This window comes from uncultured Thomasclavelia sp. (assembly GCF_944324745.1).
GTDB lineage: Bacteria > Bacillota_I > Bacilli_A > Erysipelotrichales > Coprobacillaceae > Thomasclavelia.
In genome coordinates, this window is record NZ_CALUXO010000073.1 from 1 (window position 1) to 57671 (window position 57671).

The window sequence follows — 57671 nt, forward strand, 5'->3', positions numbered from 1 at the left end:
TAATCTATCTGATAATGAATCGGGATAGAAACATCACAGCCAGCCAGCTGATAACATATTTGTGGGAGGATAAAGAAAACCAGGTAACGATCGGAGCACTTAGAAATCTGGTCTATCGGGCTAGAAAAGATTTAAAGATGCTTTATGATAAAGAACCATGTATTTTATCAAAGGGCCATAGTTATTATTGGAATCCAGCCGTTAAATGTGTAGTTGATTATGAAGAATTATTGAAACTGGCAGAAAGTATCATTGAAAGCAATGAGACGATTGATTTACAAGTAAAAAAAGCCTGGCAATTAGCTGATTTATTTGAAAATGAATTCCTGCCAGAATTTCAGGATAACAGTTGGATCAAACAAAAAAATGCGGTGCTTTTAAAAAGTTGTTATGAAAGTCTAATATCAATAATTGATCAGTTAAAGCAAGCTAATGAATATCAAATAATCATTGATTTATTACAACATCCTAATCTTGTTAAAATAGAAGATGATAAATTATTTGCAGCTAGATTAGATGCTTATTATCAAATGAAACAATATGATGTGGCCTTGAAATATTATCGTAATATTTTAAATAAATATTATTTATATTATGGTAAAACAGTACCAGCAGCAATTAAACAAGTATATCAGGAATGTTTAAATAAACTACCGGAGGTAGAAGTTGAAAATATTGAAATTGAAGATGTTCTTGATCAATCAGAAACAGTAACCGGGGCTTTTTATTGTGATTTTACGGTTTTTAAACGAATTTATCAGTTAAATTTAATTGATGTTACTAAGCTAAATAATGAACATGCTTTAGTAATGCTGACAATTCGTAATCAAGATGAACATTACGATAGTCATAAATTACAAAATTATTCACAGCTATTAAAAAATTTGATGCAACAAAATTTACGTAAAAATGATATATTTTCACAATACAGTTTAACGCAATATTTTATTTTGATTCAGTCTCCTAAAATGACCGGAATTGAAACCGCAGTTAATCGAATTATCAGATATTTTAATAATGATATAGTTGATGATAGAGTATATATTGATTATCAAATCAAAAGATTAGATTTTTATCGATAAGTTAATAATATTTTGAAGGTGCAAGATTATGAAAATAGTTTTGCACCTTTTTTTGGTTGATTTTTTAAATATCAGGAATAATTAAAATAGGCGTTTAATATTTCTATAAAACACACTTTAAGGGCTTACATTGTAGTGCTACAATAAACATATATAGGAGGGAAAGTTAATGTTAAAGGACTATAAATTTGAAGAAATCGAGATTGTTCCTGATATTGAAGAATGTTTAGAAAATGCTAAACTGGAACTATCTAAAAAACAAATGTTATTAAAAGAAAAGAAATTACCAGTCGTAGTTTTATTTGAAGGATGGGGTGCTTCTGGAATTGGAACGACACTTGGTAAAGTGATTCAAAATATGGATCCGCGGTTTTATACTGTTGAAACAATGAACAAAATTACTGAGGAAGAAACGAGAAAGCCTTTTTTATATCGTTATTTTTTACGAATTCCTGAAAATGGAATGGCGACATTTTATGATCATGGCTGGATGAATGATGTTGTTAAAGCGTATATCCATGGGCAAATTGATCAATCTGACTATGAAAAAAGAATTGTCAGCATTCAACGTTTTGAAAGAACTTTAGTTGATAATGGTTATCTAGTTATTAAGTTCTTTTTCCATATTTCCAAAAATGAACAAGCTAAGCGAATGAAAAAATTATTGAAGCATAAAAATACCAATTGGCGTGTTAGTGATGAAGATCTCTGGCAAAATGATCATTATGACAAATATTTAGATGTTTTTAATGATTATATGACTAAAACTAACCCCACTTATGCACCTTGGTATGTAATCGATGCGACTAATAAAAAATTAGTACAATTACAAGTATTAGAAACATTGATGAGCTGTATTAAAACGGCATTAGAATATGAAAAAACCGATGCTCCAATTATCGAAAATATTTTCCCATTACGAGAAACAATCAATTTAAATGAATATGATTTATCAGTTTCTATTAGTGAAGAAACTTATCGTAAAGAGTTAAAGAAATGTCGTAAAAAATTACGAAAATTACATAATACTATCTATCGTAAAAAAATTCCTGTTATTATTGGCTATGAAGGTTGGGATGCAGCAGGAAAGGGTGGTAATATTAAAAGAGTTACATCAGGTTTAGATCCTCGTGGATATACCGTTTATCCTATTGCTGCTCCTGAGAAAAGTGAAAAAAATCGGCACTTTTTGTGGCGCTTTTATAAACGATTACCGAAAGATGGCCATTTTGCCATTTATGATCGGACCTGGTATGGTCGGGTTATGGTCGAGCGTCTTGAAGGATTATGTAGTGAAAATGATTGGCAAAGAGCATATAATGAAATGAATGAATTTGAAAAAGAATTGTATGACTGGGGTGCTATTGTAATTAAATTCTGGGTTCAAATCGACAACCAGACTCAATTAAAGCGGTTTACAGAACGACAAAATACGCCAGAAAAACGGTGGAAAATCACTGATGAAGATTGGCGTAACCGTGAAAAGTGGGATTTATATGAAACTGCTATTACTGAAATGCTGCAAAAGACTAATACAGAATTTGCCCCATGGTATGTATTAGAATCAGTTGATAAAAAATACGCCCGAATTAAAGCAATGAAGATTTTGATTGCTGAAATTGAAAAACGAATTAAAGAAGATTAACGAGGCTGCGGTCTCGTTTTTTTTGTTAGTTGTACTAACAAAAAAATGAACATTGTTCATTGTAAAGCTAGATTAATTATCTTATAATAAAACTGAAAACGAGGTGAGATAATGACTGATAAAACTAAGAGTAGAAAAAATGAAATTATAAAAACGGCAATGCAATTGTTTAGTGAAAAAGGTTATGAACAAACATCGATGCGTGATATTGCTAAAAAGATGAATGTTTCTTTAGGATTGTGTTATCGCTATTTTGATTCAAAACAAATTATTTTTAAAGAAGCTATGAATCAATATGTTACAACTTGTTGTAATCAGTTTTTAAAAGTGATCGATGACAAGCAGTTAAGTTTTAAAGAGAAAATTGATCGATTATATGATTTTTTGGCTAATGAGCATGCTCAGTTTTCTTATCAGCAGTTTTTTCATCAAATTGAAAATGAACAGCTGCATGAAGAATTATCGATGAAGATTTGTAAGTTTATGTATCCTCATTTATTGCAAGCCTGCAATCAGGCTATTAGTAAAAAGGAGATAGCGGTAACTGATCCTGATGTTTTAATCAGTTTTATTACATATGGTCATGTTGGGGTATTATCAAACTGTCAAAATCATTTAAAAAGCGCTAAATTATTAAAGCAATATATTTATCAGTTATTAGAATTATAAATCCCTATTTAAAGGGATTTTAAAAATCAAGCAAAATGAACAATGTTCACTTTTGGAGGTATAGTATGAATAAAAAAGAACAATCATTAAATACATTTAATCATCAAGCTAAAGTTTATGATAATAGTATGTATAGTAGACATGCTAAAAAATTATATCCAGCAATGTTATCATTAATTGAAACCCAAAAGAAAGTAAAAATATTGGATTTAGGCTGTGGGACTGGTACGATGATGCAATTATTATTAAAGCAAAATGCTAATTATCAATTAACCGGATTAGATTTATCACCGGAAATGATCAATCAGGCTCAAGATAAACTAAAAGATGGCGTTGATTTGATAATTGGTGATAGTGAGAAGCAACCTTTTGATGCAGCTAGTTTTGATCTAGTTTATTGTAATGATTCTTTTCATCATTATCCTGATCCAGCTGCTGTTTTAAACGAAGTGGCACGAGTTTTAAAACCTCAGGGATGCTTGATAATTGGAGATACTTATTTGCCAGTTATTCTTCGTTCAATTGCTAATTTTTTTGTTCGATTTAGTTATGAAGGGGATGTTAGAATTTATAGTAAAAAAGAAATTATAACCCTGTTAAAAGATAATTTTAAAGAGATTGAATGGAAGAAAATTACTAATGATGCTTATATTGTCAAGGCAATCAAACGATGAATACTAAAACAACGACTAAATATTTAAGAGCTATTTATCAACTTTCACTGACAAATAAAAGTGTTCGGCAAATAGATTTAGCATTGTTATTAGGATATGCTCGTTCTAGTGTATCGTTAGCTATTAAATCATTGCAAAGACAGGGATTGATTATTGTTGAAAATCATGAAATAAGGCTAACAGATAAATCATTTTTACTAGCGAGAAAACAATATTTACAATATCAGCAACTAGTTATTTTGTTAGTTGAATTAGGGATAGAGCTCTATCAGGCCCAAGAATATGCTGTAAAATTAGAAGAAAATTTTGATGATGATTTAATTGATCTAATCATAAAAAATGTTAGAACAAAAAGATCGTTTAAAGAAAATGAACTCCATTATTGATTTAATAATGGGGTTCATTATCAAGATAATTTTTTATGATTCTTGAAGATAATGTTCTAAAATAGCATCAAAATTAATACCAATTTTAAAACCTAAAGTAAAATAATCATCAACACAATTTTGGAAAGCTTCAAAAGTATAAGTTTCATTAATTTTCAAAGCACTATGATAAACTTTGATCAATTGATCTGCGCTACTAATTGGATCATTAATTTCCTGATAGTTTTTTAAATTATCAACATGTAGTTCAAAACCAATTGACATTAACATATGCAAAGCATCTAGGTAACTATCCAATAAATCATTATCATTAGTTGAAGAATGATCCCAAAAACTAAAGATATGTGCTTCTTCACCAACTTTACCTAATTCACAAAGAAAAGCTAATACTTTGGCAGTAACTTTATCCTTGTTTAAAACGGCATGGTCAGGATTACTGACAAGTTTTAATTCATGACTTACATGTTGTTGATAGATTTTATTGATTTCGTTCATTCAATTTCACCTCTAATATCTATTATACTCTTTTTTATGTCATTTTCATGAATTATGTTCAATGTAGTCTTCTTTGATAAACTCATGGTCATATGTATTATTAGTTAAATCTTGGACGATTTCTAAAAAGCTTTCATCTTCTAAATAACACTGATAACTTACTCGATCTAAATATTCTTTGTTGATACATTTTATTTTATGGACTTTTAATAAATGCTCAAATTTTTTAGTAAACGTATAATCAATAGTTATTTTATATAGTGGCACTAAATGCTTTTCGACGATCGTGGCTTCTTTGATGGCATCAGCGACGCTTTGACGATAAGCTCTAGTTAAACCACCAGCTCCCAGTTTGATTCCGCCAAAATAACGAGTGACAATGGCAATGATATTAGTTAGCCCATTTTTTTCTAAAACATCGAGCATTGGTAATCCGGCAGTACCGCTAGGTTCCCCATCATCATAGGCTCTTTTTTGGTTTTGAACAATATAGGCGATACAGTTATGAGTTGCATCGTGATAAATCTCTTGATAATGGTCAATAATATCATTGATTTGATCAGTGTCATTACATGGTATCAAAGTACAGATAAATTCTGATTTTTTAATTGTCCAGCGATATTCACTGGTTTCTTGTACTGATTTCATCTAATCCCTCATTTCTTTATTATCATAACATATATCACTGGCAAAAAGTTAATAAATTTGGTATATTAGATTCATAGCTAATAACAATTTTTGTTATGGGAAAATGAATTAATAATCATACAACATCTTTTAAGATGAAAATATAATGAAAGGAGAATACTGTTGAAAAATATAGGTTGTCAACAGTTGCAAGGACTATGAAAAAAATAGCTGTATTAGCAGATAGCGGCTGTCAATTTCCGATTGGTTCTTTAGAAGATCAAGGAATCTTCATTGTTCCTTTGACAATTACGATGGGACAAAAGACTTATTTGGATTTAGAAGAAATAAGTGCCGTAGAAGTTTTTAAACGTATGGAAGAAACTGGTGAAATGGTCATGACTTCACAGCCACCAACTGGAGTAATTCAGGCAATGGTGCGTAAAATCAAAGATGCTGGCTATGAACATATTATTGGCTTGCCAATTGCCACTGGTTTATCTTCAACTTTAAATGGGATGAAACTTGCTTGTGATATGGTCGATATTCCAGTTACTTTGATTGATACTAAAGGTACGGCCAGCAATCAACGTTATTTAATTCGAGTAGCGAAAACGTTAATTGATGAAGGAAAAAGTATTGATGAAATTGAAAAGATCTTAACAGATATGGTTGAAGATTCTGGAACATTGATCATGGTTCCTAATTTGGATCATCTAAAAAAAGGTGGTCGGATTACTCCAGCGGTAGCTTTGTTAGGAAATTTATTGAAAATTGTTCCAGTAATGAAATTGAATTATAAGCTTGGTGGTAAAATTGATACTTTTGATAAAGTTAGAACTATTAAAAAAGCTAATTTAAGAATCATTGATCATTTAATCAATGATTGTGGTGTCAATAATAAAGATTATATTATAGCTATCGAACATGTTTTAGTCGATGATCTGGCAAATCAAATGAAACAAGAAATAATTAAACGAATCGGGGAGTGTTATATAACTGTTCGAGAACTTCCGGCCGTAGTTGGAGCTCATATGGGTGTTGGTGGTGTTGGATATCAATATATTAGAAAATATCGAGGTCTATCATGGAACGAATAACTAGTTTTAGTGTTGATCACACTAAATTAACTAAAGGTGTCTATATTTCCCGAGTTGATGGGGATTTAACAACTTTTGATATTCGAATGACAACGCCTAATATTGAACCAGCTTTAAAACCACAAGCCGCCCATACAATTGAACATATTGGAGCCACTTTGCTTCGAAATGGACCTTATAAAGATAAAATCATTTATTTTGGAGAAATGCGTTGCATGACAGGATTTTATTTGATTACTAGAGATTTGGAGTTTGAATTAGTGATTGAAATTGTTCGTGATATATATAATCAAATCGCTAATTGGAATCAGGAAATTCCAGGAGCTAAAAAAGAAGAATGTGGTAATTACACATATATGGATTTACCAGAAGCTAAAAAAGCTGCTAAGTATTTTGTTGATAGCAGCTGGGAACATCAATATCATTATTTATAAAAGCTGTCGTTATTGACAGCTTTTTAAGTGTTGATTAATTTAGAAATCTGGTCATATATCAAACTTTCTTTAGCTTTATCACACATGACCATAATAGTATCGCCACTTTTTAAATAAGTATTGCCTCGAGGGATAAACTCATTACCATCACGATATAACGATACAATTAAACTATTATCAGGCCAATTAATATCTTTTAATTGCTTGTTTTCTAAATGACTATTGGCAACAATCATAAAATCCAATAAAACTTTTTCTTTAACTCCCTGATAAGTTGGCAAGTTGCGTTTTTTCAATAAGTTTTCTAATAAACTTTCATAAATAGGTTTAGATTTTAATAAATCAGCCACAATGTAGGCCACAATGGTGACTAAGGCAATTGAAAGTAAATGATTTAAAGTACCGGTCATTTCAAAAATTAAAATAATTCCAGTCACCGGAGCCCGAACAATAGCTGTAAAATAACCGGCCATTGCCAATAAAATAAAATTATTAATATAGCTGGCTTCTAATCCCCAATAAAGATGAGCCACCTGACCAAAGATAGCCCCGATGATACAACCAATAACTAGTAATGGAAAAAAGATGCCACCAGGTGCCCCGGAACCAAAACTAATTTGCGCAAATAGAAACTTGCCAATTAATAAAAATAATAGTAAATTCAAGCTCCAATTATTCGAAACTAAAATTTCCACGATATTATCACCATTTCCAATTAATTCTGGAATTGTAAAGCCTAAAATACCAGCTAGAATAAAAGGAACTAATAACTTTTGAAAAGTCGTAAGGTTAAAACGATCATAAAGCTTTTGAATAGTTAATAATGATTTGTTGTAAAAAGCACCTAAAATCCCTAAAATAACCCCTAAGATCAGTAACATCCAATAATATTTTGTCGGCATTGTTCCAACGATTTCAAAATTAAAGATTGGATCCATCGATAATATTTGTGACATCAAATAATCAGCAGCAATTGATGAGGTCATTACTGAGATTAATAATGGTGCCGAAAAATGTTTATGAACTTCTTCTAAAGCAAACATGACTCCAGCTAATGGTGCATGGAATGCTGCAGCTAGACCAGCGCTGGCGCCACAAGTAAGCAAATAACGTTCTTCGGTTTTATTACGTTTTAAAATCTTACCAACTCCTTTTCCAACCATGGCGCCTAGCTGAATAGAAGGTCCTTCACGACCTAAAGCTAAACCTGCTAAACTAGATAAAAAACCCCCAGAAAATTTACATAATAAAACGCGCCACCAGTTAGCATCAATTTTCCCGGCTAATTCTCCTTCTAGCTGTGGGATACCACTACCAGAAATTAGGGATTCATATTTTAATAATTTGCTGACAATTTTAGCTAGGATGATCAAGACAACAAACCATAAAATAATAGTCAATAATGATTTTTGACAAAAAGCTAAGATTTGCTGTAATAAAGTGGCACTTTTACTTAAGCAGATGCGATACAATACCACTACTAAACCACCGACAATTCCAACGATTAACCCTTCAAATAACACAACTAATTTAAAACGTTTAAAATCTAATAACTTTAATAACCTGTTTTTCATAAAATTCCCCATTTCTAATCCATTATAAAACGAATCTTGACGATTAGTAAAGGAACTTTTTAGATAATGACAAAAAAGCAAAATAGTTGAACTATTTTGCTTTATTCACTATGTTTTTAAATATTATTAGTGATTTAACCGGTGTGTAATATTCATGTAAACAAATGCTGGATCTGATTACTTGCCATCACAATAATTGATATGCTTTTAGGGTGAAAAGATGCAATTAAATTTGCACAAGCTATGATCGTATTACCAGAGGTAATAACATCATCAAAAATAACCACATCCCGATTTGTCAGCATATTACCATCCTTAATCTTGATTATCTTTTTAACTTGACTACGATCATTCTGGCTGGTTTGTTTGTAAGCCGCACTTTTATAAAGACCAGTAAAAATATTATTACTAAAACTACGAACGATCATTTCATTAGGATTAAAACCCCGTCTTTGATCGTCTTGTTTACTACTGGGAACAATGGCAATCAAATGACGCCGATATCGGATTTTAAAATCATAAAAGGCATTTAAAAAAGCATCTTTTAAAGCGTAATCGCCCTGGCCTTTATATTGAAATAAGATTTGTTTAAAAAAATCGTTGTAATGATATAAGATCGTTAAAGGATAACCATGGAAAAGATGTTGTTGATTATAAATGGTAAATTGATTCAGGCAGTTAAAACATAGTGAAGATTGGTGACAAAGATGATAAAGACTAGGCTGTTTTCCAATTTCTTTAAAACAAATCAGGCATTGTCGTGTTTGATGACTTCGATGCATTGCTTGATAGCTCTAGTCTTATAAGGAGCAAAAATATCGATGTTCCCTGATGGATGATGGATATTTCGTCCTACCCGGCCACAGATTTGAATTAAGGTATCCCGATTATAGATGCGATTATTACCTTGCAAGATAATGACTTGAACATTATCGATTGTAATACCGCGTTCTAAAATTGTAGTTGCTACTACTACGTCAAGCTGTTTGTTTTTTAATTGCTCTAGATAATAAGCAATGTTTTTTGTTTTAGAGCTACAGGCTTGACTTTTTAAACCAGCTAATTTAAAAAGCTGGGCAATCTTGGTGGACAATTGGATACTTGGAACAAAAACGATCACCGGCTTTTGTAACTTGGCATATTGTTTGATTTTAATAATAGAAATTAGATAAGATAAACTAGTTAGTGTTCGATGAAATTTTGGTAGGTCTAGTAAATGACCGTGATAACGTTTGGTCATTAGTAAATCTGGATCGTCAGTTAAAGTAGCTGACATATAGATATAATTGCCTCTAATGCTATTTTGTAACATTCCTTTCAAGACATCGTTGTTGGCATAAGGGAAAGCATCTAATTCATCTAAAATTAATAAATCAAAACAATTAGAATAGCGATATAGCTGATGGGTCGTACAAATAATAAATTGACCAGAAGTTTTTTGACTATGACCGCCATAGACACAAGTAATATCAACATTAGTAAAGTGACTTTTAAAGCGGTTAGCTAGTTCTATTACTAGTTCTTTTCGTGGTGTAGTAAAACAAACATGCTGATTTTGGTTGAGGGCATACTTAATCACTGCATAAGTTATTTCGGTTTTTCCAGCACCACAGACAGCTTTTAAACGCGTATTTAGATGTTGGCGATAGCGCAAAAGCAGTTGATCGGATATTTCTTTTTGTAAAGGCGTCAGCTGGTAGTTTAAATGATAATTAACTTTATTATTTAAAAGACGATTTTCAAGCTGGACTACTTGTTTAGTTCCAATACCAATACATTTACGACAATATGTTATTTGATTAAAAGTATAAAAATATTGGGGATCCTGGTTTCTACATCGTGGACAGATCATCTTCATCACCTGGTTATATTATACCTCGAAAACCCATGTTTTTTGTCTCAAATTGGTGATAAATTTGTCTTTGAAAAGTCTTATGAAAATCTGATAAAATTCTTATATTTGTTTGATAAAAAAGCTTTATTTGACAAAGCTTTTGCCATAATTAGAGTTTATTTTTATTAATAAATTATTTGTCGATTGAATTGCTTTTCTTTTTTTAAATAACTGACATATACTAAAATTGACCATATGATTAAAGAGGTGAATTAGATGCAAGGAAAAGTAAAATGGTTTAATGCTCAAAAAGGGTTTGGATTTATTGATCGTGGTGATGGTAAAGATGTTTTTGTTCATTATAGTCAAATAGTGCAAGATGGCTATAAAACTTTAAACGAAGGGGAACTGGTGGAATTTGAATTATTTCAAAGTAAACGCGGAATGCAAGCCAAACGAGTGGTAAAAATTTAAAAAAGGAGGGAAGCCAATGGAAGTAACATTGGCTTCTATTTGTATTTTTAAACTGTAATTAAGCTGATTTTAACGTAAATTTTACATTGTTATGAAACTGATTTGATAATGCACTTAGGGGTTTAAATTAGTAACTTTAAATGTTATAATACGATAGAAAAATAGTAAGGAGTGTATTTCATGGCGAATAGAAGAGAACAAATTCGTAAAGAACTGAAAAAGAAACAAGAAAAAGAAGGACTTAATCCGGAAAATGCCAATAACATTGTTGATTTAAAAGATGAAATTGGTGAAGATATAAAAGTAGAAGATTTCCAAGGTGAATATAGTGGTCAAGTAATTCCTTTTAGTACTACTCCCCATTCAACTAAAAAAAGTTTGGTTGGGAAGATCAAAGGAATTTTTGATGATGAAAGAAAACAATTAAAGAAATTAGATAAGATGGCTGATGAAGTTTTAAGCTTAGAGCCTAAATATCAGGCAATGAGTGATGAAGAATTAGCTAATCAAACTAATTTATTTAAAGAACAATTAGCCAATGGAAAAACACTAGACGATATTATCATTGATGCTTATGCGGTTGTTCGTGAAGCGGCTTATCGTAAACTAGGACTAAAAGCGTTTAAAGTTCAAGTTATGGGAGCTATTACTCTTCACGATGGTGATATTGCCGAAATGAAAACTGGTGAAGGAAAAACATTAACTTCAATTTTTCCGGTTTATTTAAATGCTTTAACTGGAAAAGGGGTTCATGTAGTTACTGTCAATGATTATTTGGCCGGTCGTGATGCTCAAAATAATGGTTTAGTTTTTAATTTTTTAGGTTTAACTGTCGGTTTAAATAAACGAGAGTTAACACCAGATCAAAAAAGAGCCGCTCATGGTTGTGATATTACTTATACCACTAATGCTGAATTAGGTTTTGACTATTTACGTGATAACATGGTTACTCGTTTAGAAGACAAAGTATTAGTTAAAGGACTAAATTTTGCTTTGATCGATGAGGTCGATTCAATTTTAATTGATGAATCTAGAACACCATTAATTATTTCTGGTGGTCGTAAAAATACTGCTGCTTTATATTTACAGGCTGATAAATTTGTTAAGTCATTAAAAGCCGATATCGATTATGAAGTCGATATTGAAAGCAAAACAGTTGCTTTAACTGCTAGTGGGATTACTAAAGCCGAAAAAGGTTTCCATTTAGATAACTTATATGATCCAAAACACACATCTTTGGTTCATCGAATTAATCAGGCTTTAAAAGCTAACTATGTCATGACTAGAGATGTTGAATATATGGTAGCTACTGATGATGGCAGCCGGGATATTCGTAATGCTAAAATTATGATCATTGATCAATTCACTGGTCGTGTGATGCCAGGAAGAGCTTATTCTGATGGATTACATCAAGCCATCGAAGCTAAAGAAGGGGTTCCAATTAAAGAAGAAACCGAAACTAGAGCAACGATTACTTATCAAAACTTCTTTAGATTATTTAATAAATTAGCCGGGATGACTGGTACTGCTAAAACAGAAGAAGAAGAATTTAGATTAATCTACAATATGCGAGTTATTGAAATTCCAACTAACCGTCCAGTTATTCGCGATGACCGTAATGATAAAATTTATTCAACTAAAGCTAATAAATTTAAAGCTTTATGCCAGGAAGTTGAAGCACGTAACTCTTATGGTCAACCAATTCTAATTGGTACAGTTTCGGTTGAAACATCAGAGTTATTATCAAAGATGTTAACACGTCGTAAAATTAAACATAACGTCTTAAATGCTAAAAACCATGCTAAAGAAGCAGAGATCATTGAAAAAGCAGGACAACGTGGAGCGGTAACTATCGCTACAAACATGGCTGGTCGTGGTACCGATATTAAATTAGGTGAAGGCGTAGCTGAAATCGGTGGTTTAGCCGTAATTGGTTCTGAACGTCATGAATCAAGACGTATCGATAATCAGTTAAGAGGTCGTTCTGGTCGTCAAGGTGACCCGGGTTATTCAGTTTTTTATGTTTCTTTTGAAGATGATTTGATGGAACGTTTTGGTGGCGATCGCTTAAGTTCATTTAAAGATTATTTAGATGATGATCAGGCTATTGAAAATAAGATGGTCACTAAAGCAATTGAAAGTGCTCAAAAACGAGTAGAAGGTCAAAACTTTGATGCTCGTAAACATATCCTGGAATATGATGATGTTATGAGACAACAACGTGAAATCATGTATAAAGAACGTGATGATATTATGTCTGAAAGTAATCTTGATGATATCGTTAAGGGAATGTTTAATCAGGCAATTGAAATGACAGTTCGTCAATATACTAAACATGATGGTAAAGAAGATATCATCGATGTTAAAGGTGTTGTTGACTTTGTGGCTAAAAATTATATGTTGTTAGTGGAAATCAATGCTAACAACTGCGAATCTTTACAAAAAGATCCTAAAAAATTGACTGATACTTTAACTGACTTAGTTTTCAATCAATATACTAGTCGTTTTAATAAAGATTTACCACCAGAAAAGAAATTACAGTATGAAAGAAGTATTCTTTTAGGTGTAATTGATTATACTTGGATCAACCATATTGATGCTATGACTAAACTTAGAAATGGTATCTATTTACGAGCTTATGCCCAAAAAGATCCTTTAGCTGAATATACTGAAGAAGCATTCTATATGTTTGAACAAATGACAAGTAGTATCGCTGATACGATTTCTCGGAATATTGTTCATATGGGTGTTCGTCCTGGTAGTGAAGCTGAACAGCAAATTCCTCATTTAAAAATGGAATTAACTTTTAAGTAATGGAATTATATGAGATAAAAAATGGGCTTGCAAAAGCCCATTTATTAATAGAAGAGTTCTACCAGACGATCGATATTGAAGGATATCGGCGGGAAATTGAAGGACTCACTAATGTAACTTTACAAGAGGGATTTTGGGACGATGCCAATAAAGCTAAAGGAATTTATGATAAATTAAATCGGATGAAAAAAACGGTTGATCAATATGATTCATTAAAACAAAAACTTGATGAATTAAATGAAACTTATGAACTAGTAAAAAATACCGATGACCAGGAATTTCAAGAAATTTTAGAAAGCGATTATTTAGCTTTTGAACAAGAACTATCCGAATTTGAAAAGATGATGTTATTATCTGGAGAACATGATAATTTAAATGCAATAGTAGAAATTCATCCTGGTGCTGGTGGAACTGAAAGTCAAGACTGGGCTGATATGTTATTTAGAATGTATCAGCGCTATGCTACTCGTAAAGGCTGGAAAGTAGAAGTTTTAGATTATCTAGACGGTGATGTGGCAGGAATCAAATCAGTTACGATGTTAGTAAAAGGTGAGATGGCTTATGGTCATTTAAAGGCCGAAAAAGGTGTTCATCGTTTAGTTAGACTTTCGCCATTTGATTCAGCTAAACGAAGACATACATCATTTGCTTCCGTTGATGTTATGCCCGAATTCAATAATGAAATTGAAATTGAAATTCAAAGCAGTGATTTAAAAATCGATACTTATCGAGCAAGTGGTGCTGGGGGACAGCATATTAATAAAACCGATTCGGCTGTTAGAATTACTCATATTCCAACAAATATCGTAGTTACTTGTCAAAGTCAGCGCAGTCAGATTCAAAATAGGGAACAGGCCATGATCATGTTGAAAAGTAAATTATATCAGTTGATGTTAGAAAAACAGGCTAGTCAGTTACAGGAATTAAAAGGAGAACAAAAAGAAATAGCATGGGGTTCTCAAATTAGATCATATGTTTTACACCCATATTCTTTAGTTAAAGATAATCGCAGTAACTTTGAATCTAATAATCCTAAAGCGGTTTTAGATGGGGATCTTGATGATTTTATTTATGCTTATTTAAAAACAACGATGTAGGAGGGAATGAATGAAGAAAATATTGAAAGAAACAATTATAATTATTATCGGGAATTTTATTCTAGCATTTGGAATTTGTGCTTTTATTACTCCAGCTGGTTTTATCTCTGGTGGAGCCTCTGGAATTGGGATTGCTGTTAAAGCTATAACAGGAATTAATATTTCATATACAGTTTATGCTATTAATATTGTAATGTTTATTGTTGGATATTTTTATTTAGGAAAAAAATTCGCTTATGGGACTTTATTAAGTACTTTTATTTATCCAACCTTTTTGGCTATTTTAGAACAATTTGATGCTTTAACAACTATCACCGATGATCCTATTTTAGCCACTATTTATGCCGGATTGTGTATGGGAGTTGGAGCTGGTCTTGTTTTTAGAGTTGGTGGCAGCACCGGAGGGATGGATATTCCACCGATGATCATCAGTCGTAAAACAGGGATGTCATTAGCATGGTTGATCAATATTTTTGATTGTTTAGTCTTACTTATTCAAGTTATTTTCTGTCCCATTACGATTGAAGAAGTCTTATATGCAATCACTGTTGTAATTATTTTAACAATTGTGACTGATCAGGTAATGATGATAGGAGAAACAAAAGTTCAGGTTACTATTATCTCACCTAAATGGAAAGAAATTAGACAGATTGTTTATGAAGACATTAATCGCGGATGTACCTTATTAAATATTACGACTGGTTACCAGCAAAAAGATCAGTATGCAGTAATGTCAGTTGTTTCTAAAAGAGAATTGCATTTATTAAATGAATTAGTTTTAAAAGTTGATCCAACAGCATTTATTATTAGTAATGCTACTCATAGTGTCAAAGGACGAGGATTCACCCTTCCAAATATTGATTTATAAACTTGAGTGCTGATTTTCAGCATTTTAAATATCTTGAGGTGATTAAAATAGAAGTTAAAATTGAACCAATAATCAAACTAATTAAAGAAGCGGGTACTTTATTCAAACCGCCTCATGATGTTGCCACTAAAGGACCAGCCGATTTTGTCAGTGAAATCGACATTTCTGTCCAAGAATTCATTTACAAACAATTAAATAAGTGGTATCCTAAAATTCAGTTTTTAGGTGAAGAAAATAATCAGCATCATGCTAATTTACAAGAGCTTTGCTGGGTATTAGATCCAGTCGATGGAACAACTAATTTGATTCATGATTATCGTTTTAGTTCAATTTCATTGGCTTTGATTAAAAACTATGAACCGATATTAGGGATTATCTATCAGCCATATTTAAAAGAACTTTTCTATGCATCTAAAGATAACGGGGCTTATTTAAATGGACAAAGAATTCATGTAAGCCAAGAAACGCAGTTAAAAAACAGTTTAATTGCTATTGGAACTAGTCCATATTATCGAAGTGAGGCTGATGATAACTTTGAGTTGTTTAAAACAATTTATAAAAATTGTGTTGATATACGTCGTAGTGGCAGTGCTTCATTAGATTTGGCCTGGTGCGCCTGTGGGCGTTTAGAAGCTTATCTGGAAAGAAAACTTAAAATTTGGGATTATGCTGCCGGTATGATAATTATAAAAGAAGCTGGTGGGCTGGTAGTTGACTATCAAGGTCAGCCGTTAGAGCCAAAAATTATCAGTGATGTTGTGGTTGGAAATCAAGAAATAGTTATGAAATTAGTTAATGATTTTATAACAAAAAAGAAATCGTAATGATTTCTTTTCGGTTGATTATTTATGTAAATCGACATAAAAATCAACATGGCCACAGTTAGGACAATAGCAACATTTTAGTTCATGATTAGTCTTTTTTAAATCATCATCTTTGATGATCAGCTCAAGATAACTTAAGCTAGAAATGCCATTATCCTTAACAAAGCAATTATTTTTTAGTTCTGTTTGGCATATTGGACATATCCGTTTCATATTGTCACCTCTTTAATTTTATTGTATCAAAAATTAAGTGATAATGACAGTATTTGTAACTTTATTTGTCAAAGTATGCTATAATACCCATGAAGCCTCTGAGCTTAAAAATTTTAAAATTGAATAGTAATAAAATCGAATATATAACAACTTTATAACAGAAAGGAGACAAGTCACGACGGCTAATTAATATGATCAAACTTACGAATGTTACCAAAATCTATAAAACTGGGGTTAGAGCCTTAAACAATGTTAGTCTTACAATTGATCCCGGTGAATTTGTTTATGTCATAGGAACGACAGGATCAGGGAAATCTACTTTTATTAAACTATTATATCGGGAAGAAAAAGTAACTTCTGGAAAAGTTGAAGTTGCTGGTCAAGATGTATCAAAATTATCAAATCGAAAAGTACCATATTTTCGTCGAAATATTGGAGTTGTCTTCCAAAACTATCGACTTTTACCGAAAAAAACTGTTTTTGAAAACGTGGCGTTTGCTTTAGAGGTTATCGATACTCCTAGAGCTGAAATTCGTCAGCGAGTTCGGGCAACACTTGAATTGGTAGGTTTGGAAGAAAAGGTTAATGCTTTTCCTCATGAATTATCCGGAGGACAGCAACAGCGAGTAGCAATTGCCCGGGCAATTGTCAACCGTCCTAAAGTTTTAATTGCTGATGAACCAACTGGAAATCTTGATCCAGAAACATCAGAAGAAATTATTAAGATTCTAGAACGAATCAATGATAAGCAAAATACAACGATCGTAGTTGTTACCCACGATAGTAAAATTGTTCAAGAACATAAAAAGAGAACAATTCTAATTGAAAACGGATGTATCAATGCTGATACTAGTTTAGGGGGGTATGAAATCTAATGAACGAATTAGTTAGTTGTATAAAAAACTTACCACGTCATTTTAAAACAGCGTTGCAAAATATTTGGCGTAATGGTGTTATGTCATTTTCGTCAATATTTGCCGTCACCATTACTTTGTTATTAATTGGAGTAATTGGGGTATTAGCTTTAAATGTTCAAGATATTAGCTCTAATATTGAATCGGGAGTTAGTATTTATGTCAAACTAGAAAGAAATATCGATAGTGAAGCCGAACAGGCTGTTGGTGAACAAATCAATGCTATTGATGGTGTCACTAAATCTACTTATTATACTAAAGATCAAGAATTAGATAAACTAATTGAAACTCAAGGTGAAGATGGTGCTCAGTTATTTGAATCATATCGTGAAGATAACCCATTAGGAGCTGCTTATGAAGTTGAAGTTAGTGATCCAAGTCATATTCAAGATATTGCCAGCCAAATTGAAGAAATTCCTAATGTCAATAGTACTAATTATGGTGGTCAATCAACTCAAAATATGGTTAAGACATTGCAGACGATTCAAACTGGAGGAACGATCTTTATTGTTGGATTAGTAGTAGTTGCATTATTCATGATTGCTAATACAATTAAAATTACCATTACTACTAGACAAACAGAAATCAGTATCATGCGTATGGTTGGTGCCAGCAACTGGTATATTAGAATTCCATTTATGTTAGAAGGAATGTTGATTGGTATTTTTGGTGCTATTATTCCAGTTATTGTTTTAGTTTATGGTTACCAGATGGTTTATGATTATGCTGGTGGGGCTTTATTATCAGCGATGCTGGCTTTAAAAGAACCAATGCCATTTATTCGTGATTTTTCATTGATCATTGTAGCTATTGGTGCTGGTGTTGGTTTAATTGGAAGTTTTGTTTCAATTAGACGTTTCTTAAAAATCTAGGAAAAGGAGCGATTCTTTTCCTTTTTTTATTGGGAGAAAGTTTATGGATAGGATATTACAGGAATTAAATAAAGATTATGTAAATAATGTCGACTTTATCTATGTTTATAAACATGGGGCTGAAGTTATTAATTATGATCAAGACTTAATGGTCTTTTTATATCATGATATGTATTTTATTAAAGGAAGCCAAAAGAAAGTTGAGGGTTTTATTAGTCAGCTATTATCGTTTAATACTCTGGCAATTCATAATAGTAATGTTGAGCAGTTGCTAAAAGAAAAGTTTAACCGACTACCACAAATCATCGCTTATCAATATTGTTATCGACAAAATTATGTTAAAATATTAAAAGATATTAAAATTAGACCAATAGGAATTGAATATCTAGATATCGTTAAAAAATATTATGAAACTGCAGTTGATGAAAAATATTTAAAAGAGCGTTTATTAGCTAATGTTTTTATTGGAGCTTTTGTTGACGAAAAAATAGCTGGTTTTGCTGGCATTCATGATGAAGGATCGATTGGATTTGTTGAGGTATTACCGCAATATCGACATCAAAAAATTGGTACCGCTTTAGAAAGCTATTTAATTAATCAACGTTTAAAAAATAATGAAGATATTTATCTTCAGGTTGCTATCAATAATGATATTTCTAATTGCTTTCATCAAAAACTTGGTTTTATTCAAGCTGACGATATTATTACGTGGTATTAGAAGGGAGAAAAATATGAGTGATTACCAATATACAGATTTAAAATACTTAGAAATACCATTACCAGAAGAACTTTTAAAATTAAAGTGGTATGGAGCCTTTACACGAATGGAAAAAGTTATCGAGACTAAGTTAAATCAAGATATTCCTTTAGCATTAAAAAAACGTTTGATTCACGAACAAGAAATTATCAAAAGAATGCCTGGCGAATATCCAGTCAGTTATGATCAGGCTTTAAAAATGTGTCATGAAAATTTTAAAGACTTTAAAGATGAAGAATTGCAGCAATTACAAGATCAAAATGCGGTTGAGTGGATTTTTATTGAAGGAAAAGCGCATTTTAGAAGTGATTTTTTAGACAATATCATTAAGACTCGTAATGATTATGTTGCTCGTTTGATCGACCAAAATAAAATTGCCAGTCGTAATGTTAATTTTGAATTGCTAGATCAGACAATTAAAGAAATCAAAGAAAAGAAACAACTAACTTATCATTTTCATTTAAAAACAGGAATTGAAATTGATAATTTAAATGATGATCAAATCATTAAAGTTCATTTACCATTACCGCTTGAAAACGGACAAGTTAAGAATTTTAAACTAATAAAAACAACACCAGCTTATCAATATTTAAGTCCCGGTGATTATCCACAGCGAACAGTTTATTTTAGCCAAAAAGCTAGTCAGGGAACATCATTTTCAGTTGAATATGAATTTGATAATGTCATTGAATATCAAGAATTAGATTACAATCAGGTTTTAGATAGTCAACCAAATTTTTATTTGCAGGAACAGGCACCACATATCGTTTTTACTCCATATTTAAAACAATTAGCTAAAGAAATTGTTCAAGATGAAACGAATAACTTATTAAAAGCTAAAAAGATTTATGAATACATTACGACCCATGTTAATTATTCATTTGTTCGTAATTACTACTGTATTCCTAATATTAGTGAATATGCGGCACTTGGTTTAAAGGGTGATTGCGGTGTGCAGGCCTTATTATTTATTACGCTATGTCGAATCTGTCAAATTCCTGCAACCTGGCAGGCTGGTCTATATGTTACGCCATATGATATCGGAAATCATGATTGGGCAAAATTTTATGTTGCTCCTTATGGCTGGCTATATGCTGATTGTTCATTTGGGGGTAGCGCTTATCGAAATGGAGATTTCCAGCGGTGGCAATACTATTTTGGACACTTAGATCCATTTAGAATGCCAGCTTGTAGTGAATACCAATTTGATTTATATCCACCAAAGAAATTCATTCGCCAAGATCCTTATGATAATCAAACTGGTGAAGTTGAATTAGAAGATCGCGGATTATATTTAAAAGATTATCAAATTAAGCTGGAAGTAATAGAAGCAAAGAAGGTAACAAAATGATCATAAAAAACGATAGTTATAAAAATTTTCCGGAATATACTGATGAAGTTGCTGGCATGATCGAAGTAACTGGTGATATGACTAATCTTCGAGTTAGAATGCAAGATTTTGTTTATCATCCTGATGGTTTGAAAATTAGATTATTAGTTCCTAATACTATTTTAGATGAAACTTTAAAATATCCATTGATCATTCATGTTCAGGGATCTGGCTGGTATCAGCAGGATTTAAATGATCATATCTTTGATTTTGTTCCTATTGTCAAGGCGGGATACTGCATGGCCATTGTTGAATATCATTATGCACCAAAACATCGGTTTCCAAGTCAAATTGAAGATGTTAAAGAGGCCATTAGATATCTAAAAAATAATTATCAAAATTATCCGATTGATATTGATCATGTATTTTTAAGTGGTGATAGTAGTGGGGCGCATACAGCTTTGATGGTCTTGTTTGATTATGCTGATGATTTATTACCGCTAGCCGGAATGCTTGATTTTTATGGACCCGTTGATTTTTTAACGATTGATCAAGGTTATTCAAAACATGATCTTAAAAATCAAAATGTTTATGATCTATTAGGATGTTCTTTAGAAGAAAATCGCCAATTATATTATGATGCTTCGCCGATTAATCATCTTAATGAACAAATGACATTACCACCAATATTAATTATGCATGGTTCGAAAGATCATGTGGTTCCATTTTTACAATCAGTTGAGCTATATCAAAAATTAAAAGAATATAATTATCAAGTGACTTTTTGTAAAGTAGCTAAGGCTGATCATGGACGTTCAATTTTTTATACCAAACCGACTTATCAGGTTATAATCAATTTTTTAAATCAATGTCAAAAAGAATCCCAGTAAATCTGGGATTCTAATTGCTTAATTCCTGTTTTTCTAATAATTCTAACCACCGCAAATTCTTTTCTTCTAATTTGGCAGATAATTCTTCATGTTTAGCTGTAATTTCCATTAATTTATCATAATCATTTTGATAAGTAATCATATCTTGATTTAGATCATTGACCTGTTTTTCTAAAGCAACTATTTCTGGTTCAATTGTTTCCAGTTCTTTTTTTTCATTATAAGTTAAACGAACCTGTTTTTTACGTTGTTGCTTTTTTTGCTGTTGATAATAAAGATTGGTTTCTTTCTTGGAAGTAGTAACTGGCTTAGCAGTTTCAATATAATTAGTATAACCACCATTATGATAAGTGATCTGCTGATTATTGAAAACAAATAACCCATCACAAATCCGATCTAAAAAGTAGCGGTCATGGGATACCGTAATTACTAATCCATTAAAACTATCAAGATAATCTTCTAATATTGCTAGAGTAGTAATATCTAGATCATTAGTTGGTTCATCAAGTAATAATACATTTGGTGCCTGCATTAAAACATGCAATAAATATAAGCGTCGTTTTTCACCACCAGATAAACGCGAAATTAAAGTATGTTGTAAATTGGAATCAAACAAGAAACGCTCACACATTTGTTTAGCGCTGAAAGTTCCTTCCTCTGTCTTTAAATTATGACTCGTTTTTTGAACAAATTCAATTACCCGCATATTTTCATCTAAGTCATCACTCATTTGTTTAAAAAAGCCGATTTTAACCGTTGGCCCCTGAATTACTTGCCCACCTGTAGGTTCGATTTCTTTAGCGATGATTTTCAGTAGCGTACTTTTACCACAACCATTATCACCTAGAATACCAATCCGATTGCCAGGTTTGAATAAATATGAAAAGTGTTCAAATAAGATCTTATCTCCATAATTCATCGTTAAGTCAAGTAATTCGATTGTCTTTTTTCCTAGTCTTGATGCAGTAGAAATCATTTCCACTTGATTTACAGTTTCAACATCGTCAATTTTAGATAATTTTTCAAAGCGCTGCAAACGATCTTTACTTTTTGTTGTTCTAGCTTGTACGCCAGAACGAACCCATTCTAATTCTTTTTTTAAAAATTGTTTACGCTTATGCTGGCTGGCTAATGCTTCTTCTTCTCGCGTAGCTTTTAATTCTAGAAATTTAGTATAGTTAGCTTGATATTCATAAAGTTTAGTTCGATCTATTTCAATGATCTTGTTAGTGACCCGTTCTAAAAAATAACGATCATGGGTAACCATAAAGATGGCTTTATTAAATTTAATCAAAAACTTTTCTAAATATTCAATCATATCATTATCTAAATGATTGGTTGGCTCATCAAGAATTAATAGCTCTCCTGGATGCAACAGAGCAATTGCTAAAGCAACTCGTTTTAATTGTCCCCCAGATAGTTCTTTGATTAACTGCTGGTGATTAGTAATTTTAAAGCGATTTAACGTAGCTTTAATTTCATATTCATTGACTTTTGATGAATCGATTTTTTGATAAACTTGTTCCATGACAGTAAGGTTTTTATCAAATTCCGGGTTTTGGGGCAAATAAGAAATATCAAGATCTTTTTTCTTTAAAATAGTACCTTGATATGTTTCTTTTCCAGCTAATATTTTTAATAACGTACTTTTACCAGTTCCGTTAATTCCGACTAATGCAACTTTATCATTATCTTCAATGGTAAAAGAAACATCATCAACAATCGTTTTGATACCATTGACCTTAGTTAAATTTTTTACAGTTATTAACATCTATATCATCCTCATTTTTTAGTAATTATAACATGTAATATCTTAGTTTGTAAAAAAATTAAAAAGACAGTAACCATAAAAGGCAATACTGTCAAAATAATGCTAGTTTAATTGATCCCAATAATTTCTAAGAACCAGATAGGTAATTAAAATATTTAAAGCAAGTCCAATAAATAATCCTAAGATATATGCTGAATTTAAAAACGAACCTAAACGCATTAATATATAAACTACTTCAACTAGTTTCAGTACATAAAAAGCATATATACAAGCTTTGATTCTTTTAGAAACTAAAATAATAATTGAAGCAGCAGCTAAAATTTCAAAAGCGATAATAATGATTGGATTAAATCCAATATATCTAATATATGGGTAATTAAATAATTGACTATAGGTATAGATAGTCACTATGCAACCTAAGACTATAATCGCAAACCAGACAATTGCTGAAGTTTTCCATTGAAAAGTATTATTTGATTGCCAGTTAGTACGCTCAAAATTATTTTCAAAATCATGATATGGCTGATTAAAAGATTCATCAGCAACAACTTTGTTACCACATTCTGGACAATAACGGGCATCATCAGGTATTTGTTTACCACAGTTAGAACAATACATTTTATTCCCTCCTTGTTATGGTAATATTAAATAAAATATTTCTAAGATTGTCAATCTTTTTAATTAGTTAGTCATTTTTTTACAATGTCTAAATAAAATGTTCATGTTAACTTAATTATCATAATTTTGGAAGTGTATACAAAAAATAGTTATTATGCTATAATTTGATAAATATTAGGTTAAACGAGGGATGATTATGAAATGTCAAAATTGTGGTCATGAAGTGACTCCTGGAGATAATTATTGTGAAAATTGTGGCGCTAAAATTGAAATGGAATTACGCCGTAGTCATCAAAAAGTTAATAAAATTGATCCCAAAATAGTTATTATTGTGATTATTGCAATTATGATAGTTGTTGGTGGAGCTTTCTTTATTTATGAGTTTTTTGTTGTTGATGATAAACCAGTTTATACCGGTGAAGATACAGTTGGAATTACTAGAGATGATAATACTAATGTCCAATTAGAGATTGATCCAACCAAAATGGAAATTCAAGTAGGTGAAAGTCAAAAAATTGATTGCAACCAGGATGATGCTACTTTTAGAAGTAGCGATACTAAGATTGCAACAGTTTCTAACTCAGGATCGGTAAAAGGAGTGAGTGCAGGAACAGCTAAAATAACTGTTAGTTATAAAAATAAAGAAGTTATTTGTCAAGTTACTGTTAAAGAGACGACATCAACGGATAGTAGTCAAGATTATATTTTCCCTAATAGTGCTACGCAGTTACTGACAGAGGCTGATTTACAGGGAAAAACGGTTCAAGAATTAAGAATTGGTCGGAATGAGATTTATGCCCGTCATGGTCGTAAGTTTAATGATGCCACGTTACAAAGCTATTTTGACTCTAAATCATGGTATCATGGAACGATTGAGGCTGATGATTTTAACGAGGATACATTAACTGAGATTGAAAAACAAAATGCTGATTTTATTCGAAGTCACGAGAGTCAATAAAATTGATTCTTACTTAAAGGAGGGCTAATATGTACTGTCGTAAATGTGGAGCTATTATACCTGAAGATGCCATGTTTTGTCCTGAATGTGGAATGCCAGTAGTCCAAGAAGAAATAGATAACAATGCAAATGATTTAAATATAAAAAAGAAAAATAAAAAGATTTATTATCTTTTAGCAGTTGTTGCTGTTGTTATTATTGGGTTCTTTGGATATCAATTTTTCATTAAAGATTCAACTACTACTGCAGATTATCAAATACCATTAGATAATTTGGTAACTGGAATTGAAGAAAAAGATCTTGATACCATTTTATCAGTATTTCCTGATGAATTATATGATAAATATGAAGAAGTAGGAATTGATATTCGTCAAATGGGCAGTCTATTTTCCAAGACGATTACTGATAATTTGTTTAGTCAATTTGATGGTATGGACATTAGTTATACCATCGATAACGTATATGATTGTAGTAATGATGAAGTTAGTGAGATTATTAATCGTAATAAAACTAACTTTGATATTGATTTAAATATCGTGGCAGCTAAACGCTTAGATATAACGATAAATACAGTATCAGCTAGTGATAATGCCAATAATAATGGTACCCTTGTTGTTATTCAAGTAGATAATGAATGGTATCTTGATCCAACTGCTATTTCATCATTTGATTAATTTAAAAAATTATTAAAACATTGATCAATGACTAATAACTTAGTTTTGAGGCAATGTTTTATTTATAATAAAAGGAGAATTTTTATGGATAAAGAATTAGAAAAATTATATTTAGAATTAGGAAAAGCCTATTATCAAGAAGCTGCCAATGATCCTATGCCACAATTAACGTCGTTAGTTAATCAAATAACTGCCTGTTTAAATCAAAAAAGATGTCCTAAATGTGGTGCTAAAGTAAATGAAGGACAAGCGTTTTGTACTGTCTGTGGAACCAATTTAAATGATTTAACGAGTGAAACTGCAACTAAAACAAATGAAGTAATATGTCCAAACTGTGGTGCTCGGGCTAGTGCTTCACAAAAATTTTGTACTATTTGTGGTACTCGATTAATGCCTTCAAGCAAACAGTTTACTTTTGATGACGAACTAGTTAAAGAGGAAAAGCCAATAACTCCTACTTGTTTTAATTGTGGAGCAGTTGTTAAAGAGGGGCAGAAGTTTTGTACAAAGTGTGGAGCTAATTTACAAAACCAAGATGCGAATAATACCGAAACTAAAATATTGAGATGTCCTAATTGCAATAAAATATTAACTGCTGATGAGCGTTTTTGTACTAATTGTGGAACAAAAATCAAATAGGAAAAAGGGTCATTACTAAATTGAAGTAATGACCCTTTTATAAATAAAAAACCTTGATAAATCAAGGACACTGACTAATGGCAGAGGTAGTAGGAGTCGAACCCACATCAACGGTTTTGGAGACCGGTATTCTACCATTGAACTATACCTCTATTTCCAACTGCCACACTATAATATCATGATTTTGAAAAAATGTAAATAAAAAATTGAATAATTGTTGTAAAAAGTTGCTGAAGTATCATAAATATGATGTTTTGTTTTCATTATAAAAATTAATGATCAAAAATAATGATTAATACCTATATTTCTCTTTCTTTTATTCATAAGGTAAGGTAGAAGGAGGAATTAAATGAATAAACTTGAATTAGGTATTTCTTCAATCAAATACCAGAAGTTTCAAATGATATATCCAATTATTAGAGCCTTTAATACAGGAACCATTTTTGAAGAATTGGATATGCCGTGGGGGGAATTGCAGCGATGAATACCAATGAACCCTTAATGCAAATTATGATGTTGGACTTTGCTGTTCAGGATGCGGCTTTATTTATTGATACACATCCTGATGATAAAGAAGCGATGAACTATTTTCATGAAGCCACAACTCGTTTAAAAGCTGCTAAAGATGAATATCAAAAACAAGGACATGCATTAATTAATCGTGAGATAGACGCTTATAAAAATGATTATTTAACTGCACCATGGCCATGGGTAGGTGATAGAGCATGTGGTTGTATGAAAAACGATTGCAATATCCAATCAATATAACTAAACCAAATGCTAAAGCAGCAGCGGTAATTATTGATCAATTAGGTGGACCTGATGGTGAGTTAGGAGCAGCACTTAGATATTTATCTCAACGTTATACTATGCCTTATCCAGAAATTCAGGCACTGCTTACTGATATAGGAACTGAAGAATTGGCCCATGTTGAAATGATCAGTGCAATATTATATCAATTAACTACTGATTTAACGATTGATCAAATCAAAGAACAAGGCTTTGATAAGTATTTTGTTGATCACACTTTAGGTATTTTCCCTCAGGGATCTAATGATGTGCCATTTACCTGTGCTTATTTCCAATCTAAAGGCGATCCAATTACTGATTTAACTGAAGATATGGCGGCTGAACAAAAAGCCCGGACAACTTATGATAACATCTTAGCTTTGGTTGATGATGAAGAAGTCAGAAAACCAATTCGCTTTTTAAGAGAACGCGAAATCGTTCATTATCAACGATTTGGCGAAGCTTTAGAATTAGTTAAACAGAAATTAGATAGTAAAAATTACTATGCTTTCAATCCATCATTTAAAAATGGTAGATGTAACTAGAAGCTCAAATTTGAGCTTCTTTTTTTATATCTGTAATCAAAAAATAATTATTATAAAAAGAAAACAAGACGATATTATTGGATTTTATTTTATCTAGTAATTATCATTGATTTCATCAATGTTTTATGCCATAATAGAGTAACTTTGTAAAAAGGAGATTGATATATGATTGCAACACAAAATGTAGCGTTACAATACGGAGATCGCGTCTTATTTGAAAAAGTTAATATTAATTTTACTGAAGGAAACTGTTATGGAATTATCGGTGCTAATGGCGCTGGTAAAAGTACCTTTTTAAAAATTCTATCAGGAGAAGTGGAACCTAACAAAGGTGAAGTTATCTTAGAACCTAATAAACGAATCTCAGTTTTAAAACAGGACCACTTTGCATATGATGAAAATCAAGTTTTAGAAACGGTTATCATGGGAAATACCCGTTTATATGATATTATGCAAGAAAAAGAAAAGTTATATGCTAAAGCTGATTTTACTGATGAAGATGGAATCAAATTAGCGGAACTTGAAGGTGAATTTGCGGAAATGGATGGCTGGAATGCTGAAGTTGATGCCGAAATTTTACTTAATGGATTAGGAATTAATGAAAAATATCATCAATTAAAGATGAAAGAACTAGAAGCTAATCAAAAAGTTAAAGTTTTATTAGCTCAGGCATTATTTGGAAATCCTGATGTTTTATTATTGGACGAACCTACTAACCACTTAGATATGGCAAGTGTTCGTTGGTTAGAAAACTTTTTAATGAACTTTAAAAATACTGTTATTGTAGTTAGCCATGACCGTTATTTCTTAAATAAAGTATGTACTCATATTGTGGATATTGATTATTCCAGAGTTCAGTTATATGTCGGAAATTATGATTTCTGGTATGAATATAGTCAATTACAATTAAAACAAGCTAAAGAAATCAACAAAAAAGCCGAGGCTAAGAAAAAGGAATTAGAACAGTTCATCGCTCGTTTCAGTGCTAATGCATCTAAAGCTAAGCAAGCGACTTCAAGAAAAAAACTGTTAGACAATTTAGAGATGGTTGATTTAAAACCATCGATGCGTCGTTATCCTTTTATTGCTTTTAAACCAGGGAGAGAAGTTGGAAATATTGTTTTAAAAGTAGAAAATTTATCAAAAACAATCGATGGTGTTAAGTTATTAAACAATGTTAGTTTTTCAATCAATCCCAAAGAAAAAGTCGCTTTCGTTGGCGACAGCAAAGCAACAGAAACTTTCTTTAAGATCATTACTGGTGAATTAGAAGCTGATAGCGGAACATATCAATGGGGAGTAACTACCAGTCAATCATATTTCCCTAAAGATAATTCAGAATTCTTTAATGATTGTGATTTGACCTTAGTTGACTGGTTACGTCAATTTTCAACTAAAGATGAATATGAACAAGATTTAAGAGGCTGGCTGGGAAGAATGTTGTTTTCCGGTGAAGAAGCCCTAAAGAAAGCCAAGGTGTTATCTGGTGGTGAAAAAGTTCGTTGTATGCTTGCTAAGATGATGATGTCCGAAGCTAATGTCTTGATTTTTGATGAACCAACTAACCACTTAGATTTGGAAACGATTCAGGCGTTAAACCAGGGATTAATTAATTTTAAAGAAAATATTTTATTTACTAGTCACGATCATCAATTTGTGCAAACAATTGCTAATCGTATTATTGAATTTAATAGCGATGGTATTATTGATCGGTTATCAACATTTGATGAATATTTGGATTATAAAGAAAATCTAGAAAAGGAGAATTAAGATGAATAAAACTATAGAGGAATTATTTGCTCGAAAATCAGTCAGAGTTTTTGCTGATAAACTGATTGAACCTGAAAAAAAACAGTTGATCATCGATGCCGCAATTCAAGCACCAACAGCTGGTAATATGACTTTATATTCAATTATTGATGTTCAAAGTCAAGAATTGAAAGATAAGTTAGCTAAAACTTGCGATAATCAACCATTTATTGCCAAAGCACCATTAGTACTAATTTTTGTGGCAGATTATCAAAAGTGGTATGATGCTTTTAAATACTATGAACCAGGTGCTAACGTACGAACACCATCAACAGGAGATTTTTTACTAGCTTATAGTGATGCTTTAATTGCAGCGCAAAATGCTGTAGTAGCTGGTGAAAGCCTAGGAATTGGTAGCTGCTTTATTGGTGATATCATTGAACAATATGAAACTCATAAAGAAATCTTGAACTTGCCTCAATATACAGCGCCAGTAGGTATGTTAGTTATGGGGTATCCAACCAAGCAACAGGCTAATCGTCAAAAACCAGCTCGTTTTGATGCTAAATATGTTGTCAGTGTTGATCAATATGAAAAGTTTGATGATGATAAGCTTGCTAAAATGTTTGATGATAAAGCGAAAAAGTTAAATCGTCAAAATGGTGGTAAAGCAATTGTCGATGATATCTTTAATCGAAAATGGACTAATCCATTTATTGAAGAAATGACTCGTAGTGCTAAATTATGGATTGAACAATGGGATAATGAAAAAAAATAGCATGATATCATGCTATTTTTTCATTTATGCGTGTTTAACTCGATCTCTTTCTTCAGCTGCTTTGGCGTCATTAAAACGATCCAAAGTACCAACTAAATAACCAGTAATTCGTCTGATTCGTTCAAATTTTGGAGGATTGAAGACATAATCTAAATCGACCTCATCACCATCAATCTTAATTGTTAGAGATTTTAAAGTTTCATTTGGAAATTTATTTTCCAAATAATCAATATATGCCTTAATTTCTTCTTCATCCATAGCCCCATTTTTTACAGTAACTTCTACATTATTGATTTCTTCCATAGTATTATCACCTCTACTATTATTATAACTATTTTTATAAAAATTACATTTAATATGCACCATTACCACCAATAATGAAGAATCATCAAAATCAAGGTAAACAGTAAAATAAATAATACTCGATTGACTTTTTTAAACATATACTTCAAAGCAATCACCATAATAGAATATGTAATAATTAAAATAAATATGATTAATCGATCAAGTTCAACCATCAATGTATTGAAAAAAGAGGCTCAATTTGATAAAATCTTGTAAATATTAGAAACAGGAGGGCTTATGAAACTTCATTTTACTAAAATGGAAGGTATCGGAAATGATTACATCTATATTGATGGCATTAATCAGGAAGTACCGCTAGATCCAGAATTTATTTCCAAGATTAGTGATCGTCATTTTGGAATTGGTAGTGATGGCATGATCGTTATTTTACCATCTGATAAATATGATTTTAGAATGCGCATGTTTAATCGTGATGGCAGTGAAGCAATGATGTGTGGTAATGGGATTCGTTGTTTTTGCAAATTTATTTATGATCATCATTTAAGTGATAAACATCATCTAAAAATTGAAACTAAAGCTGGTCTTCGGGAAGTTGATTTAGTTTTTAAAGATGATAAATGTGTTGGTGCTAAAGTCAGTATGGGAAAACCAATTATTAAATGTCAGGAAGTACCTTGTATCTATGATCAAGAAACGATGATCAATGATCTAGTTACAATTGGCGATAATCAATATTATTTGACAACGATATCAATGGGAAATCCCCATACAGTCACATTTGTTGATGATTTAGAATCGTTAGATTTAGAAAAAATTGGCCCTGATTTTGAACATCACCCAATGTTTCCCGAATCAGTCAATACTGAATTTGTTAAGGTCGTAAATGATAAGTATATCAAAATGCGAGTTTGGGAACGGGGTTCTGGTGAAACAATGGCTTGTGGTACTGGAGCATGTGCTTCCATGTATGCCAGTTATTTAAATCATTATACTGGTCCTAAAGTTACAGTTGAATTACTAGGCGGATGTTTGGAAATAGAGTATAATGGTGATACAATAACTATGACCGGTCCTGCTACTAATGTTTTTGAGGGGACAATTGAAATTTAAATAAAGGAGAAAGATAAATGTTAAATAGTGCAGAAGAAATTATTAAATATATTGGTGAAGCTAAAAAACAAACACCAGTTAAAGTTTATTTAAATGGTCACGATTTACCAGCTACTTCTAAATTTAAAATTTTTGGAACACCTGAAAGTCGTGTTTGTATTGGTGATTTAGATTTAGTTAAAGAATATATGGAAGAAAATAAAGATAAAATCAGTGATTCTTATTTAGAACAAGATCGTCGTAATAGTGCAATTCCAATGCTTGATATGACTAATATCAATGCTCGAATTGAACCAGGATGTTTTATCCGGGAACATGTTACTATTGGTGATAATGCTGTTATCATGATGGGAGCAGTTATTAATATCGGCGTTAAAATTGGTGAAGGAACAATGATTGACATGGGTGCTGTCTTAGGTGGTCGTGTTGAAGTTGGAAAACGTTGCCACGTTGGAGCAGGAACTGTGTTAGCTGGAGTCATTGAACCACCTAGTGCTACACCAGTAATTATTGAAGATGATGTTTTAATTGGTGCTAATGCAGTTGTCTTAGAAGGAGTAAGAATTGGTAAAGGAGCCGTTGTTGGTGCCGGATCAATTGTTACTGAAGATGTTCCAGCTGGAGCAGTAGTAGTTGGAAATCCAGCTAGAATTGTTAAAGAGAAAAAAGATGAAAAAACTGAAAGTAAAACACAATTAATGGATGATTTGAGAAAGATTTAGGTGATCAACATGGATGATTTTTTATCAAGCGTTAAAAAATGGCGTCGTGATTTACATCAGATACCAGAAATAGGCTTACAGGAATATCAAACTTCAGCTTATTTAAGACAAGAATTGGAAGCTATGGGTTACCAGCCAATATCGGTTTTAGAAACGGGTTTGTTAGTTTATCTTGATTTAAAAAAAGAAAAAACCGTCGCCTTTAGAACTGATATGGATGCTTTAAATATAACTGAAAAAACTGGTTGTGATTTTGCTTCACATCATGAGGGTTATATGCATGCCTGTGGTCATGATGGACATATGGCAACTATGTTAGGATTTGCCAAAAAACTAAGTGAAGGATCTTTAGATTTTGATTACAATATTTTATTAATTTTCCAGCCAGCTGAAGAATCACCCGGTGGAGCTAATTTAATTTGTCAGCAAGGTATTTTAAAAAAATATCATGTAGCTGCTATTTTTGGTTTACATCTAATGCCAACGATCGAAGCAGGAAAGATTGCCTGTCGTCCCGGACCATTGATGGCTCAAAACGGGGAATTAGATGTTAAAGTAATCGGAAAAAGTGCCCATGCTGGATTATATCATTTAGGAGTTGATTCAATCGTTATTGCTAGTATGCTGATTTGTCAATATCAAACGATATTAACACGGGTAATTTCACCAGTTGAAAGTTGTGTTATTAATATTGGTGAAATCCAAGGTGGAACTGTTAGAAATATTGTTCCTGATCAGACAATCTTTAAAGGAACTGTTCGGACTTATAGTGAAGCGGTATTTAAAAAGATTACTGATACGATGCAATCAATCAATCATGGTTTTGAAGAAGCTTATGGCTGTAAAATAGAGTTTAGTTGTCCACCGATGTATCCACCGGTTTTAAATGATTATGATTTATATCGCCAGTTTGTTAACTTAGCTGGTGATAATTATGAAGAATTAAAAGAACCAGTGATGTTAGCTGAAGATTTTGCTTTCTATCAACGTGAAGTGCCAGGAATATTTTTCTATGTTGGCACTAAAACGGATCGATATTCTAGTGGTTTGCATACAGAAACGTTTAATTTTGATGAAGAACTATTATTACCAGCAATTGATATCTACTATCAAATTGCCAGTAAGATAAAATTGGGGGAATAAAAATGAGCTATTATGAAAGAGCAAATCAAAGTTTAATGCATGCTTATGGTCGTTATGATATTACATTTGATCATGGTAAGGGTGTATATTTATATGATGTAAATGGAAAAAAATATTTGGATTTTTATTCAGGAATTGGGGTTAATTCCTTTGGGCATGATTATCCAGCTTATAGTGAAGCTTTGACAAAACAAGTACATCGTTTAATGCATATTTCTAATTATTTTAATAGTGTTGAAGCTATTGAAGCGGCTGAAGCTGTAGTTAAAGCGACTAAATTAGATAAAGTTTTCTTTACTAACAGTGGAACTGAAGCTACTGAGGGGGCTTTAAAATTAGCACGTAAATATTATTATGAAAAAAATGGTAAAGCTGATAGCGAAATTATCAGTTTAAATCATTCTTTCCATGGTCGTTCAACTGGATCAGTTACTTTAACTGGAAATCCTAATTATCAAAGAGCTTTTGGACCATTGATCGGTGGTGTAAAATATGGCGATATTAATGATTTAGAATCTGTAAAAAAATTAATTACAGATAAAACAGCTGCCATTATCGTAGAACCAGTTCAAGGTGAAGGTGGTGTTTACGTTTGTACTAAAGAATTCTTACAAGGAATTAGACAATTATGTGATGAACATGATATTGTCATGATCTTAGATGAAGTCCAATGTGGTATGGGTAGAACCGGAACAATTATGACATATTTCCAATATGATCTTTTACCAGATATTGTTTGTCTGGCTAAAGGAATTGGAGCTGGTTTTCCAATGGGCGCTTTTGTTGCTAATAAAAAGGTAGCAGCAGCGATGAAACCAGGTGATCATGGTTCAACTTATGGTGGAAACCCAATGGCTGGAGCTGCCTGTCGTACTGTATTTGAGATTATTGAAAAAGATCATATCTTGGAACACGTACAACAAATTAGTAAGTATTTACATGAACAATTAGATCAATTAGTTGCAAAATATGATTGCATTAAAGAAAAACGTGGTTTAGGTTTAATGATTGGTCTAGAATTTGATCATCCAGTTAAAGATTATATTCAAAAAATGTTAGATAAAGGTTTGATCATGGTAACTGCAGGTGCTAATGTAATTAGAATGTTACCACCATTTATCATTACTGAAGAACATGTAGATGAAATGATTAAAATTTTAACTGAAACAATTGAAGAAGTTAATCAGTAGGCATCTTGTTATAGATGCCTTTTTTTATGATCAAATTATGTTAACTTTATAAAAGTAAATTTTTGTGGTTTAAAATTTTAATCATAAAAGTCAAAAAATATAATTATAACAGGTGGTTATAAAATGGTTATTTTTGGTTGATTTAACTGCCGATTTAAAAAAAAAGCGCTTTCTAATTAAATCTAAGCGATTTTTTTTTATTATATAATTAAAAGAGACTGGAGGTAATGTTATGGTAAATAAAGATATCTTACAGGTTAACACTTTAGGTAAGTTATCTGTTACTAATGGTAATAGTACCTTTCCACAAGAAAAAAGACGCAGCATTCAAGTGGAATTATTAGTAGTTTATTTAATACTCAATCGTAACTATACAATCAATAATCAGCAACTGATAGATTTTTTATGGCCTGATGGTAACTCTGATAAGCCAGAAGGGGCCTTAAGAAATCTGGTCTATCGAGCCCGAAAGGAATTTAAAAAATTGTTTAACGGGATAACAATTATTAAATCTAAGGGGCACAGTTATTTTTGGAATTTAGAGGTTGAATGCACAGTTGATTATGAGGAATTAATTAAAATCAGTAATAAAGTTAATCAAGAAAATGATTTGTTTCGTAAATATGAACTATGTTTAGAAATGATCAATCGTTATCGCAATGAGTTTTTACCAGATTTTAATTATAATGACTGGATCATTCAGATGAATAATACTTTGGAAAGAAATTGTTTAGATGGTTTACTCAGCACTTTAAATCAGTTGGCTAGTAATAATTTATACGAAGAAGTATTGAAAATTTGTAATCATCCTAATTGTCAAAAAATAATGGATACGCGTATTTATGAAATGAAGTTATATGCTTTTTATAAGACCAAGAAAATTGATCAGGCTTTGCAATTTTATCGGCAGATTGTTGATTATTATTACAGTAAATACGGGGTGGAAGTTTCTAATCGATTTAAAGAAATTTATCATATGATCATTGATACGTCATCATCTTCACAAATAAATGTTGAAGAGCTAGAAAGAAATCTAGCTGATGATGGAGTCAATGAACGAACTTTTTATTGTGATTTTGATGTTTTTAAAAATATTTATCAAATTAATGTTCGTTCAGCCAGACGGACAATGAAAGCGCGAGTTTTAGCTTTGTTGACCGTGGTTGATCAAAGTCATAGTCTAAGTGATAAAGAATTATCGAAAGAAGCTGATATTTTAAAAGCGGTAATCGCTAGCAGTTTAAGAAAAAATGATGTTTTTTCTAAATTTAATATGACGCAATATTCATTAATATTAGCTTCACCAAATGTTGAAGGGGCTCAGGTAGCAATTAATCGGATTATTAGTCGTTATAATGAAAAGAAAAAACATTCACAAGTCATACTTACGAGTGAGTTGAAAAAAATTAGATAGGAAGGGATGAGATGATGCTATGGGTTATTTGAAAAAGGTATTGAAACAAACAAAGCTCTTAAAACGGTTTGGTATTCTATCAATTACCTTGGCTATGATCATTGGAATGTTGAATGACGGTATATTGACTAAAGCCGATGATACTGTTAATGCCAATATTTCTTTTACATCGCAAATTGTTGAACAGATCAATGGATCCTACATCCAGACAACTGATGTTCAATCTGGAGAGCCATTCTTTTTAGCGATTCGTTATACGATTTCTGCCAATAGTCAAGGTTCTAGTTATACTAACTGTATTTTATCAATAACATTACCGGAACATATTTCGTTTATCGGTGATACTAGTGATATTCAAGGTACCGCATTTGATGATATCGAATATAAGATAAATTTTGAAGGAACATCGGCTGAAGAACGAGTTATCAATATTCATGCCAGTGAATTAGTACCTGGGCAAACTGGAACATTATATTTAAAAATGAATTTTGATAACATGACGACCCCAGATGGAACAAAAGCAGATTTTCGAGGAATGGTGTTAACTGGTTCAGTGGTAATGCCAGATAGTAGTCCTAACTTTAATCCAGTTTCTGTTCCAAGTGCGACTGTAATTGCTACTGCCAGCCAAGATTGGATTGTCAGCAAAGATGTTGCGAAACAAAATAATCAGGACTATTCGATTGAAAATATCGATGGTAAACAATATTATAGCGTTGATTATCGATTAACTGTTGCTCCAGGAAGTAATATTGGTGATATTGGAAACAGTTATGGAAGACTAAACTGTACTTATCGTGATGAAAATGGTAATAAGACTGATGGATTTATGTTGATTGATACGCTACCAGTTTCTCCAGTAGCTAATGGTGGAGCTACCCAAATTAGTGTCTATGCCGGAAGCAACAAGACTAATCCATTAGTTGAAGGTCAAGATTATGATTTGATCTATAACGATGATGGTTCAGTTAAGTATATTAGAATTAAATATGCCAGCACTTATGGTGACATTAAAAATGATTATACAACCGCATATGTTCCTGATGATGCATATGTTTTAACTACATATACGATTAATGCTAAATATAGTTATGATGCTTATCGAGTATTGCCAGCCAATGAAGATAAAATACCATATTTGCTGGACAATAAAGCAGAAATAAATTATTTACCATTAGGTGAAAGTACTTATAAAAAATCACAAGATAATGCTAGTGTTCAAGTTGGCTGGGTTGATGAAGATGCTCCAGTAACTGACATAACTATTAATAAGTATTTGACTATTAATGGTGGAGAAGATCTGGATTTAGACAGTAAATTTATTTTTGACCAAGATAAACAAGATTTATATTATCAAAATACTGACTCTCGAATTCGTTTTGGATTATATCTTGATCAGGCCTGTCAAGAGCCGGCAGTTGATTTTGAAGGAAATACTGTTGGAAATATGACGGAATTAAACGAAGCTGGTCAGGTTATTTTTAAAAACATTAACGAGGGAACTTATTATTTAAAAGAAGATGTCGGTAATTTGCCATTTGTTGGTGATGGAGTGGAAACCACTAATGGTCAAACAGTTTATCAACTTGAAGTTAAAAATAAAAACAATGGTGCCGTTGTTTATTTGAGAGGTAAGGAAGTAAGTAATGGTCAACTAGATATTAATAATGTTAATACTGATAATGGTTTTGGTTATGTAGCTTTTAATAAAGTTGGAACTAGTGCGACCAGCAGTACTTCAGGACCATTGGAAGGGGTAAAGTTTTTATTAATTAATCAAGAAGATCCTAGTCTAGTTTATGAAACATATTCAAACGAGAACGGATTAGTTTTATTTGAAGCAATTCCAGCCGGAAAATATTTAGTTCAAGAAGATTTTTCTAGTGGTGAATATGATCAACCGGCAACAATTCAATGGAATGTCGAAGTAAAGGCTAATCACATCAACTATCCTAGTGGTATGTCGCTAGATGATGATGGAATGCCTTATGTAATCAACAGTTCTTCTAAAGGAAAACTGTTGATCAAAAAAGTCGATCAACTTGATCCGTCTAAACAATTAGATGGAGCTAAATTCATGGTCTATGGTCCTTTTGATAGTGAAAATGATGCTAATATAGCGATTAACTCAAATACATTAGGAGCTGGATTTGAATTGTCAGGTAATGAAGAATCATCAGCTTTAAATAAAGGATATTATGTCTATCAAGAAATAACAGCTCCTGAAGGTTATAAAATTGATAACAATTACTATGTAACTGAAGTTAAAACTCAAACTTTAAACCAAGTTGCAGTAGAAAATGAACAATTAGGAAAACTAAGAATTCTTAAAAAAGGAAAATTGGCTAATACTGGAGTAAACATTGAAGTTAATTTACCTGGAGCTAGTTTTTATCTTTATACTGATGAAAATGCCAGTGATGCAAGTATCGTTAAAGATAGTTCTGGTAATCCAATCGTAATTCAATCACAAGAATCAATCAGCAGTGAATATAACTCTAATGTTGTCTCTTTACCGGCGGGAACTTATTATCTAAAAGAGTTTGCAGCTCCAGAGGGTTATCAATTATCTACTGATATTATTAAGGTAACGATTGAATCTGGAAAAACAACGACCCAAAAGATTGTCAATGAAACCGATCATTATGGTTATATTCAAGTGGAAAAAGTTGATTCTAAAGCAATTCAGGATCCTGATGATCCTAGTCAAACAATCAATAAACCAATCAGTGGTGTCAGCTTTGAAATTTACAATGACCATGATCAATTAATTGAAACTATTACAACTAACATTTTAGGAATTGCTCAAAGTAGTTTCCTACCAGCAGGAAATTATTACTTAGTTGAAAAAGATAGTGACAGTTTAAATGATTATGTCGTTAACACTGATAAAATTTATGTCACAGTTACAAATAATCAACGAACTAATGAGCTTGTAAAAAATGATCATTTAGTAAATTATAAATTCCAAAAGGTCAACTCACTAACTGATAGTCCTTTATCAAATGCGCAGTTTACCTTATATGCCAGTGATCAACAAACTGTTTTAGCTAAAGAAGTCACTAGTGATGCTAATGGTTATGTAACTTTCACTAATCTAATTCCTGGGGCGACTTATTATTATCAGGAAACTAAAGCACCAGACAACTTTACATTAAACAGTGCCATGATTGCCTTTACAGCACCAACAATTGCTCAAACTGACAGTAATTACACGTATGAAGGAAACAAGGTAACCAACGAGCCTCAAGGTCGTTTTACCGTTATTAAAACCCAATTGGAATTAGATCAAAGTCAAGCAGTATATGCGTCTAAACAATTTGCGTATTTTCCAGTTCTAAGTGAAAATATGGAAAATGACCGTCAGCTAGCAGTAGCTAATAACACTTATTATACCTTAACAACTAATAAAGATACGGGAACTGGAACTTCAATTTATTTAGATGCTGGAACATATTGGGTCATTGAATTAAATGTTTCTGATCCATGGACTGTTCAAGGTGGTAACAATCATCAAATAACAGTTGCACCAGGTAATGATGGTTTAAATACTGCAAAAATTAATATTGTCAATGAACTAACAAAAGGAAAAGTAGCAATTAAAAAAGTTAGTTCAACCGATCAAAATACTAGTATTTCAGCAACCTTCAGTATCTATAAAAAAGTTAATGAAGCTAATCATGACTATAGTAATGATACTATTGTAGCCACGCTAACAACCAGTAATGAAGGTGGCGAAGCAGTTAGTGAATGGTTAGATCCAGGTGACTATGTTTTAGTAGAGACTCGAGTAAGTGGTGATTATGTTTTAGATACAACCCCTCGTGAGTTTACGATTGAAGCAGGGAAAACCAATAAAGTATATTCAAATACACCATTGACTAATATACCTGAAAGTACGATAGGTCTTGAAAAGGTAGCAATCTGGAAAGATGATAATGGAAATGTTGAAGAACCATTAGCTGGAATTAACTTTAATGTTTATCAGGCAGTTGAAGTAAGTAAAGACAGTACTGGAGCAGTTGCATTAGATGACAAATATTATCATAAAACTGGTAATGTAGTAACGCAAATTACTAGTGATAATAAGGTCACATATTCTCAAAAACTCGAACCAGGTTACTATTATATTGAAGAAGCCTTAACTAGTGAACAAAGCCAGGATTATCAGGCTGCTTCACCACAAGTAGTTAAGTTAGAAGCTGGTCAAACTACTACAGTAAAATTTGAAAACATTCCATTAAAAGGAAAAATCAAAGTTATTAAAGTTAGTAGTGTCGACCCTGACGAAAAATTAAATGGGGCCGTTTTTGAAATCTACTATGTCACTGATAAAACTGGTGATGGTATAGAAACGATCAAAGCTTCTGATGGTAAAACTTATAATGTGGAACATAGCGGTATCAGTGTTGATATTACCAGCGGTACAGCAACATTGATCAAAGATGATGGAACCGAACAGAAATTAGATGGAATTGGTTATTCAGTTCTATTAGAAGAGGGTAAAGAAGTTGTTTTAAAGGAAGTAGAAGCACCACAATACTATTTTGCAGCTAATACCTGGTATTATGTAGGAATGATCAATAAGCAGCAAATTAGTGAAATAACAATTACTAATATTCCTGAAGTTCATGTCGTCGGTGATAAATATGATGAAGCAAAAAACCGAGTTGAAGGAGCTATCATGGGATTATTTAGTAGTAGTGATGGTGCAAATGATTTTAATAATTTAAGCGATACTGAAAAGTCAGCGGTAGTTAACGACCAAACTAAATGGGCAAGTTATGACTTATTACAAACAACGGTTACTAGTAAAGAAAGTGGTTTTCATTTTTCTGATATCGATACGACTAAAACTTATTATGTTTTAGAATTAGTAGCCCCAGAAGGCTATAATCGAAATGATAAAATTTATGAAGTAACTGTGGATACTTCGAAAAGAATCAATAATGATAATAAACTAGAAAATGTTACTCAAATTACTCCTGGTGATGCTTATTATTTAATTGACACAGAAACTGGAGAAACCTTAAGCATTACTAATTATCACTATAAACAAATTTGGGTAAAGAAAGTTTTAGACTTTGCCGGTGATAAAACTAATTTAGATGGTATTAGATTTAAGTTATATTCAACAACGATTGTTGATAAAGATACCCCTGATGCCATTAAGGTTATGGGCGCTGATGGTGATGAGGCTATCTATGTTGTTAAAGATAGTGAACTAGCTATCTATGAAACTGGTACGATCAATGAAGGTAAAGATAATGGTGCCTTTATTACTAAGACATTGCCAGCAGGAATTTATATTATTGAAGAAATTGATAGTGGTAATAGTCCAGAGTATAATTTACCAGATTATATTACAAAACCTAGTACGACGATCTATGCAGTCAATCTATTAACTGACAGTGATAATAAGGATTTATATAGTGAAAATGTTGATGCTGATAATGTAATTGTTAATACTACTGATAATGGAAAACTAGCTTTAACTAAAGTATCAAGTGTTAATAGTAATCAATACCTTCAAGCAACCTTTAATGTCTTTAAACAGGGAGTAGATTATAGTAATCCAGCTAATGTTATTACTACGATTACTACTAATGCGAATGGAATACCGGTATTATCAGACTTTTTAAAAGCCGGTAAGTATGTCTTAATTGAAACTTCAGTTGAATCTGGCTATGTTTTAAATCAAACACCAATTGAATTTACGATCGAGGCCAATAAAGTTACTGGAGTTAGTGGTACTAGATATGCTAGTATCGATGATGCTAGAGACAATCCATTAGTAGTGGAAAATGTTCCAATGGGAAATATTAAAAATATTACTAAAACGGGAACTTTCATTGATAAAAACGGTATAGAACAAACAACTAATTTAGCAGGTGTTAGTTTTGAAGTATACCACTATCAAATTAGTAATGGTCAGTTAGTATTAGATGATACCACGAAATTAAACGTTTCGGCTTTATCAGATAATGATGGTAAGATTCATTTTTATCAAAACAGTCAAGATATTACCGATACGATGTGGCTAGAGCCTGGTAATTATATCTTAAAAGAAACTAGTGTTGGAAATAATAGTGCTAATGGTTATGTTTCTAACAGTTATCTTGGTAAGTTTACGATTGTCCAAGGTCAGACAACTGTGGCCTTAGTGGAAGTTAACGAACAAGGACAGGCAGTGGCTAATTCGGTAGCAGCAATCAACAATAAATCAACTTATGGACGACTTAAATTAACTAAAGTTGATTACTATAATCAAAATATTAAACTTGATGGTGTTGTTTTTGAAATATTTGATGTCAACAAAAATAAAGTTGATGAGATAACAACTGATGCTAGTGGTATAGCCATCAGTAAATTATTACCAGCTGGTAATTATCAAGTGAAAGAAAAAACGACCAAAGATGGTTATTTCTTAAATGGTACTGGTTATTCATTTGTCGTTAAACCATTAGAATTGACGACTACTAGTCAAGATGGTCAAAGTGAAATTACTAATATTAAACAACAGTCGATTAAAATCAAAAAGATCGATAGTAAAACTAAAGAAGTAATCACTAATTTAACTAATGCTCACTTTACTTTATGGGATCAGGAAACTGGTGGTAATCAAGTTGGAGAAGTCATTTGCAATGAAGAGACAAAAGAAATCGTCTTTAACGGTTTACAACCAGATACGAAATATTATCTGCAAGAAGAAACTGCTCCAAATGGATATAAGATTACTAACAGTAATCGAATTGAAATTACAACTACTAATAACAAACAAGGGCAAACAGAATTAGAATTTGAATTAGAAAATGAACCATTAGGTAGCATAAAAATTGAAAAAGTATCTAACTGGAAAATCTACGATTCAACTAATACAACTAATTATCCATTAGCTGGGGTAGAATTTACGTTATATTTAGATACCAATAACAATCAAAGATATGATGAAAATATTGATACAATAGTCATTCAACCATTAACTACTGATGAAAATGGTATAGTGATTTTTGATAACTTAGAAGCTGGTAATTATTTAGTTGTTGAAAGTGATGTTCCTGAAAACTATACTATCGATAATACTTATTATCCAGTAACCGTTACAAAAGGAAAACAAAATACTACTTATACCGGTAATCAGGCAATTGTCAATGTGACAAATAAAGGAAGATTTAGTTTTACTAAAACTGATCCGGATGGAAATCCATTAAGTGGCGCTGGTTTCCAATTATGGAAGCAAGATAGTGATGGTAATTATGTAACTGTTGCCAGTCCATTTGTGGTTGATAATGAAGATGGTTATTTCTTGTCAGATTTATTAGATCCGGGTAATTATCGTCTAGAAGAAATCCAGGCACCGGAACATTTTGAGGCGGCAGCAGCAATTGATTTTTCAATTGAAGCTGGAAGTGAAACAGTTGTTACTAGTGATAAACAAAATACATTAGTTAATCAGGCCTTAGGTACGGTGACGATTACTAAATACGATGATCGCAGCGATTATCTAACGGTAAAAAATGAAGTACTTAGTGGTGTGGAATTTGGTTTATATGATCTAAGTGATAATTTAGTTGCCAGTCAAATAACTGATAAAAATGGTCAAATTATCTTTGAAGATGTTGCCCCTGGTGATTATTATGTTCAAGAGATTAAAACGTTAGATGGTTATCAATTAGATACAACTAAATATCCAGTAACTATAGCTGCTAATCAAAGTAGAGTCATTAATTATTTACCAGAGGTTGCAGATGGTAATGATGGTGAAATCATCAATCATAGTAATGCCGGACGAATCGTCATTAAAAAACAAGATGATCAAGGTAATGGCTTAGCTGGAGCTATCTTTATGATTACTAGCAGCAGTAATGGATTTGTACCAGTTGAAATTACTACTGATGAAAATGGTTTAGCGGTAAGTGATTTATTACCAGCTAGTACGACAGGTAGGGTTTATCAGGTACGTGAAATTAAAGCTCCTGATGGCTATACTTTAGATGAAGCTTATTATGATATTTCTAAAGAAATGACAGTTTATCCATTACAGGATCAAGAATTAATTATTTCCAATGATAACGTTGATAAATATAATTATGTCGAATTTACTAATCAGGCAATCAATAAGATTATGGATGTTGATCCACAAATCAAAAAATATATCATTGATGGTGATAAATTAATTCAAGATAAATCAGTTAATACCCCATTATTAAAAGATAGTGATAATGAACGATTGGCTATTAGAGATTATGCTGATGGTGGAAATGATGTAGCTGTTAAAAAAGTTGTGGTAGAAGATACAACGATGCAACTATATTATGTTGATGAAAATAATGAATATGTTCCAATTACTTTAAATGATAGTTATAGAATCAACAGTGTAACGATCTACCACGCTAATGATAGTAAAAATCATCAAATCAAAGCTCAAGTTTATTATCGAAATGATGAAAACTCTAACTGGCAAACTAATGATCAATTATTAGTTAATGTACCAGATGCTAACCAAAATATTCAGGTGTCACTTGAAAATGTCATGGCAACTGAAATCAAAGTTGAATACTTTGTTGAAAATGATTTGATTGCGACTAATTTTACAACTGATGGAATTGATTTAGATGTAACGATCAATCAAAGACCATCTAATGCAACTGTTCATGAAATTAGAAGATTTTCAAATACGGCTAAAGTAGTTTATGAATATAGCTATAAAGATGAAAATGGTACAGTTCAAGAAGCTAAACTTGAAAGAAATAGTAATCAAATTAATGTTTATTATCCATTAAATCAAACTAATTTACCTTCAGTATCTTTAGGTATTGTTTCTGGTGAAAATAATGTTGTTTATCGCCCAGGTGATACGATTGAAAGCACGATTACGGTGATTAATCAAAGCACTGATCGTCAAGATAGTGATTTAACGATTATTCAGCCAATTATTAGTTTTGATCTACCACTAGGAATGACCTTAAATACTAATAGTTATACTATTGATGATTATAGCGGTATGACTACAAACTTCCAGGTTGTTGTTTATGATAGTCAAGATGCTAGTGATGGTATGGTCCTAGATCCATCTCAATATGATGTTGTTTATAACAATGTTGAAGCTCGAATTCCTGAAAACAATCAATTAGTAGGAACGGGGCAACAGACTCGTAAAGTAACTATTAGTTTAGCTGATGATTTTGAATTTAAACCAGGAATGAAAATAACTGTCAAATATATGGGTACTACTTCTATCAATGATACCAGTACTCGGTTATATGCACCAGCTTATTTTGCCAGTGGTCAGATTACTGAATTATCACTGGAAAATCCATACGGTAATGCTTTTATAGTTGAAAGTAGTAGTGGCAGCAACTACAATACGTTGGTTAGCGATAGTACTTTGGATATTATTGCTGGTAAAGATCAGGTAGATATGACTGGTACTGGTTTGAAATATCCTAACAGCAATGGAATCATTGTAATTAATGAAACTAATTATTTATCAATTTATAAACAAGTTAAAGGTATTTATAATGATGAATATTTAAATTACAATCAGATTGCTTCAACAGCACCGGGTGAAGATTTGGATTACCAAATCATCTTTAAAAACGGTGGTGAAAATGAAGGAGAATCTGATCGGGCAATCAGTAAAGCTCGTGTTGTTGATATCTTACCATTTACGGGAGATTCATTAGTCAACCGAACTGACGATAATTATACTGAACGTTCTACTAGCTTAGATAAAGCGCCAGTATTAAATTATGTTGAGGTTTTAGATGCTGTTAATGTGCCATATACGCTTTACTATTGTGTTGGAAGTGATTATGATAGTAAATTTGATGAATGGAATGAAACCAATAGAACTAAATTTACTGCCAGTGAAGAATTACCAATTGTCTATAATTCATCATGGAGCGATGATGACTGGACTAGTGGGGCTCATCATTGGATCAAAGCTAGTGAATATACTGGTGATTTGAATTTAGTTAGTGCTTTTGCAATTGAATTCGATTTCTCTAATGATTTATTAGAACCAGGTGAAACAGTTACTATTCATGTAAAAATGACCGCTCCTGAATATGGAACTGATGAAATTGATCAAGTGACTGATCGCTTGATGTCAAATTCGGCTTTAATTGCGGTCCAACGTGATGGTACTGATGAAATTTCACCAACAGATATCACTGAAAACCGTGAAGTTAGAGCTCAATTGACGTTACCAAAAGGTACTATTGGTGATTATGTCTGGTATGATTTAAACCGTAATGGTTTACAAGACGATACCGATATCCCAGTTCAAGGTTTGAAAGTAACTTTACATAAATATGTAACAACTTATGATGAAGATGGAAAACTACAACGTCAGGAAATTTTCAGTGATGATGGTATGGTAACCATGAGCGATGAATATGGTTATTACCAATTTACTAATCAGGATTGTAATGTCTTAAAAGCTGGTAAAACTGATAGCAGTTCAACTGATCCTCATGATTATGTTGGTGATCGTTACTTTGAATATCGAGTAGAGTTTGCGATTCCTGAAGATGAATCAACATATACTTATGTACCAACTACTAGATATGCAACTGATGATCAAGGCAATAGCCAAACGGAACGTGATTCAAATATTGGGAATGATCCTACTAAAGTAGGTGACCAAGCTGAAGATAACGATGAATATTGTTATAGTGAATACTTTACTTTAACAGCTACTCGTTTAGGAGATGCCAGCCTGGTTGGTGAAACTAATTTGACATTGGATGCCGGTTTTGTTGCTAAAGGATCTCTAGGAGACTATGTCTGGTTTGATGCTAATAAAAATGGTATTCAAGAAGATGAAGAAAGCGGTGTACCAGGTGTTGTGGTTCGTTTATATCAGGTAACTGAAAACGGTGAATTTAACTCTGCTTTGCCATTGGCTACAACGACTACTGATAGTAACGGATATTATCTGTTTGAAGATCTAGTTGAAGGAAATTATATCGTTGAATTTGATATCGATGGTGTAGTGCCAACTTATGGCAGTGGTTACTTAAATCGTTATTACTTCACTCAGGCTAATGCGGGAGTCGATAGTGCTTATGATTCTAATCCGATTGTTGAAAATTCAACGGATACTAAAGCTAAAACAGCAGTTATTCATTTAGATTATCATGCTAGTGATATGTCTATCGATGCTGGTTTAACGGTTTATAGCGCTTTATCAGGATTAGTTTTCGAAGATCGTGATTATTCAGATGTTCAAAACTACTTTGATCAGGATGGAAAGGAAATTGATACTGTCTTACCAGCTGGAACAATTGTTTCATTATATCAAGTTGATGCAGAATTTGATAGTATCAATATGATTCCTGATGAGTCTTCATTAATTGCTACAACTACAATTGATGAAAATGGAAATTATCTATTTGATTTACTTGATGCTGGATATTATGTTGTTAAGTTTACAATGCCAGAGGGTTATAGTATTTGCAGTGGTGACAGTGGTAGTGATGATACAATTGATAGTGATGTTGCTAATCAAATCGAGACAATTGATAATCGAGTTTCTGGTTATACCAATGTAATTGAAATTGGCTTAAATGAACATGTTGAACATGTCGATGGTGGGGCTAGATTATATAGCGCTTTAGGTGATTATGTTTTTGAAGATCTTAATTCTAATGGAATTCAAGATGAAGATGATCGTCCAATTCCAAATACAACTGTCTACTTGTTTAGACGTGATGATAATTCGAGTTCATGGCAATATTATCAACAGACTATCACTGATGAAAATGGATTATATCACTTTAGTGATTTGGAAGGTTCTACTTATACAGGTATTCAATATCGAGTAATCTTTGATTTAAAAATGACTACGAAGATAACGATTACTTATGCTGGTGATGATATTGCTTTAGATTCTAATGCCTTAAATCAATATGTATCAGGTTTTGGTTATCCAACTGATCCAATTGATTTACCATATAATACAACAGATCTAACTATCGATGCGGGAATTGTTCAGTCATTAGGTGCTATTGGTGACTATGTCTGGTATGACAGTAACGTCAATGGTCTTCAAGATGAAGAAGGTACTGGTATTGGTAATATTAAGGTTATCTTGGAAGCCAATAACGGTGATGTTACTAATGAAGATGATTGGGAAGAAGTTGGAACTACATATACTAATAGTCAAGGATATTATATCTTTAATAACTTGAAACCAGGTTATTATCGGGTTAAGTTTGAAGTTCCATCACAATATTATGTGACTCTATCTACTCAAGGTGAAGATAGTGCTATTGATAGTGACGGTATTTATTCAAATGATAATATCTATTATTACACACGATCATTCTATCTAGAGCAAGATGGTTATGATATGACATGGGATTTAGGTGTTTATGATCCAACAATAACGACAAGCGAAACTAGTATAACTAATACTTATTTTGATGGTGGTATTTTGACAGGGGATAATATAAATAGCTTATGTTATCTGCTTCTAGCCACTGGATCTGCAAGTATATTTACTTATGGTTATCGAAAACGTAGAAAAACATCTAAATCATCATAAAGCAATAAAAGGCAGTGGAAACTGCCTTTTGCATAAATTTTTTAAGTATTTTAAAAAATATCATTAATGTGTGATATTGATGTGATATCTAAATGCTATGATATGACTGTAAAAAAGATAGGAGGAATGATCGATGAAAAAGAAGATATTCAGGTTAATATTTGTATTAGTATTAGTTGTTGCTTCTATTGTTGGTTTAAGAATTAATGTTGATGCTAATTCTAATCTAGTTTTAGGGACAACAATTTCAGATAATCCTGATGATCGTTTATTTACAGTTCGTAATAACAGCAGTAATAATGTTGCTTATATTTATCAAGCTAGTGATAACCCTAGTCAAAGTATTGAAATGACAATTGGCGGTAATCAAACCCAAACAATTAGAGTTAAGGCTGGAAGTAATGGAACAGCATCATTAACAGTTAAGCAGTTAGATTTGGCGGGAGCTGTCTCTCAGGTAGTTAATAGCTTAAATCAGTATTATGTTAAGGTTAATTTTGTTGATAGTAATCATCAGGTAATAGCCAGTTCACGCCAGGCGATAGCGACATATAGCAGTGGTTGCAGCTATACAGCACCAGCAATTCTTACTTACAATGGCGAAACTTACGATTTAAGTGGTAACAACTATGCCGCAATTCCTTATGGAAGCCGTGAGTATACTTTTACTTATAATGTCAGAGCCCAATTAGATTTTACGAGTAAAGTAATTTTAGTTGATCAAGATGGAATAACCCATAAAACGATTGAATATACAGTATCTAAGGCTAATGGCGGTCAAACAACCGTACCAGAAACTTTTGTTTCTTCTATTAATGGTCGCACTTATAAGATCATGAGCGGTTATAATCGTCAAGTAAGTCAAAGTTATGATCAGGGAGTTTTACAGACGGTTATTCGCTATCAGGTTCAAGATAATGAAACAAGTCAGCCATACAATATTTCTATTCAATATATTGATCAAGCTACTGGTAGCGTGTTATTGACTAAAACATTATTAGTGGAAAACGGAAAAACAGTGACTCATGATCCTTCTAGTGCTTTTATGAAAAATGGTAAACAGTATCAATTGGTTAGTGGTAGTTCGATAACTCATAGTTTTGCACAAGGTAAACAAGTATATCAGGTATACTATCAAGCAGTAGTAACTGATGAGACAACACCTCAGCCTATTCAGGTAAATTATATTGATTTAGCCACTGGTAATATTTTACAGATTCATGAATATACGGTAGAACCAGGTAAAACTAAAACAATAAGTTTAGACAGCAGTTTTGACTATGATGGTACTACATATATTTTAAATGGAACTCAACGTGATGATATTGATGGAACTAAGATCATCCATAAATTTGGTAGTGATGTTACTGAATATAATGTCTATTACACTGAAAAAGGAGTCGAAGTAAATCAGTATGAAGTTTCGGTTACTTATCTAGATGTTTCACATACTAATATCGGTGAAGAGACGATTTATACAACGAAATTAAATGCTTCGATCAATCAGCCACTGGCCATCGATTTTCCTACTCAGTATGAAGCTAACGGAACTACATATGTCTTATTATCAGGACAGAAAAGTCACTTTGATCATGATTTCTATTCAACTAGAAGAAATTATGTAATGGTATATCGGGATATTAACGATACTAATAATGATATTGTTTTAAATCCAGTTGTTGTAGAAACAACGACTACTCCAACGACAACACTGGAAGGAACGACAGCAAACGGAACAGCGATTACGATTGATGGAGCTACTGGAACTCCAGTTATGACTAATCCAGATGGAGCAATTACAACAGTTGATCAAGATGGTAATATTGTTCCATATCAAGAAGCAGAAACTGAAATAATTGAAGAAGAGGAAACACCATTAGCTGGTAATGTAGCAGATAAGGTAAGTAAAGATCAAACTAATAATCAATTAACATACGTTGCTTTAAGTGTAGCTGGTCTAATTGTAATTGGGGCAATAGTCGTTTATATTGTTAGAAAAAAGAAAACTAAACAAGCTTAATATTAATCATTCCTATTAAAAACAACCTCATTAATTTGAGGTTGTTTATTAATTGCTGCTGATTATTAAATTTTAACTTCAATGCATAACCACTGAAATTGGGGTATAATGAAATAAAGAATAGTTGTTAAAATTAAATTAAGCAGCTAATACTAATAAATGAGGTATAATAGTAGTACTGCAATAAAAAATGAAAACAGATGATGGGGGCACATATGAAACTGCAAGTCGAATTTTTAAACACTTATACAATCACAACTGAAGATGATCATTGCCTTAGTTTCAATAATATAAATTCATCAAAATTAGCTATTTTATTAGCTTATATTTTATATCATCATCGTCATAAATTAAGCACATCAGATCTCCAGGAATTGATGTTTGGAACCAATGGATCCAGTAATCCAGCTAATGCCTTAAAAGCGTTGATTTTTCGTCTTCGGGCATTATTGAATAATAATTTGGGTAAAAATAATTATATTTTATCGTCACAGGGGACCTATTACTGGAATCCAGAAATTGAATTGGATTTTGATGTTGATAATTTTATTAATTATTATCGTTTAGGACGTAATGAAACGGATGATTTAAAAAAAGTGGCTTTTTATCAAAAAGCATTACTGCTTTATCAAGGTGATTTTTTACCAATGATTATTAATAATAATGATAAATTGATGAATATTCGTCATTTTTTGACTTCTTATTTTTTGAATGTAGCTAATTTTTTGATTGAATATTATTTACGACTCAATGAGTTCAGTTTAGTTGAGGAAATTTGTCAGGCGGTTTTAGCTGCAAATGAAGCTGATGAAAATATTAATTGTATTTTGGTTTTTGCTTTAGTTAAACAAGGCAAAAAATCACTGGCTATCAAACATTATCAAAAAGTTCAGAATTCCTTGACTATTTCATCAGCTAATAAAATGCAACACTATTTAGAGTTAGATGACAGTAATAAACATGAAGTTGATTTTAATATTATCTATGAAGATTTAAATGGGACAGTTAGTGAAGGTGCCTTTGTTTGTGATTATGAATTTTTTAAAAGTATCTATCAGCTGGCATTACGAACTACTTCAAGAAAAGGAGCACATAAATCAATTGTTTTACTGACGATTCATCCTAAAGAATATATTACTAAAAATCCTGAAATTAATAATTTGGTCTTAGGAGAAACTTCCCATACTCTCCAACAAATCATGATCGATACTTTTAGAGCCAGTGATGTGGTATGTAAATACAGTATCAAACAATTTTTGATTTTATTAGATTGTAATTATCAAGGAGCCATCAAAGCCATCAAACGAGTGAAAAAGAAGTTTTATCTTCAAGAAAAATATGAGCGGGTTCTAGTTGAAGAAAGTATTAGTGAATTAGGTAAAAAGTAAAATAAAAAAAGAATTTTTCCTCTTATCGAAGTAAATGAATAGTAGGAGGTTTTTTTATGTTTAGATATCCTATTTTTAAACAAGATGATGAATATAGCTGTGGGGCTTATTGTCTTAAAATGATCTTAAAGTATTATCATCTTAATGTTGAAATCAAAGAAATTAAACAACGAAGTAAAATTACTGCTAATGGTATTAGTGTTTATGGCATGATCCAGTGTTTAAAATATTATCGAATTGAAGCTAAAGCTTATCAATGTGATTTAAAGACCTTGCTGATAGAAGCTAAACTACCATGTATTTTGCATCTCATCATTGAACAAAGAACGCATTATGTAGTCTTATATAAACAAACTAAACATTATTTATTAATTGGAGATCCGGCTAAAGGGTTAATAAAGATGAAGGTTGAGGAATTAGAAAAGGTATTTAGTGGTGTTTGTATTTGTATTGAACATGTAGGACGCTTTGATCAAAGATTGCAAAAAGAAACTACTTTTATGGAGTTTGTAATTAAACATTTAAAAAATAATTATCGGTTTGTTTTAAAATTGGTGACAAAAAGTATCATCATATCTTTTTGTAGTATTTTAAGTTCTAGCTATTTTCAAAGTTTGATCGATCAAATTGCCAAAATGGATTTAATTACGATTGTTTTATTTACTTTTATTTTTATGATAGTAAGCTTTATTAGAATTATTGTCAGTTATACTCGTAAGCAGCTGGAAATCGAGATCCAGCAATATCTTAATCAAAAATATGTAAATAAGACAATTAGTAATATGATGTATTTACCATTTCGTCATTTTGAAAATAACCAAGATGGTGTTTTATTGACAAAAGTAACTAATTTGTTTTTATTGGGTGATTTTTTTATTCATTTATATACAGTAATTTTTATGGATTTGATTTTATTAATTGGTTTATATCTTGCTTTATTTATGTATTCAAAAGTAGTTGCTATGATCACGGGAATCTTCTTTGTTTTTTTAGCTAGTTGTTTATATCGTTATTTAAAGGGAATTAATCGCTTAAATAAAAAAATTATTGCCAGTCAGGAAATAATGAATCAGGGTTATTTAGAGTATTTGAAAAATGTTTTTAATAGTCATCAGTTTTTTGTCAAGCGTTTTGTTAAGGAAAAGATCAACTATTTGTTTGATGAATATAATCATTATTTATATACTCGTAATCAACAGTTAAATAAAATTAATAGTACTAGTGAATTATTGCTTCAATTATTGATGTATCTGGTAGTTTTAATAGCTTGTTTTTATTATAAAGAAAGCAAGATTAGTATCGGGGATATTATCTTTTTTTATTTGTTGATATCGTATATGATCGAGCCGTTATTTAATTTAATTAGTTTTATTTTGGAAAAAGATGAGATTTTAATTTTGTATCAGCGCTATCAGGAAATTTTACCAGAGAGAAGAAAGAAAAAAACTCGACTCAAAGAGACAATTAGAGAAATTTATGTTGATCATATTTCTTATAGCTATGGTTATAGTAAACCAATCATTGAACATTTAGATCTGACGATCAAAAATTCAATCTGGTTACAAGGTGATACTGGGGCAGGAAAATCAACATTATTGAAGCTGTTGATGAATTATGATGATTTACTAAAAGGGAAAATATATATTAATGGTATTGATTTAAAGAAGATTGACTTAGATAGTTTGTATCATAAAATGATATATTTAGATAAAAAAACAGTTTTTTATCATGAAAGTTTACGATTTAATCTTTGTTTAAATCAACGTAATGAAAAAAAGATGTTACAATTGTTACAACAATTTAAACTAGAGGAACTGATTGATAAGCTGGATCTGGAACTTAATGAAGATGGTTTCCCTTTATCTTCTGGTCAAGGACAGATTGTTATGTTGATTCGGGCTTTATTGAAAAGGCCTGAGGTTTTGATTTTAGATGAAGCATTATGCAATGTTGATGAAAAACGGTTTAATTTAATTATGGAATATTTGAATAGTTTGAATTTAATTGTTATAATTGTGGCTCACCAAACAAAATTGATGAATGAAATGTTTGACTGTGTTATAATTGAAAAAGGGAAAATCAAAACTATAACTACTAAAAAGCATTGATGATCAGTGATTGATAATAGTTTTGATTTAAGATATTAATGGTGTAAAAACAGGCACTATAATCAATTTGCAGCACCAGGTTTTTGAGGAAATACAAAAATTAAATTGGTGCAAAGAAATATAGAAAGGAAAAGCTGCTTTGACAAAAATTTGTCCATATTTCAAGTAGCTGGTTCGAGTTAATACTCGTGATAAATATGGAAATAGATTTTGCATTAGTAAATGAAGTAGAAGGTTTTAATCAAGATTATGAAGATATATATCTTCAAATTATTCAAGAAACTGCTAAAGAATTGAATATTACTAGTGATCTTGAATTATCATGTATTTTAGTTGATGATCAAAAAATACATGAAATTAATCGTCAGTATCGTAATATTGATCGAGCTACTGATGTAATCAGTTTTGCTTTAGAAGATAATGAACAATATTATGCGCCAGGTATGCCTAGAAGTTTAGGAGATATTTTTATTAGCGTTGATCATGCTAGAAGCCAGGCGCAAGAATATGGACATAGTTTAAAAAGAGAAATGTGTTTTCTTTTCACGCATGGGTTGTTGCATTTATTAGGTTTTGATCATATGAATGCTGAAGATGAACAAGTTATGTTTGCTAAACAGGATGATATCTTAAATGCTTTAAATATTTCAAGGGAACAAGATGGAAATTAAAGAGATAATTAAAAAGGCCTTTGATGCTACCAAAAACTCTTATAGTCCATATTCTAATTATAAAGTTGGTGCTTGTATTGAAATGCAAGATGGAAGCTATTTTTTAGGAACTAATATTGAAAATGCTGCTTACGGCTCTAGTATGTGTGCTGAACGAAATGCAGTTTATGCTGCTTATTGCAATGGATATCATAAAAATGATATCAAACAGCTGGCTATTGTTTCATTTTCAACTAAACTGGTTTCCCCTTGTGGTGCTTGTCGTCAAGTTTTAGGGGAATTGTTGCCTAAAGATTGTCCGATTATTCTTGCTAATTTAGATGAATATCAAATAACTACAATTAATGAATTAATGCCAATGGCTTTTGAAGGAGATAATTTAAATGTTTAAATCAGGATTTGTTAGTATCGTTGGTCGTCCTAATGTTGGAAAATCAACGTTATTAAATAGTATTTTAAAAACAAAATTAGCTATTATGTCAGATGTAGCTCAAACAACTAGAAATACGATTCAGGGAATTTATACTGATGATGAGGCTCAAATCATCTTCATGGATACTCCAGGAATTCATCGCCCACAAGATCGCTTAGGTAATTTTATGAATACTACAGCCTTAAATAGTATTTATGGGGTGGATCTAGTGTTGTTTTTAGCGCCGGCTGATGAGATTATTGGTAAAGGAGATAAGTTTATCATTAATCGATTAAAAGATGCCGATGGTCCAGTTTTCCTGATTGTCAGTAAAATGGATACGGTTAGTAAAGAAGCATTAGCTAAAAAATTGAAACAATGGCAGGAAATGTTTGATTTTCGAGAAATCATTCCTTTAAGTGCTAAAAACAATGAAAATGTTGATTTGTTGATCGATACAATAAAAAAATATTTGCCAGAAGGAAAGATGTATTATCCAAAAGATCATCTAACCGATCATCCAGAACGTTTTGTCATGGCAGAATTTATTCGCGAAAAGATTCTTTATTTTACCCGTGAAGAAGTGCCACACAGTGTTGCTATCGTAATTGAAAGAATGCAGGAAGATGAAGATGGTGTTGAAGTCTTAGCTACTATCGTTTGTGATCGAAATAGTCAAAAAGGAATCATCGTTGGTAAGCAAGGTTCCATGATCAAAAAGATTCGTTTGAATGCGCAACGGGAAATGAAACGCTTTTTACAAGTTCCGGTTCACTTAGAGCTGTTTGTCAAAGTTGAACGTAATTGGCGTAACAAACAAAAGTACTTAAAAGAATTTGGATATAACGAAGATGACTATTAAAAATGAAGAGATCGTAACAGGGATCGTTTTAAAAAATAAACCATATCGTGAAAATGATCTGCTAGTCTGGATCTATACTCATGATTATGGTAAATTAACTTTTTTAGCTAAGGGTGTAAAGAAAATGACTAGTAAAAATGCTCCGGCTTGTCAAACAATTACACTGGCGGATTATAATTTGATTTTAAAACCCGGAATTTCATCGTTGATAAAAGGTAATAGCCAGGTTTATTTTCGTCATATTAAACAGGATATTGAACTTGAGGCCTATGCGACATATTGCTTAGAATTTGTAGATAAGTTTACTGATGAAAATGAGCCCCAGGAAGAAATATATGATACTTTGTTAGCGGCATTGATGGCTTTAGAAAATGGTTATCAACCTAAATTAGTTTATTTATTATTTAATGCTTTTATCTTAAAGATGACAGGTTCAGCGCTAGAAGTTGATCAGTGTGTAAATTGTAATCGTCAAGATTTAATTACAGGGATTTCGGTTGTTAATGGTGGCTTTGTTTGCCAAAATTGTCAGGGTAAATTTGATTTTCAAGAGCCAGTAGCTATTTTAAAAGGTTTTCGCTATATTAATAAATGGGATATTTTAAAAATTGATCAGTTGCATTTAGATGATGATGTGATCGATCGTTTAGTAAAGATCATGGATATCTTTATTGATGAGTATAGTGGAATTAGATTTAATAGTCGTAAGTTTATTCAACAGCTAAATAAACTTTAACACCAGCAAGTTGCTGGTGTTATTTTATTTGATTTCCATCTTTAAAAGCTTGTCCTGTTAGCGCCCCTAGTTTACGATAAGTATTGTTAACTGGATCAAAGGTAATCGGTTCTAATCTATCAACATCTACTTTTCCGTTTTCATCAAGAACGGATTCATCAATACTAACATTGACAATCTCTCCTAATAATAATTCACTTTCTTTATCATAACTGATTAATTTACATTCAAGAGTCATCAAAAATTCTTCAATGATCGGAGCATCGACTAAGTTACTTTTGATTGGATGTAAATTGGCTTTTTTTAGTTTGTCAGGAACTTTATTGCCAGAAACAATTCCTAAATAGTCAGCTTCTTTAACATGTTTAGCATCGGCCATGGAAACGGTAAAAGCCTTTTTATGCAAAATGTTTTTAACAGTTTTATGTTCACTGGCTAAATAAAGTGCGATTTGCTTATAATCGGCAATACAGCCCCAGGCAGCATTCATGGCATCAGGATTATTATTTTCATCATAAGATGCAATGATAAATACCGGACAAGGATAAATAAATGGTTTAGCACCAAAATCTTTTCTCATTACTTCTAACCTCCTGTCATTATTTTAACCTTAAACTATACTTTAGCGTCAAGTATATTGACAAAAAAAGTAAATGGTAATATAGTTAGTATACTAATAGTTAGCATACTAAGAAAGGAGTGGGTTAATGCAAACACCGATGTATATAATCTTGTTTAAGGTCTACCATGCTCAGCGTAAACACTTTCGCAAAGATATGGAAAGATATAATCTGGCGCCAGGTCAGCCTAAAGTCTTAAGGTATATTGCGTTGCATCCAGATTGTAAACTTAAAGATATTGCTGATGCCTGTGATCTTAAATCAGCGACGGTCAGTAAAACTTTAAATAATCTTGAACAAAAGGGATTATTGTTACGTAGAA

The 57671-nt window shown here is 31.8% G+C and carries 49 protein-coding genes and 1 tRNA gene (1 of these 50 running past the window's edge); 39 read left to right on the plus strand and 11 right to left on the minus strand.

All coding sequences use genetic code 11. The annotated features are described in order from the left end of the window. From Q0K54_RS09070 to Q0K54_RS09090, 5 genes are all read left to right on the plus strand, one after another. Positions 1 to 1082: hypothetical protein (locus Q0K54_RS09070; protein WP_294580370.1), on the plus strand; the 1082-nt coding region annotated here is incomplete at its 5' end. Between the two features lie 169 nt (positions 1083 to 1251). Continuing rightward, the gene (gene pap, locus Q0K54_RS09075) at positions 1252 to 2727 is read left to right on the plus strand and encodes a polyphosphate:AMP phosphotransferase (RefSeq protein WP_294580373.1); all 1476 of its coding nucleotides are present in this window, start codon (positions 1252 to 1254) and stop codon (positions 2725 to 2727) included. Positions 2728 to 2838: 111 nt separating this feature from the next. Then, positions 2839 to 3396 carry a TetR/AcrR family transcriptional regulator gene (locus tag Q0K54_RS09080; RefSeq protein ID WP_294580375.1) on the plus strand — a complete coding sequence of 186 codons (558 nt, stop codon included), beginning with the start codon at positions 2839 to 2841 and terminating at the stop codon, positions 3394 to 3396. A 35-nt stretch (positions 3397 to 3431) separates the two neighbouring features. Then, positions 3432 to 4070 (plus strand): class I SAM-dependent methyltransferase, encoded by a 639-nt coding sequence (locus tag Q0K54_RS09085; protein WP_294580377.1) that lies wholly within the window; start codon positions 3432 to 3434, stop codon positions 4068 to 4070. Then, the gene (locus Q0K54_RS09090) at positions 4067 to 4456 is read left to right on the plus strand and encodes a metal-dependent transcriptional regulator (RefSeq protein WP_294580379.1); all 390 of its coding nucleotides are present in this window, start codon (positions 4067 to 4069) and stop codon (positions 4454 to 4456) included. Before Q0K54_RS09085 ends, Q0K54_RS09090 begins: the two co-directional genes overlap by 4 nt. Before the next feature lie 33 nt (positions 4457 to 4489). Here Q0K54_RS09090 and Q0K54_RS09095 read toward each other — a convergent pair whose 3' ends face one another. After that, positions 4490 to 4951, minus strand: a complete 462-nt coding sequence (locus Q0K54_RS09095) for a dUTP diphosphatase (RefSeq protein WP_294580382.1) — start codon at positions 4949 to 4951, stop codon at positions 4490 to 4492. 45 nt (positions 4952 to 4996) lie between these two features. Further along, positions 4997 to 5599 carry a YigZ family protein gene (locus Q0K54_RS09100; protein WP_294580385.1) on the minus strand — a complete coding sequence of 201 codons (603 nt, stop codon included), beginning with the start codon at positions 5597 to 5599 and terminating at the stop codon, positions 4997 to 4999. 197 nt (positions 5600 to 5796) lie between these two features. Between Q0K54_RS09100 and Q0K54_RS09105 the strand changes: the two genes are divergently transcribed. Next, positions 5797 to 6678 carry a DegV family protein gene (locus Q0K54_RS09105; protein ID WP_294580388.1) on the plus strand — a complete coding sequence of 294 codons (882 nt, stop codon included), beginning with the start codon at positions 5797 to 5799 and terminating at the stop codon, positions 6676 to 6678. Beyond that, a complete protein-coding gene (locus Q0K54_RS09110) occupies positions 6666 to 7112 on the plus strand; it encodes an S-ribosylhomocysteine lyase (RefSeq protein WP_294580391.1) in 447 nt (148 codons plus the stop codon). Before Q0K54_RS09105 ends, Q0K54_RS09110 begins: the two co-directional genes overlap by 13 nt. Positions 7113 to 7135: 23 nt before the next feature. Here the strand turns inward: Q0K54_RS09110 and Q0K54_RS09115 are convergent, their stop codons facing one another. The 3 genes from Q0K54_RS09115 to Q0K54_RS09125 all read right to left on the minus strand — a co-directional run bounded on the left by Q0K54_RS09115 (position 7136) and on the right by Q0K54_RS09125 (position 10538). After that, entirely contained in the window at positions 7136 to 8686 is a 1551-nt protein-coding gene (locus Q0K54_RS09115) for a ClC family H(+)/Cl(-) exchange transporter (RefSeq protein WP_294580393.1), read from the minus strand. 152 nt (positions 8687 to 8838) lie between these two features. Continuing rightward, positions 8839 to 9468, minus strand: a complete 630-nt coding sequence (locus tag Q0K54_RS09120; protein ID WP_294580396.1) for a ComF family protein — start codon at positions 9466 to 9468, stop codon at positions 8839 to 8841. After that, the gene (locus Q0K54_RS09125; RefSeq protein WP_294580399.1) at positions 9435 to 10538 is read right to left on the minus strand and encodes a DEAD/DEAH box helicase; all 1104 of its coding nucleotides are present in this window, start codon (positions 10536 to 10538) and stop codon (positions 9435 to 9437) included. Before Q0K54_RS09125 ends, Q0K54_RS09120 begins: the two co-directional genes overlap by 34 nt. A 258-nt stretch (positions 10539 to 10796) precedes the next feature. On the opposite strand from Q0K54_RS09125, the gene Q0K54_RS09130 reads away from it, so the two are divergent. The 5 genes from Q0K54_RS09130 to Q0K54_RS09150 all read left to right on the plus strand — a co-directional run bounded on the left by Q0K54_RS09130 (position 10797) and on the right by Q0K54_RS09150 (position 16597). Then, positions 10797 to 10994, plus strand: a complete 198-nt coding sequence (locus tag Q0K54_RS09130) for a cold-shock protein (RefSeq protein WP_294580402.1) — start codon at positions 10797 to 10799, stop codon at positions 10992 to 10994. A 180-nt stretch (positions 10995 to 11174) separates the two neighbouring features. Continuing rightward, positions 11175 to 13808, plus strand: coding sequence for a preprotein translocase subunit SecA (gene secA, locus Q0K54_RS09135; RefSeq protein WP_294580404.1), 2634 nt, complete (start codon positions 11175 to 11177; stop codon positions 13806 to 13808). Then, complete coding sequence (prfB, locus tag Q0K54_RS09140) at positions 13808 to 14905, plus strand: peptide chain release factor 2 (RefSeq protein ID WP_294580407.1); 1098 nt, start codon at positions 13808 to 13810, stop codon at positions 14903 to 14905. Before secA ends, prfB begins: the two co-directional genes overlap by 1 nt. A gap of 10 nt (positions 14906 to 14915) precedes the next feature. Then, complete coding sequence (locus tag Q0K54_RS09145; protein ID WP_294580409.1) at positions 14916 to 15773, plus strand: YitT family protein; 858 nt, start codon at positions 14916 to 14918, stop codon at positions 15771 to 15773. 38 nt (positions 15774 to 15811) lie between these two features. Then, the gene (locus tag Q0K54_RS09150; RefSeq protein ID WP_294580411.1) at positions 15812 to 16597 is read left to right on the plus strand and encodes an inositol monophosphatase; all 786 of its coding nucleotides are present in this window, start codon (positions 15812 to 15814) and stop codon (positions 16595 to 16597) included. Positions 16598 to 16615: 18 nt separating this feature from the next. On the opposite strand, the gene Q0K54_RS09155 is transcribed toward Q0K54_RS09150, so the two are convergent. Continuing rightward, positions 16616 to 16810 carry a hypothetical protein gene (locus Q0K54_RS09155; RefSeq protein ID WP_294580414.1) on the minus strand — a complete coding sequence of 65 codons (195 nt, stop codon included), beginning with the start codon at positions 16808 to 16810 and terminating at the stop codon, positions 16616 to 16618. A 191-nt stretch (positions 16811 to 17001) separates the two neighbouring features. Between Q0K54_RS09155 and ftsE the strand changes: the two genes are divergently transcribed. Genes ftsE through Q0K54_RS09180 form a run of 5 tightly spaced genes read left to right on the plus strand, consistent with a single transcriptional unit; the run spans position 17002 to position 21573 of the window. Continuing rightward, positions 17002 to 17685 (plus strand): cell division ATP-binding protein FtsE, encoded by a 684-nt coding sequence (ftsE, locus tag Q0K54_RS09160; protein WP_294580416.1) that lies wholly within the window; start codon positions 17002 to 17004, stop codon positions 17683 to 17685. After that, positions 17685 to 18596 (plus strand): permease-like cell division protein FtsX, encoded by a 912-nt coding sequence (gene ftsX / locus Q0K54_RS09165; RefSeq protein WP_294580419.1) that lies wholly within the window; start codon positions 17685 to 17687, stop codon positions 18594 to 18596. The genes ftsE and ftsX overlap by 1 nt, the downstream gene beginning before the upstream one ends. Before the next feature lie 43 nt (positions 18597 to 18639). After that, positions 18640 to 19314, plus strand: coding sequence for a GNAT family N-acetyltransferase (locus Q0K54_RS09170; RefSeq protein WP_294580422.1), 675 nt, complete (start codon positions 18640 to 18642; stop codon positions 19312 to 19314). A 13-nt stretch (positions 19315 to 19327) separates the two neighbouring features. After that, complete coding sequence (locus tag Q0K54_RS09175; protein WP_294580424.1) at positions 19328 to 20704, plus strand: transglutaminase-like domain-containing protein; 1377 nt, start codon at positions 19328 to 19330, stop codon at positions 20702 to 20704. Next, a complete protein-coding gene (locus Q0K54_RS09180; RefSeq protein WP_294580427.1) occupies positions 20701 to 21573 on the plus strand; it encodes an alpha/beta hydrolase in 873 nt (290 codons plus the stop codon). Before Q0K54_RS09175 ends, Q0K54_RS09180 begins: the two co-directional genes overlap by 4 nt. Before the next feature lie 10 nt (positions 21574 to 21583). Here the strand turns inward: Q0K54_RS09180 and Q0K54_RS09185 are convergent, their stop codons facing one another. Continuing rightward, positions 21584 to 23344 carry an ABC-F family ATP-binding cassette domain-containing protein gene (locus Q0K54_RS09185; protein ID WP_294580428.1) on the minus strand — a complete coding sequence of 587 codons (1761 nt, stop codon included), beginning with the start codon at positions 23342 to 23344 and terminating at the stop codon, positions 21584 to 21586. 102 nt (positions 23345 to 23446) lie between these two features. Beyond that, a complete protein-coding gene (locus tag Q0K54_RS09190; RefSeq protein WP_294580430.1) occupies positions 23447 to 23962 on the minus strand; it encodes a zinc ribbon domain-containing protein in 516 nt (171 codons plus the stop codon). Positions 23963 to 24158: 196 nt separating this feature from the next. Between Q0K54_RS09190 and Q0K54_RS09195 the strand changes: the two genes are divergently transcribed. From Q0K54_RS09195 to Q0K54_RS09205, 3 genes are all read left to right on the plus strand, one after another. Then, a complete protein-coding gene (locus Q0K54_RS09195) occupies positions 24159 to 24920 on the plus strand; it encodes a YARHG domain-containing protein (protein WP_294580433.1) in 762 nt (253 codons plus the stop codon). 29 nt (positions 24921 to 24949) lie between these two features. Next, on the plus strand, positions 24950 to 25594 hold the full coding sequence (locus Q0K54_RS09200) for a zinc ribbon domain-containing protein (protein ID WP_294580436.1): 645 nt from the start codon (positions 24950 to 24952) through the stop codon (positions 25592 to 25594). A gap of 84 nt (positions 25595 to 25678) precedes the next feature. Next, positions 25679 to 26233 (plus strand): zinc ribbon domain-containing protein, encoded by a 555-nt coding sequence (locus tag Q0K54_RS09205; protein WP_294580438.1) that lies wholly within the window; start codon positions 25679 to 25681, stop codon positions 26231 to 26233. Positions 26234 to 26311: 78 nt separating this feature from the next. Here the strand turns inward: Q0K54_RS09205 and Q0K54_RS09210 are convergent. Continuing rightward, positions 26312 to 26385: transfer RNA gene (locus Q0K54_RS09210), tRNA-Trp, on the minus strand. Between the two features lie 197 nt (positions 26386 to 26582). Here Q0K54_RS09210 and Q0K54_RS09215 point away from each other — a divergent pair. The 5 genes from Q0K54_RS09215 to Q0K54_RS09235 all read left to right on the plus strand — a co-directional run bounded on the left by Q0K54_RS09215 (position 26583) and on the right by Q0K54_RS09235 (position 30094). Next, on the plus strand, positions 26583 to 26717 hold the full coding sequence (locus tag Q0K54_RS09215; protein WP_294580440.1) for a spore coat associated protein CotJA: 135 nt from the start codon (positions 26583 to 26585) through the stop codon (positions 26715 to 26717). Further along, positions 26714 to 27001, plus strand: a complete 288-nt coding sequence (locus tag Q0K54_RS09220; protein WP_294580444.1) for a spore coat protein CotJB — start codon at positions 26714 to 26716, stop codon at positions 26999 to 27001. Before Q0K54_RS09215 ends, Q0K54_RS09220 begins: the two co-directional genes overlap by 4 nt. Continuing rightward, positions 26959 to 27567 (plus strand): manganese catalase family protein, encoded by a 609-nt coding sequence (locus tag Q0K54_RS09225; protein WP_294580448.1) that lies wholly within the window; start codon positions 26959 to 26961, stop codon positions 27565 to 27567. The genes Q0K54_RS09220 and Q0K54_RS09225 overlap by 43 nt, the downstream gene beginning before the upstream one ends. A gap of 165 nt (positions 27568 to 27732) precedes the next feature. After that, on the plus strand, positions 27733 to 29337 hold the full coding sequence (locus Q0K54_RS09230) for an ABC-F family ATP-binding cassette domain-containing protein (RefSeq protein WP_294580451.1): 1605 nt from the start codon (positions 27733 to 27735) through the stop codon (positions 29335 to 29337). Between the two features lies 1 nt (position 29338). After that, a complete protein-coding gene (locus Q0K54_RS09235) occupies positions 29339 to 30094 on the plus strand; it encodes a nitroreductase family protein (RefSeq protein WP_294580454.1) in 756 nt (251 codons plus the stop codon). A gap of 24 nt (positions 30095 to 30118) precedes the next feature. Here Q0K54_RS09235 and nrdD read toward each other — a convergent pair whose 3' ends face one another. Then, positions 30119 to 30397 carry an anaerobic ribonucleoside-triphosphate reductase gene (gene nrdD / locus Q0K54_RS09240; RefSeq protein ID WP_294580456.1) on the minus strand — a complete coding sequence of 93 codons (279 nt, stop codon included), beginning with the start codon at positions 30395 to 30397 and terminating at the stop codon, positions 30119 to 30121. A gap of 279 nt (positions 30398 to 30676) precedes the next feature. On the opposite strand from nrdD, the gene dapF reads away from it, so the two are divergent. From dapF to recO, 13 genes are all read left to right on the plus strand, one after another. Beyond that, on the plus strand, positions 30677 to 31510 hold the full coding sequence (gene dapF, locus Q0K54_RS09245) for a diaminopimelate epimerase (protein ID WP_294580459.1): 834 nt from the start codon (positions 30677 to 30679) through the stop codon (positions 31508 to 31510). A 17-nt stretch (positions 31511 to 31527) separates the two neighbouring features. Then, a complete protein-coding gene (dapD, locus tag Q0K54_RS09250) occupies positions 31528 to 32232 on the plus strand; it encodes a 2,3,4,5-tetrahydropyridine-2,6-dicarboxylate N-acetyltransferase (protein ID WP_294580461.1) in 705 nt (234 codons plus the stop codon). Positions 32233 to 32241: 9 nt separating this feature from the next. After that, a complete protein-coding gene (locus Q0K54_RS09255) occupies positions 32242 to 33375 on the plus strand; it encodes a M20 family metallopeptidase (protein WP_294580463.1) in 1134 nt (377 codons plus the stop codon). Between the two features lie 2 nt (positions 33376 to 33377). Then, positions 33378 to 34565 (plus strand): aspartate aminotransferase family protein, encoded by a 1188-nt coding sequence (locus tag Q0K54_RS09260; RefSeq protein WP_294580466.1) that lies wholly within the window; start codon positions 33378 to 33380, stop codon positions 34563 to 34565. A gap of 232 nt (positions 34566 to 34797) precedes the next feature. Beyond that, a complete protein-coding gene (locus Q0K54_RS09265) occupies positions 34798 to 35979 on the plus strand; it encodes a hypothetical protein (RefSeq protein WP_294580468.1) in 1182 nt (393 codons plus the stop codon). Positions 35980 to 35998: 19 nt separating this feature from the next. Then, the gene (locus Q0K54_RS09270; RefSeq protein WP_294580470.1) at positions 35999 to 48532 is read left to right on the plus strand and encodes a SpaA isopeptide-forming pilin-related protein; all 12534 of its coding nucleotides are present in this window, start codon (positions 35999 to 36001) and stop codon (positions 48530 to 48532) included. Positions 48533 to 48665: 133 nt separating this feature from the next. Further along, positions 48666 to 50552: a hypothetical protein gene (locus Q0K54_RS09275; protein ID WP_294580472.1), complete on the plus strand. Its 1887-nt coding sequence runs from the start codon at positions 48666 to 48668 to the stop codon at positions 50550 to 50552. 215 nt (positions 50553 to 50767) lie between these two features. Further along, positions 50768 to 51940 (plus strand): bacterial transcriptional activator domain-containing protein, encoded by a 1173-nt coding sequence (locus tag Q0K54_RS09280; protein WP_294580475.1) that lies wholly within the window; start codon positions 50768 to 50770, stop codon positions 51938 to 51940. A gap of 56 nt (positions 51941 to 51996) precedes the next feature. Next, positions 51997 to 54048 (plus strand): cysteine peptidase family C39 domain-containing protein, encoded by a 2052-nt coding sequence (locus Q0K54_RS09285; protein ID WP_294580477.1) that lies wholly within the window; start codon positions 51997 to 51999, stop codon positions 54046 to 54048. Between the two features lie 197 nt (positions 54049 to 54245). Continuing rightward, entirely contained in the window at positions 54246 to 54719 is a 474-nt protein-coding gene (ybeY, locus tag Q0K54_RS09290; RefSeq protein ID WP_294580480.1) for an rRNA maturation RNase YbeY, read from the plus strand. After that, complete coding sequence (gene cdd / locus Q0K54_RS09295) at positions 54709 to 55110, plus strand: cytidine deaminase (protein WP_294580482.1); 402 nt, start codon at positions 54709 to 54711, stop codon at positions 55108 to 55110. Before ybeY ends, cdd begins: the two co-directional genes overlap by 11 nt. Further along, entirely contained in the window at positions 55103 to 55993 is an 891-nt protein-coding gene (gene era, locus Q0K54_RS09300; RefSeq protein ID WP_294580485.1) for a GTPase Era, read from the plus strand. The genes cdd and era overlap by 8 nt, the downstream gene beginning before the upstream one ends. Beyond that, positions 55983 to 56729: a DNA repair protein RecO gene (gene recO / locus Q0K54_RS09305; protein ID WP_294580488.1), complete on the plus strand. Its 747-nt coding sequence runs from the start codon at positions 55983 to 55985 to the stop codon at positions 56727 to 56729. Before era ends, recO begins: the two co-directional genes overlap by 11 nt. 19 nt (positions 56730 to 56748) lie before the next feature. Here the strand turns inward: recO and Q0K54_RS09310 are convergent, their stop codons facing one another. Continuing rightward, complete coding sequence (locus tag Q0K54_RS09310) at positions 56749 to 57309, minus strand: flavin reductase family protein (protein WP_294580491.1); 561 nt, start codon at positions 57307 to 57309, stop codon at positions 56749 to 56751. Positions 57310 to 57436: 127 nt separating this feature from the next. On the opposite strand from Q0K54_RS09310, the gene Q0K54_RS09315 reads away from it, so the two are divergent. Further along, positions 57437 to 57671, plus strand: the 5' portion of a protein-coding gene (locus tag Q0K54_RS09315) for a MarR family winged helix-turn-helix transcriptional regulator (protein WP_294580493.1). It continues 194 nt past the right edge of the window; the window shows 235 of its 429 coding nt (coding positions 1-235); the start codon lies at positions 57437 to 57439; the stop codon falls past the right edge of the window.

Excerpts from the sequence above, each read along its gene's own strand:
- pap (WP_294580373.1), top strand. The coding sequence starts at position 1,252 with ATGTTAAAGGACTATAAATTTGAAGAAATCGAGATTGTTCCTGATATT.
- Q0K54_RS09080 (WP_294580375.1), top strand. The coding sequence starts at position 2,839 with ATGACTGATAAAACTAAGAGTAGAAAAAATGAAATTATAAAAACGGCA.
- Q0K54_RS09085 (WP_294580377.1), top strand. The coding sequence starts at position 3,432 with ATGAACAATGTTCACTTTTGGAGGTATAGTATGAATAAAAAAGAACAA.
- Q0K54_RS09090 (WP_294580379.1), top strand. The coding sequence starts at position 4,067 with ATGAATACTAAAACAACGACTAAATATTTAAGAGCTATTTATCAACTT.
- Q0K54_RS09095 (WP_294580382.1), bottom strand. The coding sequence starts at position 4,951 with ATGAACGAAATCAATAAAATCTATCAACAACATGTAAGTCATGAATTA.
- Q0K54_RS09100 (WP_294580385.1), bottom strand. The coding sequence starts at position 5,599 with ATGAAATCAGTACAAGAAACCAGTGAATATCGCTGGACAATTAAAAAA.
- Q0K54_RS09105 (WP_294580388.1), top strand. The coding sequence starts at position 5,797 with ATGAAAAAAATAGCTGTATTAGCAGATAGCGGCTGTCAATTTCCGATT.
- Q0K54_RS09110 (WP_294580391.1), top strand. The coding sequence starts at position 6,666 with ATGGAACGAATAACTAGTTTTAGTGTTGATCACACTAAATTAACTAAA.
- Q0K54_RS09115 (WP_294580393.1), bottom strand. The coding sequence starts at position 8,686 with ATGAAAAACAGGTTATTAAAGTTATTAGATTTTAAACGTTTTAAATTA.
- Q0K54_RS09120 (WP_294580396.1), bottom strand. The coding sequence starts at position 9,468 with ATGCATCGAAGTCATCAAACACGACAATGCCTGATTTGTTTTAAAGAA.
- Q0K54_RS09125 (WP_294580399.1), bottom strand. The coding sequence starts at position 10,538 with ATGATCTGTCCACGATGTAGAAACCAGGATCCCCAATATTTTTATACT.
- Q0K54_RS09130 (WP_294580402.1), top strand. The coding sequence starts at position 10,797 with ATGCAAGGAAAAGTAAAATGGTTTAATGCTCAAAAAGGGTTTGGATTT.
- secA (WP_294580404.1), top strand. The coding sequence starts at position 11,175 with ATGGCGAATAGAAGAGAACAAATTCGTAAAGAACTGAAAAAGAAACAA.
- prfB (WP_294580407.1), top strand. The coding sequence starts at position 13,808 with ATGGAATTATATGAGATAAAAAATGGGCTTGCAAAAGCCCATTTATTA.
- Q0K54_RS09145 (WP_294580409.1), top strand. The coding sequence starts at position 14,916 with ATGAAGAAAATATTGAAAGAAACAATTATAATTATTATCGGGAATTTT.
- Q0K54_RS09155 (WP_294580414.1), bottom strand. The coding sequence starts at position 16,810 with ATGAAACGGATATGTCCAATATGCCAAACAGAACTAAAAAATAATTGC.
- ftsE (WP_294580416.1), top strand. The coding sequence starts at position 17,002 with ATGATCAAACTTACGAATGTTACCAAAATCTATAAAACTGGGGTTAGA.
- ftsX (WP_294580419.1), top strand. The coding sequence starts at position 17,685 with ATGAACGAATTAGTTAGTTGTATAAAAAACTTACCACGTCATTTTAAA.
- Q0K54_RS09170 (WP_294580422.1), top strand. The coding sequence starts at position 18,640 with ATGGATAGGATATTACAGGAATTAAATAAAGATTATGTAAATAATGTC.
- Q0K54_RS09175 (WP_294580424.1), top strand. The coding sequence starts at position 19,328 with ATGAGTGATTACCAATATACAGATTTAAAATACTTAGAAATACCATTA.
- Q0K54_RS09180 (WP_294580427.1), top strand. The coding sequence starts at position 20,701 with ATGATCATAAAAAACGATAGTTATAAAAATTTTCCGGAATATACTGAT.
- Q0K54_RS09185 (WP_294580428.1), bottom strand. The coding sequence starts at position 23,344 with ATGTTAATAACTGTAAAAAATTTAACTAAGGTCAATGGTATCAAAACG.
- Q0K54_RS09190 (WP_294580430.1), bottom strand. The coding sequence starts at position 23,962 with ATGTATTGTTCTAACTGTGGTAAACAAATACCTGATGATGCCCGTTAT.
- Q0K54_RS09195 (WP_294580433.1), top strand. The coding sequence starts at position 24,159 with ATGAAATGTCAAAATTGTGGTCATGAAGTGACTCCTGGAGATAATTAT.
- Q0K54_RS09200 (WP_294580436.1), top strand. The coding sequence starts at position 24,950 with ATGTACTGTCGTAAATGTGGAGCTATTATACCTGAAGATGCCATGTTT.
- Q0K54_RS09205 (WP_294580438.1), top strand. The coding sequence starts at position 25,679 with ATGGATAAAGAATTAGAAAAATTATATTTAGAATTAGGAAAAGCCTAT.
- Q0K54_RS09215 (WP_294580440.1), top strand. The coding sequence starts at position 26,583 with ATGAATAAACTTGAATTAGGTATTTCTTCAATCAAATACCAGAAGTTT.
- Q0K54_RS09220 (WP_294580444.1), top strand. The coding sequence starts at position 26,714 with ATGAATACCAATGAACCCTTAATGCAAATTATGATGTTGGACTTTGCT.
- Q0K54_RS09225 (WP_294580448.1), top strand. The coding sequence starts at position 26,959 with ATGTGGTTGTATGAAAAACGATTGCAATATCCAATCAATATAACTAAA.
- Q0K54_RS09230 (WP_294580451.1), top strand. The coding sequence starts at position 27,733 with ATGATTGCAACACAAAATGTAGCGTTACAATACGGAGATCGCGTCTTA.
- Q0K54_RS09235 (WP_294580454.1), top strand. The coding sequence starts at position 29,339 with ATGAATAAAACTATAGAGGAATTATTTGCTCGAAAATCAGTCAGAGTT.
- nrdD (WP_294580456.1), bottom strand. The coding sequence starts at position 30,397 with ATGGAAGAAATCAATAATGTAGAAGTTACTGTAAAAAATGGGGCTATG.
- dapF (WP_294580459.1), top strand. The coding sequence starts at position 30,677 with ATGAAACTTCATTTTACTAAAATGGAAGGTATCGGAAATGATTACATC.
- dapD (WP_294580461.1), top strand. The coding sequence starts at position 31,528 with ATGTTAAATAGTGCAGAAGAAATTATTAAATATATTGGTGAAGCTAAA.
- Q0K54_RS09255 (WP_294580463.1), top strand. The coding sequence starts at position 32,242 with ATGGATGATTTTTTATCAAGCGTTAAAAAATGGCGTCGTGATTTACAT.
- Q0K54_RS09260 (WP_294580466.1), top strand. The coding sequence starts at position 33,378 with ATGAGCTATTATGAAAGAGCAAATCAAAGTTTAATGCATGCTTATGGT.
- Q0K54_RS09265 (WP_294580468.1), top strand. The coding sequence starts at position 34,798 with ATGGTAAATAAAGATATCTTACAGGTTAACACTTTAGGTAAGTTATCT.
- Q0K54_RS09270 (WP_294580470.1), top strand. The coding sequence starts at position 35,999 with ATGGGTTATTTGAAAAAGGTATTGAAACAAACAAAGCTCTTAAAACGG.
- Q0K54_RS09275 (WP_294580472.1), top strand. The coding sequence starts at position 48,666 with ATGAAAAAGAAGATATTCAGGTTAATATTTGTATTAGTATTAGTTGTT.
- Q0K54_RS09280 (WP_294580475.1), top strand. The coding sequence starts at position 50,768 with ATGAAACTGCAAGTCGAATTTTTAAACACTTATACAATCACAACTGAA.
- Q0K54_RS09285 (WP_294580477.1), top strand. The coding sequence starts at position 51,997 with ATGTTTAGATATCCTATTTTTAAACAAGATGATGAATATAGCTGTGGG.
- ybeY (WP_294580480.1), top strand. The coding sequence starts at position 54,246 with ATGGAAATAGATTTTGCATTAGTAAATGAAGTAGAAGGTTTTAATCAA.
- cdd (WP_294580482.1), top strand. The coding sequence starts at position 54,709 with ATGGAAATTAAAGAGATAATTAAAAAGGCCTTTGATGCTACCAAAAAC.
- era (WP_294580485.1), top strand. The coding sequence starts at position 55,103 with ATGTTTAAATCAGGATTTGTTAGTATCGTTGGTCGTCCTAATGTTGGA.
- recO (WP_294580488.1), top strand. The coding sequence starts at position 55,983 with ATGACTATTAAAAATGAAGAGATCGTAACAGGGATCGTTTTAAAAAAT.
- Q0K54_RS09310 (WP_294580491.1), bottom strand. The coding sequence starts at position 57,309 with ATGAGAAAAGATTTTGGTGCTAAACCATTTATTTATCCTTGTCCGGTA.